A 53,003-nucleotide genomic window follows, 5' to 3' on the forward strand; every position below is an offset into this window, starting at 1 on the left:
CTCGCCATCTATATCGGCGGCATCGATCTTTCGGCCCAATCCGTGGCGAACATGACCACGGTGCTCGCCACCTTGTCGCTGCCTTATCTCGGCGTCTTCAGCGCGCTCCTGATCGCAGTGGTCGGTCTGCTGTTCGGCGCCTTTTCCGGCCTGGTGACGACGAGGCTCAAGGTGCCCTCCTTCATCGCCACTTTGGCGGTCGGCGGCCTTGCCCTTTCGGTCGGCCAGTTCGCTTCGGGCCAGCGCGCCTTGCACATGGATGTGGCTGCAAGGGACCAGGCGTTCGGATGGATGTTCGGCAGAACCGCCGGAATTCCCCACGAACTCGTCGTTTCCTTGGGGCTGCTTGCGATTGCCTGGTTCATTCAAAGCCGGACGACCGCCGGGCGCACGCTGAAGGCCGTGGGGGCCGGCGAGCTTGCCGCCGTGGCATCGGGCATCCGCGTCGAGCGCTACAAGGTCCTGGCCTTCGCCCTTTCGGGGCTGTTTGCGGCGATCGCGGGGCTGATGTTCTCGGTCAAGCTGTCGGGCGGCTCGCCGACCCTGGCCGAGGGCTTCCTCCTGCCGGCCATCGTTGCGGTGCTGGTCGGCGGCACCCCGCTTACGGGTGGCGTCGGCGGTGTCGTCAACACGCTCATCGGCACGATGATCGTCGCGGTCGTGCGCGCGAGCATGCTCTATCTCAACATCCCCGCGACGGGGCAGCAGATTTTCTTCGGGATCGTGCTGATCGTCGCGATCGCCCTCACCATCGACCGCTCGAAGATGCGGATCGTGAAGTAGGGGAGAGCGACATGGAAACCATGCGAGCCGCCGTGCTCACCCGCCCCGGGGCATTCGAAGTCCGGGAGGTTCCCATCCCCTCTATCGGCCCGGATGATGCTCTCATCAGGGTGGAGCGCTGCGGCATCTGCGGCACCGACATCCACATCTTCAAGGGCCACTACGCCGCCGACACCCTGCCCTTCATCCCCGGGCACGAGTTCACCGGCACGGTGAGCCGTTTGGGGGACAGGGTCCAGGGCCTGAAGATCGGGCAGCGTGTCGTTGCGGACGTCAATATCGGCTGCGGCCATTGCTTCTTCTGCCGCCGCGGCGAGGTGCTCAACTGCCAGGCGGTCAGCCAGATCGGGATCCATCGTGACGGCGGATTTGCCGAATTCGTCGCGGTTCCGGCGCGGCTGGTCATTCCGGCGCCGGTCGCGGCGAAGTCCGAGCTGCTGGCGTTGACGGAGCCCGTTGCCTGTGTCGTCAGGGCAGCGCGCAAATCCGGCATCGGTTTCGGCATGTCGGTCGTCGTGCTCGGCGCCGGGCCGATCGGCAACCTGCACATCCAGATGATGCGTCTCGTCGGCGCCGCTCCGATCATTGCCGTGGAGCCCTCGCAACCTCGCGCGGCGCTCGCCGAAAAGGCCGGCGCCGATCTCGTCGTCACCGACCCCAGGGAGGCCCGGAGGCTCGTCGCCGAGATGACGCAGGGGCGCGGAGCGGACGTGGTGATCGAAAGCGTTGGTGCCACCGCTCTCTATGCCGAGGCTTTCAGGCTCATCCGCCCTGGCGGCCATGTCGCCGCCTTCGGCATCACGGGACCCAATGACAGCGTGCCGCTTCCCCTGCTCGAAACGGTCCTGCGGGAAAACTCGGTCAAGGGCTCGGTGGCCGGCATCGGCCAGGACATGCACGATGCCCTGACGCTGCTGAGCCATGGGCGTTTCCAGGTCGAGCCCTTCATTGGCTCGGTCGTACCGCTGAGCGCGATTCAATCGGCATTCGAGACGATTCAGGACCGTCCGGCCGTCCTGAAAACGCAGATCGACACGAGCGCATGACGGCGCCGATCGTTCGCGCCGCACCGACGAAATAACTTGCGCCCCGGCGCACTCATACGATTGCTCATCACTCGAGAGGATTCACGACATGGATCAGGTCGTCGCCAGACAGTCGCTTCCCGACACGCCCCGGATATTTGGCTTTTTTGTCGACGGAAAGCGGATGGAGGCTGGAGAACGAGCCTATTTCGAGCGCCGCAGCCCGGGCCATGACGTGCCGGTGACGCGCATTCCAAAATGCACCAGGGAAGACCTCGACCTTGCCGTGAAGGCGGCGCGTCGCGCTTTCGAGGACGGGCGCTGGTCGAGGATCCCGGCCGTCGAGCGTGCGGATGTCCTGCTGCGCGCGGCGCAGATCCTGCGCAGCCGCGCCGGGGAACTGGCCTATTGGGAGACCCTGGAGAACGGCAAACCCATCAGCCAGGCGCGGGCGGAAGTGGATGGCTGCGCCGGCATGTTCGAATATGCCGCCGGCCTGGCCAGGACGCTGCATGGCGATGCCTTCAACAATCTGGGGGATGGCATGTTCGGCCTGGTCACCCGGGAGCCGATCGGCGTGGTCGGGCTGATCACGCCGTGGAACTTTCCTTTCCTGATCCTCTGCGAGAGGGTGCCCTATATCCTCGCTGCCGGCTGCACCATCGTCGCAAAGCCTTCCGAGGTGACGTCTGCCACGACTCTCATGCTGGCCGAGATCCTGTCGGAAGCGGGGCTCCCCGACGGCTGCTACAATGTCGTCACCGGTTCGGGCAGCGTCATCGGCCAGGCCATGACCGAACATCTGGATATCGACATGGTGTCCTTCACCGGCTCGACCGCAGTGGGGAGGCGCTGCGTCGAGGCAGCCGGCGGCAATTTCAAGAAACTCGGCCTGGAACTCGGGGGCAAGAATCCGCAGATCGTCTTCGCGGATGCGGATCTGGAGGATGCCGCGGATGGTGTGGCGTTCGGCATCGGCTTCAACACCGGCCAATGCTGCGTGAGCGGCAGCCGCCTGATCGTGGAACGCTCGGTGGCGAGCGAGTTCGAAAAGCTGGTTGCCGCCAAGCTGGCCAAGGTCAGGATCGGCGATCCGCTCGATCCGGCCACGCAGATCGGCGCCATCACGACGACGGCCCAGAACAGGACCATTCTGGACTATATCGCCAAGGGCAGGGAGGAGGGCGCGCGGCTGGTCTGCGGCGGGGGAGCGCTCGACTTCGGCCGCGGCCAGTATATCGCACCCACTCTGTTCGCAGACGTCACCGGCGCGATGGCGATCGCCCGCGAGGAGATTTTCGGTCCCGTGCTGGCGGTCATGCCCTTCGACAGCGAGGCCGAAGCGATCGCCATGGCCAACGACACCGTCTATGGCCTGGCCGCGAGCGTGTGGACCAAGAATATCGACAAGGCCCTGAACGTCACGCGCCGTGTTCGCGCCGGCCGTTTCTGGGTCAACACCACGCTGGCCGGCGGCCCGGAACTTCCGCTGGGCGGGTTCAAACAGTCGGGCTGGGGACGCGAAGCCGGCTCCTACGGCATCGAGGAGTATACCCAGATCAAGTCCGTCCATATCGAGATTGGCAAGCGCGAGCCTTGGGTGCGCTGATGAAGGAACTCGGCTACGACTATGTGATCGTCGGCGGCGGCTCGGCGGGCTGCGTGCTTGCCGCGCGCCTCAGCGAGAACCCCGCCGTGCGCGTATTGCTGCTGGAGGCCGGCGGCCGTGACAGCAATCCCTACATTCACATGCCGGTCGGCTTCGCCAAGATGACGGCGGGCCCCCTGACCTGGGGACTCAAGACGGCTCCCCAGCGCCATGCCTGCGGCCGGGAGATTCCCTATGCCCAGGCGAAGGTGATCGGGGGCGGCTCCTCGATCAATGCGGAGATCTATACCAGGGGCCATGCCGCCGATTTCGACCGCTGGGCGGGCGAGGAGGGAGCCGCCGGCTGGTCCTTCAAGGAGGTGCTGCCCTATTTCATCCGCTCCGAGGGCAACACCATTCTATCGGGCGAGATGCACGGGGCTGATGGGCCGCTGGGCGTCTCCAACCTGCCCGATCCCCAGCCGATGTCGCGCGCCTTCGTCCAGGCCTGCCAGGAATTCGGCATGCCCTATAATCCCGACTTCAACGGCAGGGCGCAGGAAGGCGCGGGTATCTACCAGACCACCATCCGCAATGGGCGGCGCTGCTCGGCCGCCGTCGGCTATCTCAGGCCGGCGGCGAAGCGATCCAATCTCACTGTCGAGACCGGCTGCCTGGTGCGGCGCATCCTGTTCCAGAAGGCACGCGCCATTGGCGTCGAGTTCGTCAGGAACGGTCAGCTCGTCACCGCCAGAGCGGAGAGCGAGGTTCTCGTCACATCAGGCGCGATCGGATCGCCCAAGATCATGATGCTGTCGGGTGTCGGTCCAGCCGATCATCTCAAGAAGCTGGGAATCGAGGTCGTCGAGGATTTGCCGGGCGTAGGCGAGAACCTCAACGATCATTTCGGCGTCGATATCGTGGCCGAGCTGAAGGGTCCGACCAGCCTCGACAAATACAACAAGTGGCATTGGATGCTGTGGGCTGGGCTCCAATACCTGCTCTTCAAGTCCGGGCCGGTGACCTCCAACGTCGTCGAGGGCGGGGCCTTCTGGTATGGCGATGCCGGTGCCGCGATACCGGACCTGCAATTCCACTTCCTGGCCGGTGCGGGCGCCGAAGCCGGCGTGCCCACGGTGCCCTCCGGCTCTGGCATCACGCTGAACTCCTACACCCTTCGCCCCAAGAGCCGCGGATCAGTCCGGCTGGCGTCGTCGGATCCCGCCATCAATCCGATCGTCGACCCGAATTTCCTGGCGGAACCCGATGACGTTCGCGTTTCCGCCGAGGGAGTACGGATCAGCCGGGAGATCTTCGCCAAGCCTTCCCTGCAGAAGTTCATCAAGCGCCTGCACCTGCCGGGAGACGATGTCAGGACCAATGCCCAGTTCGCGGACTATGCGCGCCGCTATGGCAGGACCTCCTATCACCCCAGCGGCACCTGCAAGATGGGCATCGATGCCATGGCAGTGGTCGATCCGCAGCTGCGCGTGCGGGGCCTCGACCGCATCCGCATCTGCGACAGCTCGACCTTCCCCAGCCTCATCGGCTCGAACACCAATGCGGCCGCGATCATGGTCGGCGAGAAGGCGACGGACCTGATCCGCGGGAATATGTAAGAGACGGGTTTCCCGGGAGTGCGGACGTCCTCGTCCGCTCTTCTATCGGCAAGCGGAGTGCTTCCAAGTGCGGACGAGGACGTCCGCGCTCCCAGGAAGAGCCGGCAGCCACCTCAGTCCCATTCCGGCGCCCAGGGGATGAGGTCGCGTCCGACGATGCGCAGGTTCTTCTGGGTCTGCGCGTCGATCCGCGCCATGTCGATGCTCGACAGGGTGAAATCCATGATGTCGAAGTTCGAGCGGATGTTCTCCGGCTTGGTCGACATCGTGTTCAGCGGCACGCCTTTTTGGAGAATCCAGCGCAGGACGATCTGCCCCGCCGTCTTCCCATAGGCCTGGCCGATCTCGGCGAAGAGCGGTTGTTCGAAGACCTTTCCTCGGGCGACAGAGCAATAGGATGAGAGCGGGATGCCGGTCTCGTTGGCGGCGGCCAGCAGGATATCCTGATTGAGGAAGGGGTGAAACTCGACCTGGTTGGTGACGAGGGGGGCGTCGACGATCGATCTGGCCTGCCGCATCATGCCCGCCGTGTAGTTCGAGACGCCGATGTGGCGGGCGAGCCCCAGTTCCCGTGCCTTTTGAAGGAGCCCGAGCGAGGGGGCGATATTGCCGTCGGCCGGCGCCCAGTGCAGCAGCAGGACGTCGACGAAGTCGACACGAAGGTCCCGCAGGCTTTGTTCGACCGATGGGAGAAAGCGCTCATCGGAGAAATTGTGGATGCCGACCTTGGTGGTGATGCAAAGCTCGTCCCGCTTCACGCTGCCATTGGCCAGGCTTTCGCCGACCTCGGCTTCGTTCTCGTACATCTGTGCGGTATCGAAGGCGCGGTATCCTGTGGCCAAGGCCGTCTCGATCGCCTGCCGGCAGGCCTCGCCGCGCAGGGGGTAGGTGCCGAACGAGCGCTGGAACGTCCGCGTGAAATAGATGCTCATCCTTGTCGTTTCCTTTTTTTATCGCACTATCTAGTTACTTATATGACGTGTGTCGGCGGCCGGCAAGCCGTCGAATCCGGCCGGCGGATAAAAGGAGTTGAAGGCGCAGACGCTATAAGGTACTAACCATATAGTTACTTACAAGAATCCTCGCGAGGAGACGATGTCCAAGATCAAGAGCGCGCTCGAGGCGGTGCGGCGCATCGGCGACAAGGCGGTCGTTGCCGTGAATTCCTCCAGCGGGCTTTGCTGCCCCGACCTGGTTCTCCAGGCGCTGGGAGAGCGCTATCGCGAAGAGGGCCATCCCCGCCAGCTCACCATGATCCACCCGATTGCGGCGGGCGACATGTTCGGCACCAAGGGCGTCGACCATCTGGCCCAGGACGGTCTCATCGATACGGTCATCGGCGGGTCCTATCCATCCGGGCCCTCCTCGGCAGAACCGCCGCTGATCTGGCAGATGCTCGGCGAGAACAAGATCAGCGCCTACAACGTGCCCAGCGGCATCCTGTTCGACATTCTCCGGGAGGCGGCCGGAAAGCGCCCTGGCGTCCTGACCAAGGTCGGGCTCGACACCTTCGTCGATCCGGCGCTCGATGGCTGCGCCATGAACGATCGCGCCCGGTCGCGGCCGATCGTGCGCAGGGTCCAGTTCGAGGGCGACGAGTGGCTCTATTTCCCGGCGATCGCGCCGGATGTCGCCATCATCCGGGCCTCGACGGCGGACGAGCGCGGCAACCTGACTTTCGAGCATGAAGGCGCCTATCTCGGAGCCATGGAACTGGCGCTGGCTGCGCACAATTCCGGCGGTACCGTCATTGCGCAGGTCAAGCGGATCGCCCAAGCGGGCACGCTGCGTCCGCATGACGTGCGAGTGCCCGGCATCCTCGTCGACATCATCGTCGAGGCGCCGGACCAGTTGCAGACGACGGCGACGGCCTATGATCCCGCGATATCGGGCGAGCTGTTCCGCCCCCTCGATACCTTCACGATCCCCGCCTTCGACGCGGCCAAGGTGATGGCCCGGCGCGTGGCGATGGAGCTCGAGAGCGGCTGGGCCGTGAACATCGGCTTCGGCATTTCGGCGAATGTCCCGCGCATCCTGCTGGAGGAAGGCAGGCACGGCGAGATCACCTGGGTGATCGAGCAGGGGGCTGTCGGGGGAATCCCGCTGCTCGACTTCAAGTTCGGCTGCTCCTCCAATGCCGAGGCGTTCGTCGCCTCGCCGCATCAGTTCACCTATTTCCAGGCCGGCGGCTTCGATGCCTCCCTCCTGTCCTTCCTGCAGATCGGGCAGGATGGCTCCGTCAACGTCTCCAAGCTGGCGGTGCGCCCGCATGTGACGGCCGGCGCCGGAGGTTTCGTCGACATCACCGCCCGCGCCAGGAAGATCGTGTTCTCGGGCTATTTCAACGCCGGTGCGAAACTGTCGGTGGCCGATGGCAAGCTGAGAATCGACAGGGAAGGCAAGGTCGCCAAGCTCGTGCCCGAGGTCGACCAGGTCTCGTTCTCCGGCAAGCGCGCCACGCTGCAGAACCAGGACGTGACCTATGTCACCGAGCGCTGCGTGCTGAAGCTGATCGAAGGCCGGCTGACCGTCACCGAGATTGCGCCCGGCGTGGATCTCAAGCGCGACATCCTCGACCAGGCCGCCTTTCCGCTCGCCGTTGCCGAGCCCCTCCTGTCGATGCCGGCCGATCTCTTCCTGCCCGATCGCCGCGGCCGGCCGGCAGTCACCAGAGAGGCGGCCGAGTGATGGGCGAGGATGGCGTCCGCCTGAGGGTCGAGGGACCGGTTGCGACCATCGTCATCGAACGCGAGGGCAAGCTCAACGCCTTCGATGCTGCCATGGTGGCGGAGCTCCAGCGTCTGTGCGCCCTCATCGAGCGTGATGCGGCCATCCGCGTCGCTGTCATGACCGGAGCAGGGGCGAAGGCGTTCTCGGCGGGCGGCGACATCGAGGCCTGGAGCCGGGAGACACCGGAGGATTTCGGCCGGTTCTGGGTGCGCGAGGGGCACGCCGCCTTCGATGCGCTGGCCCGTCTGCGCCAGCCCCTCATCGCCGTGCTGAACGGCCATGCCTTGGGTGGCGGCCTGGAGCTTGCCGCCTGCGCGGACTATCGCATTGCGGAGGCTCACGCCAAGATCGGGCAGCCGGAGACCGGGCTCGGCATCATTCCGGGATGGTCGGGTACGCAGCGCGCGACACGCCGCTTCGGTGCCCAGGCCGTCCGGCGCATGGCGATCTTCGGCGAGATTCTCACCGCCGGGGAAGCGCGCGAACTCGGCATCGTGGACGAGGTGGTGGACACCGGCCAGGGGTTTGCCCGGGCCACGGTGCTTGCCGAAAAGGTGTGCTCGCGCGCGCCCCTGGCAACCGAGATCGCGAAGATGCTGGTGAATGCCGCCGAAACGGAAGAGACGGAGCGGGTTTTCGACTGCCTCGCCGGCATGGCCGCCGCGCAATCGAGCGAGTTGCAGGCCGGCCTTGCCGCGTTCCGCCAAAGGCGGCCGCCGAAATTCTGACAAGGCAATGGCGTCGGGTTAACACCACCCCACAGAATAGGTGATACCAACGGTATTGATGCTTGACCGATCAAGCACCGTCATTACGAGCGCAGCCGTTGGCCCAGAATTCCCTTCCCGCCGCTTTCGGGGGCGCCGGAATGACAGCGGTCCATCTCAACGCGCCGGTTCAGACCGGCAGCTTGTTCTGCTTTCGCAGGGCTTTGTCAAAGGCGGATTCTGGAACGAGACGGCGCAAGAAACTGATCCGGCGCGCCATTTTCCCCGCTGCATAGCGCCTTCTCGGCACAGCGACGGTCGCGGCCTGCACAACCGTCTTGGCGACGACTTCGGGGGCATCTCCTGTTTCGATGGCCTTGCGCATGACCTCGCCCACGCCAGCCCGTGCCGAGGCATAGATGTCGAGCGCTCTATCCGGCCTTGTGAGATTTTCCTCGAACGAGGTCCGCGTATAGGCGGGCTCGACCAACACGACCCGAATTCCGAATGAGCGCAGCTCGTGATCGAGCGATTCGGAATAGCCTTCGATGGCATGCTTGGTCGATGCATAAAGCGCGGAGTAGGGAGCAGGAATGAAGCCGAGAACGGAGCTCAAATTAACGATTCTGCCGCTTCCCTGCCGGCGCATGATGGGCAACACGGCGTGGGTCACGCGCAAGACACCGAAGACGTTTACGTCAAACAGGGCCTGGGCCTGCGCGGTCGAAGAGTCTTCCGCGGCGCCGAGCAGGCCAATGCCGGCATTGTTGACGAGCAAATCGATACGGCCGGCCTCGTCTAGAACCGTGTTGATCAGTTCCGCGACGGATTCCTCGTCGGTCACGTCACAGGGCAGCATTGTAATGCCGTCCACGTTTTCGGCGTTGGGGCGACGGCTGGTTCCAAATACGCGAAAGCCCGCCTGCTGCAGAGCTTTGGCTGTTGCACGCCCGATGCCGGTGGATGCACCAGTCACCAGGGCGATGCCGGGTTTGGTCGTGGTCATGGTAATGGTTCTTTCTTGGGGTTGTAAGGGCCGTTGCACGGTCCTGCGCGGCAGTTCGTCGAGACCCTGATGTGCCCGTCAGCCTGCTGCCGCCGTGGCCGACAGCGGTCTCCGTCATCGTTCACCGTCATTGTTCACCTGGCGGCGGTCTCACGGATCTGACGCTCAGCCGCGGTCAGGAAGCCTTGTGCCAGTTCGGGGTCGTTGACCACGCGAGACAGCGTCAATGCGCCGAGCATCGTGGAAAGAATGGCCATCGCCTTGTCCTTGGTTTCCTCGCCCTGCGGCGCGGAAACCATGGTGGCGAGCGTGTCGAGATAGGCCCTGATCCCTGTTTCGAACGACGCCTTCACGGTGCTGCTCTGTCTGGCAGCATCCGAGCCCAGCGCCGCAACCGGACAGCCGTCCATCCTCTCCTCGCGATGTCCCATGCTGAGGTAAAAGCGGAGCACGGTGCCCAGGGGGTCATCAGGATTTTCTGCGATGGCGGCGGCCCATATTTGCGCGGCGCTTTCCATCGCCCGTTTGGACGCCTGCGCCGCCAAGTCTTCCTTCGATGCGAACTGCTTGTAAAAGGCGCCTTGCGTCAGCCCTGCACCCTTCATCAAGTCCTTAAGCCCGATGCCGTCAAAACCGTGCTCGCGGAAGAGGCGGCCTGACACGTTGATCACGGCTTGGCGGTTTTCCTCGGCTTGAACGCGACTGACCCGCATCATTGATCCTCGTATTTAGATTGCATTCGAAATCTATATCACTTATAGAGGTCGAACGCAATCTATCTCTCGATGAGGGCACGGACATGAAACTCAAACCCATTCTGGTGGGAGGAAGCGCGCTGATCGCAGTACTGGCCGCGGCCGGTTTCGTCGTGCTTGTCGCGCGCCCTCACCACGCTTCGGCCGAAAGCGACCCCAGGCAGGAGCCGCCTCTGGTCAAGGTGATGGCGGCAAGCGCCATGGCCGGCAACGAGCGCAGCTTTACCGGTCTCGTCGGCGCCAGGGTGCAGAGCAATCTCGGTTTTCGGGTTGCCGGCAAAATCCTGGAACGGCTGGTAAACGCCGGACAACACGTCAAGGCCGGTCAGCCCCTGATGCGGATCGACGAGACGGACCTGCGCCTCGCATTGACAGCAAAGCGCAACGCCGTTGCGGCGGCACGGGCGGTCCTGGTGCAGGCAAGTGCGGACGAGAAGCGGTATGCAGCGCTTGTCAAGAGCGGACTGGCCGCGACCCCGCAGCGTTACGAACAGGCCAAGGCGGCGTTGGACACGGCCACGGCGCAGCTTGCCGCGGCAGAAGCAGAAGCGAAGGTTGCAGAGAACGAGGCGACCTATTCCGTTCTGGTGGCGGATGCGGACGGGATGGTGGTCGAAACACTCGGCGAGCCGGGGCAGGTTGTCTCTGCCGGCCAGCCGGTGGTTCGGATCGCGGAGGCCGGCCCTCGCGAAGCCGTGGTGGCGCTGCCTGAAACAATCCGGCCGGCGATCGGCTCGGCGGCCGAGGCGGGCCTGTATGGGGCCGATGGGCGGCGCTATGCCGCCCATCTGCGGCAGTTGTCGGATGCCGCCGATGCCCAGACCCGTACCTACGAGGCCCGTTATGTGCTCGACGGCGAAGCCGCTGCGGCACCGCTCGGCGCGACGGTAACCATTCGGCTTGCGAACCAGGCGAGCCAGCCGGAAGTCGAGGTGCCGCTTGGCGCGGTGCTCGATGATGGCAGGAAGACCGGCGTCTGGGTCTTGGACAGTGCTAACTCGACCGTGCACTTCCGGCCCGTCAAGCTTGTGCGCGTGACCGGCGAAACCGCCATGATCTCCGGCGTGAATTCAGGCGATCCTGTCGTTTCGCTCGGCGCTCATCTGCTGCAGGAAGGCGTTCGCGTCCGCACCGCTTCTCAGAGCGGGGGCGACCGATGAGCCTCAATCTTTCCGCGATCGCCGTCCGCGAGCGGGCGGTCACTCTGTTCTTCATTCTGTTGCTGGTGGCTGGCGGCGCCTACGCCTTCCTCATGCTCGGACGGGCGGAGGATCCGAACTTCACCATCAAGACCCTCACGGTCACGACGGCATGGCCTGGCGCCACGGCGCGCGAAATGCAGGATCTCGTCGCGGAGCCATTGGAGAAACGGATTCAGGAACTGACCTGGTACGATCGGGTCGAGACGACCACGCGGCCGGGTTATGCGTATATGACGGTCACGCTGAAGGACAGCACACCGCCATCCGCCGTGCAGGAAGAGTTCTACCAGGCCCGCAAGAAGCTTGCCGACGAAGCCCGCAACCTGCCGTCCGGCGTCTACGGCCCCTTCGTCAATGACGAATATTCGGATGTGAGCTTCGCCCTCTATGCGCTCAAGGCCAAGGGCATGCCGATGCGCGAACTGGCCAGGCAGGCCGAGGTGATCCGCCAGGACCTTCTGCACGTGCCCGGCGTCAAGAAGATCAACATTCTCGGTGAACGTCCCGAACAGATATTCGTCGAATTCTCCTACGCCAGGCTGGCGACCCTCGGCGTGTCGGCACGAGATATTGTCGCCGCCTTGCAGCGGCAGAACACCGTCACCCCGGCAGGCTCGATCGACACGCGCGGGCCGCAAGTCTTCATCCGGATCGATGGTGCTTATGACAGCGTCCAGGCGATCGCCGATACGCCGATCATCGCCGCGGGGCGAACACTGAAGCTTTCCGACGTGGCCGAGGTTCGCCGCGGCTATGAGGACCCGCCCGGCTACCTCATCCGCCATCAGGGCGAACCCGCCGTCATGCTGGCGGCGGTCATGCAGGAGGGCTGGAACGGCTTGGCGCTCGGCAAGGCGCTGGAGGAGAGGACGGCGGCGATCGCACGGACCCTGCCGCTCGGAATGACGCTCGACAAGGTGACCGATCAGGCCGTCAACATCAGCTCGGCGGTCGACGAGTTCATGATGAAGTTCGCCATGGCGCTCGGCGTGGTGCTGCTCGTGAGTCTCGTCAGCCTGGGCTGGCGCGTCGGCATCGTGGTGGCGGCCGCCGTACCCCTGACGCTTGCCGTCGTCTTCCTGATCATGCTCGAGACCGGCCGCTTCTTCGACCGCATCACGCTTGGCGCCCTTATCCTGGCGCTCGGCCTTCTCGTCGATGACGCCATCATCGCCATCGAGGCGATGGTGGTGAAGATGGAAGAGGGCATGTACCGCATCAAGGCGGCCGCCTATGCCTGGAGCCACACGGCGGCGCCGATGCTGTCCGGCACGCTCGTGACGATCGCCGGCTTCCTGCCGGTCGGCTTCGCGCCTTCGACGGCCGGCGAATACGCCGGCAACATCTTCTGGGTCGTTGGCTTCGCCCTTATCGTCTCCTGGGTCGTCGCGGTGGCCTTTACACCCTATCTCGGCGTCAAGATGCTGCCCGAGATCAAACCGGTCGAAGGCGGCCATCATGCGATCTATGGTTCGCCGAATTATCGGCGCCTGCGAAGGCTGATCATCTTCGCTGTGCGCCATAAATTCCTGACCTGCGCCATCGTCGGCGTTGCGTTTCTGCTTGCTGGTGCCGGCATGGGCGCCGTCAAACAGCAGTTCTTCCCGACATCCGACCGTCCCGAGGTGCTGGTGGAGGTTCGCCTGCCGGAAGGCACCAGCATCGAGACCACCACCGCGGCCGTCGAAAAGCTCGAACATTGGCTGCGTGAACAGCCGGAGGCCAAGATCGTGACGAGTTATGTCGGCCAGGGCGCTCCGAGGTTCTTCCTGGCGCTGTCGCCCGAGCTGCCCGATCCCGCCTTCGCCAAGATCGTTGTGCTGACACCGGATGCCGAGGAGCGCGAGCGCCTGAAGCACCGGCTTCGGCAGGCGGTGGCGCAGGGGCTCGCGCCGGAGGCCTATGTACGCGTCACGCGGTTCGTCTTCGGTCCTCCCTCGATCTTTCCGGTCGAGTTCCGGATCATCGGGCCCGATCCCGCACAGCTCTACGCCATTTCCGACAAGGCGCTCGAAATCATGCGGCGCGTGCCCGACGTGCGGGAGGCAAACCGCGACTGGGGCAATCGTACGCCCGTGCTGCGCTTCGTACCGGATCAGGATCGGCTGAACCTCATCGGCCTGTCACCGGCCGAGGTGGGCCAGCAACTCCAGTTCCTTCTCACCGGCCTTCCCGTCACGCAGGTCCGTGAGGACATCCGCAACGTTCCCATCGTGGCACGCAGCGCCGGGGCTGAGAGGCTCGATCCGGCGCGTCTCGCGGACTTCTCCCTCACCACGCGCGACGGACGTTCGATCCCCCTCGACCAGATCGGTCATTCGGAAATCCGTCTGGAAGAGCCGATCCTCAAGCGCCGCGATCGCATGCCGGTCATAACCGTCCGCTCGGATCTCAATGAGGCCACGCAGCCTCCGGAGGTCTCCAAGCAGGTCATGCAGGCCCTGCAGCCGCTGATCGCATCCCTTCCGTCCGGCTATCGCATCGAAATGGGTGGCTCGATCGAGGAGGCGGCCAAGGCCAATGCGGCGCTTGCGAAGATCTTCCCGGTCATGATCGCCGCCACGCTGATCATCATCATGCTGCAGGTGCGCTCCTTCTCGATGATGGCGATGGTCTTGCTGACGGCGCCGCTTGGCCTCGTCGGCGTGGTGCCGGCGCTGCTCATCTTCAACCAGCCTTTCGGGTTCAACGCCATTCTCGGCCTGATCGGATTGGCCGGGATCCTGATGCGCAACACGCTGATCCTTACCGAGCAGATCAAGGAGAACCGTGCGGCAGGGCTTGATGACTATCACGCCGTCATCGAAGCCACGGTGCAACGCACACGTCCCGTGATCCTGACGGCGCTCGCCGCGGTACTCGCCTTCATCCCGCTGACGCATTCCGTCTTCTGGGGATCGATGGCCTATACCCTGATCGGCGGCACGGCGGTCGGTACGGTGCTGATCCTGCTCTTCCTCCCCGCCCTCTACGCCGCGTGGTTCCGGATCAAACCGACGGCCGATGAGATCGACATGTCAGCTTCTTCCGACGAACCCATGAAGCTGCATGCCGTAAGGGCTGCCGAATAGAGCGGGATCGCCGCGGCCGTCCGTCCGGGTTTGCGGTCCGGAGCAAGTGCGATCTTTCTGACCCGCACTTGCTCCGACTCTTGTTCTGACGCGTTTTCTCAATCGAAAAGTCTATCGACTTTTCTGGAAGACGCTCGAACGGCGACCGGTGTCGGGTAGGGTCTCGCTCATGCCGGGACCGGCGCGTCCTCGCGCAGCAACTGCTTGCTTTTCAGTTCGGCCCAGAAATCCGAGGGAATGGGGTGGCTGAACCATTCCAGGTTCTGGTCGAGCTGCTCCACCGTGCGCGTTCCCGCGCAGAAGGCCGGGATGGCGGGGTGGGCGACCACGAATTGCAGCGCCGCGGCGGCAAGCGGCACCTTGTGGTCACGGCACACCGCCTCGATCCTGGCGACCTTTTCCATCACCGCGGCCGGGGCGGGGGCGTAATTGTATTTCGCTCCGGGTATGGCTCCGGTTGCCAGGATTCCGGAATTGAAGCCGCCGCCGACCAATACGGCAGCGCCGCGCTCCTGGCAAAGCGGCAGGAAGCCGTCGAGGGCCTCCTGTTCGAGAAGCGTGTAGCGACCGGCGAGGAGGAAACAGTCGAAGTCGCGCTGCTTGAGCGCCTCGTGGCAGACTTCCCATTCGTTGACACCGACGCCGATCGCCTTCACCGCGCCTTCCGAGCGCAGGCGTTCCAGGGCACGCCAGCATCCGTCCATGGCCTGCCTGAACACTTCCGGCTGATCGTCGCCACGCGTGAAGCGGTCGATGTCGTGAATGAACAGCATGTCGATGCGTTCGAGCGCGAGCCGCTGCAGGGAATCCTCGAAGGCCCTCATCGTGCCGTCATAGCTGTAGTCGAAGCTCATCGTATTCGGCGCCGCATTGACCCAGGGCGCGAAGTCGATGTCGGCACGCCTGGCCGGGTGCAGGACGCGCCCTACCTTCGACGCGACCACGAATTCGTCGCGCCTCTTCCAGCGCAGCGCCTGCCCCAGGCGCAGTTCCGAAAGGCCGTGCCCGTACATCGGTGCCGTGTCGTAGAAGCGTACGCCGGCATTCCAGGCGTGCTGCACCATTTCGTCGGCAACCGCCTCGCTGATCTCGCGCTGGAAATTCCCGATCGGCGCCGTCCCGAAGGCAAAGGCGGTGACCTCGATGTTGCTGCGGCCGAATTTCCGCTTTTCCGATGGCTTCATGGCTTCCTCCGTTGTCATCGTTCTTCTCTGGCCTGCCCGACCCGGCCTCTCTTCGATCGCACGTCCGACCGATCGGTTCCGAGGGGCCCGTCAGGCTTGACCCATTTGATCCACGTGCGTTATAGCAGTAACTAGATAGTTACAAAAGGGGAGAAGCGCATGTATCCGAGCGAAACGCAGATGCAGGTGCGCGACATGGCGCGGCAGTTCGCCGACGAGGTCGTCAAACCGCTGGCAGAGGGGCTCGATCGCGAGGAACGTTTCCCCCACGAGATCTATGAGCAGATGGGCGAGCTCGGGCTGTTCGGCATCGGCGTTCCCGAGGCCATGGGCGGCCCGGGCTTCGACACCCTGACCTACGCGCTCGTGATGGAAGAGCTTGCAAGGGGCTATGCCTCGGTTGCCGATCAATGCGGCCTGGTGGAGCTCATCTCCACGCTGCTGGTCAGGCATGGCACGCCGGCCCAGCGTGAGACCTGGCTGGCTCCGGCGATGCGCGGAACCAAGCGCGTGGCTTATTGCATTACCGAGCCGGAGGCCGGAACGGATGTTTCCGGCATCAGGACCACGGCGGAACGGGACGGGGAGGGCTGGCGCCTCAACGGCGGCAAGATCTGGATCCACAACGCGCCGGTCGCCGATGTCGGTTTCGTGCTGGCCCGGACGGATAGGGATGCCGGCCATCGCGGCATGAGCATCTTCATCGTCGATCTCAACGCCAAGGGCGTCGAGCGCGGTCCCAAGGAGCACAAGATGGGGCAGCGCGCCAGCCAGGTCGGCGCGCTCAATTTCACCAATGTGGCGCTCGGGCCGGATGCCCTGCTGGGAGAGCTCGGCAAGGGGTTCCACATGATGATGAGCGTGCTCGACAAGGGCCGCGTCGGCATCGCGGCGCTCGCCGTCGGCATCGGCCAGGCCGGCCTCGAGGCGGCCGTCGACTATGCCCGCCAGCGCAAGCAGTTCGGAAAGGCGATCGCCGAGTTCCAGGGCGTGCAATGGCTGATTGCCGACATGGCCAAGGATATCGAGGCGGCCCGTCTCCTGGTGCACAGCGCGGCGGTGAAGATCGATCGCGGGGACAATGCAACGAAGGCCTGCTCGATCGCCAAATGCTTCGCAGGCGACATGGCGGTTGCCCGCACCGCCGATGCCGTCCAGGTCTTCGGCGGTTCCGGCTATATCCGCGGCTTCGAGGTGGAGCGCCTCTATCGCGACGCCAAGATCACTCAGATCTATGAGGGCACCAACCAGATCCAGCGCATGATCATCGCCCGAGAGCTGTTCAAGCATGGAGCGCTGGCATGAGTGCGTCACTCCGTCAGGCGGCTTTCATCACCGGCTCGAGTAGGGGCATCGGCCTGGCGGCTGCCGTCGAACTGGCCAGGCACGGCTTTGCGATCGCCTTGAACGGGCCTGTCGACGACGAGGAACTGCGGGACGCCGAGGAGCGCGTGCGCGCCCTCGATGTACCCGTCACGCGCGTCGCTGGCGACATAGCCGACATCGGCGCGCATGAGGCGATGCTCGACCTGGCCGAAAAGGCGCTGGGGCCGCTCTCGACCCTGATCAACAATGCAGGCGTATCGGTCCTGAACCGCGGCGACCCGCTCGATGTCAGCGAGGAAAGCTATGACCGCTGCCAGGCCGTCAATGCCAAGGCGCAATTCTTCCTGTGCCAGAAATGGGCGAGGCGCGTTCTTGCGCGGGACCGCAATGACGGCCGCTTCTATTCGATCGTGAATGTGTCGTCGTCGAATGCCGATGCGGTCGCCGAGCCGCGGGCGGAGTACTGCGTCTCGAAGGCCGGCTCGGCCATGGTGAGCAAGGTGTTCGCCGTGCGCCTGGGCCGCGAGAACATCGCCGTCTACGATATCAGGCCGGGCCTGATCGAGACCGCGATGACGCAGTCGGTGACGAGCCTGTACCAGCGGCGCATCGACGAGGAGGGCTTGACGCTGATGCGGCGCCTGGGCCGGCCCGAGGATGTCGGCGCGGTGATGGCGACGCTCGCCACCGGCAGGCTCCCCTATACGACAGGCCAGGTGATCGCCGTGGATGCCGGCATGCTGGTGCCGAGATTTTGAGGAAACTGCAATGATCCGTCTTCCCGACACCAATGGCGCTTTCTCCGACTATCGGCTCAGCGGCAAGGTGATCCCGGCCGCCCGCTTGCCCGCCGGCGCGGCGCGCGTCGTGTTTTCGGCGGCCCATGTCGTGGCTGATCCTTTCACGGCCAATGATCCTTCCGGGCCTGCTACCATCGACTGGAAGGCGACGATGGCGTTTCGCCATCATCTGAACGATCTCGGCCTCGGCATTGCCGAAGCGATGGATACCGCCCAGCGCGGTATGGGCCTGGACTGGCCCGGGGCCCTCGAACTCATCCGGCGCACCCGCGAAGAGCTTCCGCAGGCGCTGATCTTCAACGGATGCGGCACCGACCAACTGGAACCGAGCCGGGCGCGGGGCCTGGACGACGTCCGTCGCGCCTATTTCGAACAGGTGGAAGCCATCCAGGCCCTGGGAGGGCGCCTCATCCTGATGGCGAGCCGCGCCCTTGCCGCGGTGGCCGGCTCAGCGGACGATTATGTGAAGGTCTATGGCGATGTCCTGGCTCGCTGCGACCGGCCCGTCATCCTTCACTGGCTCGGCGACATGTTCGACCCGGCGCTCAAGGGCTACTGGGGCAGCGGCAGCTTCGAGGCCGCCATGGAGGTGGCGCTGCGCGTCATCGAAGAGAACGTGGCGAAGGTTGACGGCATCAAGATTTCGCTCCTGGACAAGGACAAGGAAATCGCGATGCGGCGGCGGCTCCCTGCCGGCGTCAAGATGTATACGGGCGACGACTTCAACTATCCGGACTTGATTGCCGGCGACGAGATCGGCTTTTCGCACGCCCTTCTCGGGATCTTTGATCCCCTCGCGCCGGCTGCGGCCTTCGCCATCCAGAAACTGGGGGAGGGCGACATCAGGGCCTTCCATGCGGTGCTGGATCCCACCGTCCCGCTGGCCCGGCTCATCTTCCGGGCACCCACGCAGTTTTACAAGACGGGCGTCGTCTTCCTTGCCTGGCTCAACGGCTTCCAGGAGCATTTCGTCATGCTAAGCGGGGCGCAGGCGATGAGGCCGCTGCCCTATTTCGTCGAGCTCTTCAAGCATGCCGATGCCTGCGGCCTGCTGCGCGACCCGGACCTGGCAGCCGATCGCATGCGCAAGCTGCTCGCGCTCTACGGCGCCTGAGCCCCCGCGATGCGCGATTTCTCGACGGATCATTCGGCGCTCGCCCTGAATACCGCGACGCTCGGGCATAATCTGGATGGCCATGGCGCCGGCTGGCCCGTCGAGCGGGTCATCGATGCCTGTGCCGAGCGCGGCTTTGGCGGGATCGTGTTCTGGCGCCGGGAAATCGGGGATCGAGCCATCGAGATCGGCAATCGTGCCCGCAAGGCAGGCCTTACGGTGGCAGGTCTCTGCCGCAGCCCCTTCCTGGTGGGTCCGATGGCGCCACGGCCTTCATCCGCTCTGCGCGACGACTTCCAGGCCTCGATCGACATGGCGGCAGGGCTCGGGACCTCGATCCTGACCATCGTCGTCGGCGGGGTCGAGCCGGAAAGCCGGGGGGTGGAGGACAGCCTGAAACGGGTGGCCGAACGGGTCGCCGAGGCCGCGCCCTACGCGGCGCAGCGGGGCGTGGGCCTGGCGCTCGAACCGCTCAACCCCGTCTATGCCGGCAACCGCTCCTGTCTCGTCACGGTGCGGGACGCCATCGATTTATGCGAAGCCATCGACGCGGCCAATGTCGGCATTGCGGTCGATGTCTATCACGTCTGGTGGGACACCTCGCTTGCGCGCGAACTCCGGCGCGCCGGCAAGTACCGCATCCTGGGATATCATCTGTGCGACTGGCTCGCCGACACGCGCGATGTGCTGCTCGATCGCGGCATGATGGGGGACGGTGTCGCCGATCTCAAAGCGCTGCGTGCAGCGGTGGAGGCCGCGGGCTATCGGGGTTTTTGCGAGGTCGAGGTCTTCTCCGCCGAGAACTGGTGGAAGCGCGATCCGGCGCAGGTGCTCGACGCCTGCGTCGAGCGCTTTCGCTCCGTCTGCTGAAGCGTCCGACAAGATGGCAGTCGTCGATCATACATCGTCGAGCGGCGGATCTTTGAGGAGCCTTCCGGCGATGGCCAGGCGAAGCCCTCATGACCGTTCGGCACTCCGCATCGCAGTGGCGACCAGGCGATAGCGGGCCTGGATCACGCGATAATCGCGATACCAGTTCACGAGGTCACTCCAGGGATCGTTGATCTTGGCGAGCCCCGAGACGAAGGCGACGACCGTGCCGATTTCCGTCTGGCCCTGGACGACGAGATAGCCGCCAATGCCCAGAATGATTGCCGTGCCCAGGGAATTGAGCCAGTTCATCGCGAAGTTGAGCGCGAATTTGAGCCGGTAAATGCTCATGTTCAGCCGAAAGACCTGGTCGACGCGCCTGGACTGGGAATGATTGGTCTTTTCGTCGCGCTCGACCGTGTCGACCAGCATCACGCTGATCTTGCGCAGCACCCAGATGCGGGCTCCCACCCGCCGGTTTATCGCGCCTTGCAGCAGCGGTACCAGGAAACATTGCGGCAGAAAGACGAGAATGCCGACAAGCGCCATCAGTGGCTGGAGATAGGTGAGATAGCCAAATACAGAGAGCAATATGCCGATCTGGAGGATTGGATCGGAAAGGCTTGCGCCGACAAAACCGCCGATCGGATCGACCTCGGCGACGACGATGGCGATTTCAACGCCGCCGGCCTTGCCGGAGGGCAGCACCGAGTCGGGCCGCTGCGCGACATGCGAGATCTCGTTTCGAAGCCATCGTACCGCCGACTCGCCGATCCAGTTGCGATAGAGATTGAGTCCGATCTTGATCAGGCCTTGCAGCAAGGTGAGAGCGGCGAAGGCGATCGCCAGGGTCAGCACGACGTAGAGATCGCCTCCCTTCACGGCGGAATTGACCAGCCGCCGCTGCACCTCGAGCGGCACGGTGTCCGCGATGAACAGCAGGACGGCCCCCAGAGCGATCCAGATCTGATGTCGGCCTGAAACCCAGATGATGAAGCCGATCAGGGTTTCCGGCATTGGGGCATTGGGCGAGGTATGCGGGCTCTCATGCGGGCCCACCTGTGCCGTAACCAGTCTGTAGGCTGCCGCCAGGAATTGTCGAAGCACTGCTCTGCGACCTGAAAATGTTGCGCCTTTCAACGTCGGCCGGAGGCTAGCTGTTCCAAGGCAAGGCAGCACTTCGTGATCAACGCCTTCCAATTCCGGTCAGGCGCTGGCCATGGAGGAGGGCAGCCGGAATCGAGGCCCGGAGCCATGAAACCCCGGACCAAGGCTTCCGTGGCAAGGCCTCAGTAATAGGCCGTGCACACCCTGTTGCCATACTCGTCATAGCCGACCCGTGCGCATGAACGCCCGCCGTCGGGGGGCGCCGTCGCGGCGCCTACTGCGGCACCTCCCACGGCGCCGACGGCACCGCCGATGAGCGCGCCGCGTCCAGGGTGCCGGTTCGAGACGGCAGCACCCACCGCAGCGCCGCCGATGCCACCGATAACCGCTCCGCCAGCGGCACGATCGCCGGGACTGTCACTCGCACAGGCTGCGACGGACATGGCGATACCGGCCGCCGCGAGAATTCTAAGCAATTCAGCCATGATCGTTATCCCTGGTTGCAATAGTGCAAGAACCCCGCAGTGTAGGGATCGTTCCATTTCGAAACAGCGATGTCGGGACGCTTGGGCTCGGCGGCTTACCCCATCAAAGCAAGCAGGCAAAGCAAGCAGGCAGGTCAGACCTGCACGGGCGGGAACAAAGCTCGGTTGACGAGGTTTGATAGCACCACAGTAAAGAGGTGCCGCCATGCTTCATTGGATCCTCATTCTATTGATCATTGCCGCCGCGGCCAGCTTGCTGGGACTGCCGGCACTCGCGGGGGCTGCCGCAACGGGAGCCCGGGTCCTGATCGGGATCGCGCTGATCCTGTTCCTGCTCGTGCTGCTGGGTGTCCTCACCGTTGCCTAGGGCAAAGCGCGCTTAGGCGTGAACCGTGGCTGCTCCGACGTTTAGCTCGTTTTGACGCGTTTTCGGAAGGTCTATCAGTTCTTCTGGAAGAACGCTTTCGGGGCGCCTACCGCCCCGCGTCCAGCCACATCCCCCAATGCCTGGCGCGGGTCTCGGGGCGCCATGGCACCGCCTCCGTTGCACCGCCGGCCGCACCGATGTTTCGATGGCCGTTTTCAATGGCCATGTCTGTTTTCAATGGTCGTGCCTGTTGACGCGTGTGCACCGCCCAATCAAACATCGGTGGGACGCAATCGTTCAAACGGACGGTTGCAGGCCTTTGGATTGCTGCCGACGTGGTCGCATATCGCCTGACACTGCGCGTCGAGAAGTCACCGATGCCCAAGAAAACGGGACCACCTCGACCGAACAGACCTTTGTCCGCGGGAATGAACCCACCGTCGGGCGGGGCCGGCATCGGTGGCCTTCTGCTGGTCATCGAATATCAGGATGCCGCCGGCCGCCGGCGGTTTCGGCCGGTCACGCTCTGGTCGATCAAACCAGGACGGGACGGCGTGCCCCGTCTTCTCGGCTACAGCCACGATCAGGGGGACCTTCGTTCCTTCCGGCTCGACAGAATCCTGTCGATCGCCGACGCCGATGGCGTGCTTCAGGAGCCCCTGGACGTGTTCTACAGGCAGGTGCTCGGCGTGTCCTGGTCACCGGCGCGCGCTGAAATCTCCGCAGCCGATCGGGCAGGGGAACGTTGGGCCGTGATCCGCAGGGTCGCGCGGGAGAATGGCCTCGTTCTCGCCGTCGCTGTCGCGAGGGCCGACTTGCAAATGTCGGGCGAGGAGGTGACGGTCATGCTCGATCGTGTCGAAGCCGCCTGCGCCGCCGGGGGTATCGACCTGAGTCCGGACGACTTGGAGCGGGCCGGCCGGTGGATCCGGCGTATGCGCCCGTCGGCGGATGCCGTGGGCAAGAACCTGCGCGAGCTCGATGCGGCTGCGCCAGCGGTGAAGGCCAAGCTGATCGAATTTTGCCTGGCGGTGGCCGACAGCGATGGTTTTCGTCATCATCGGGAGCTTACGCTCATCGACCAATTCTCGCGTGCCCTTCTCGGGGAAAGCCTCACGCTGCGCCGCGCTTTCGGGGGCGACGGCCAAGCCGGCTGAACATCGGATCGCTGCCGAACTTGCAAATGAACTCCACAGCTTGAATTTTTGATGGTTTAGTCAAGAATTGCGAGGGCTTTCCAGCCGGTCTGTTGAGCAGTACTGGACACAAAGAGTTGCTCTAGTGCCGTTTGAAATACTGAATCTCGCGTTCGTGTTTTTGGGCGGCTTCCTTGGATTGGAACGTGCCGAGATTGCGTCTTTTGCCGGTCTTGGGATCCACCTTTCGCGAGTAGATGCGATATTCCCCTGATTTCAATTTTCGGATCATCGCGCGAATTCTCCCGTCTGTCTCGAAGATATCCGTCGGCGATCTGCTCGCAAACACTGGAGCGATCGCTGCGGCAGCCGAACGGCCCGACCCCGGGGATCTCGGGTCGATCTGTAGGGGCCGAGCCGCCACGGCCGATGCTGCATCGGCCGAACGAAGCCTGGAGCGCCGGGCGTTCCGTGCTTCGCCCTTTCCCAACCCGATTTTGGGCGCATCGTTCCATCTGGAGTTTCCCGACATGCCGGCGTCCGGGGATCGACCGAATGTTCATGTGGACGCGGACCGGAACGAATGTCTTTGGCTTGCGTTCAAAGTCCACGCGGCAATTTGGCCTGGAGGGACTGGAAATGATCACCGGCAGCCTGAAATGGTTCAACTACGACAAGGGCTATGGCTTCATCGCGCCCGATGACGGCAGCGTCGACGCTTTCGTGCATATCAGGGAACTCGAACGCAGCGGCATCGGCACGGTGCGGGAGGGCCAGCGCATGAGTTATGACCTGGTGGTCGATTCAAAGACCGGCAAGTCGAAGGCCGGCAATCTCAAGATCCTGCCCTCCGAGGGAATGGCAGGAGTCTGAGCAGCGATTGCCGGCGGCTCGGCACTATGAGGCGATGACCAGCGTCACTTCGTCCGTGTCGTCAAACGTCATGGCGATCACCGAGGACGGCGCCGACCCGTACTCTTCCAGTGCGGCTTGCAGGCGAGGCGTCTCGGCGATGACCTTTCTCATATGCCGCAGCTCGCCCGGGCCCGTTTCGGCGATCTGCTGATTGGCGGCGATCCGCTGCGGGATCGACAGCTCGTCGAAGGTGGCGACAGAGACCGTCCGGATCTCTCCGGGTGCACGCTCGATTACCTCGTCACTGGCCGAGGCCGCCGGATCGGTCAGGGGCTGGGCGAGGCCAACGGCACCGCCATAAGCCAGGATGATCGCTGCGAATGTGGCAGATAGAAACTTGCGCATGATGTCTCCTTTCCCGATCGTGGTCAGGGATCATCACTGGAGAGCTTCGCACAGCATCGGTTCGATCATTTGCCGTCCGGATGGCAATTTTGTGGGATCGACTCCGCTGCGGGCGGTCGGGTCAGGCCTCGTCTCGCCGTGGCGCAGTCCCGGCATGCCAGCCGGGCGTTTCCGGGGCGGTTCAGCGAGGTGCGGTGCCACCGGCTGGAAAGGACGGATTCTTGCGGATGCCGTGGAGCAATTCGATCGCGGCGTTGAGCTGCACATCGTCCTTTTCGTCAACGGGGACATAGGCAGACGAGCCCCCCTGCTCGGTATCGCCCTGCCCGCCGAGATGTCCCTTGAGGCCGGCTTCACCGCCGGCGGCATCCTGGATCTTCGTATTGGCCGGAATGTTCTGCTTCACCACGATTTCCGGATCGATGCCCTTGGCTTGGATCGATCGGCCCGATGGCGTGTAGTAGCGGGCGGTCGTCAAGACGAGAGCGCCATTGTCCCCAAGCGGAAAGACGGTCTGAACCGATCCCTTGCCGAAAGAACGCGTCCCCAGAATTGTCGCGCGGCGGTGATCCTGCCACGCACCTGCCACGATTTCGGCGGCAGAAGCCGAGCCCCCGTTGATGAGCACGATGATCGGCTTGGTATGAACGAGGCCACCTTCCGTGGCGCTATAGCGCAGGGAATCGTCGGCTCCCCGTCCGCGCGTGGAGACGATTTCTCCCCGTCCGACCAGGGCACCGGCCACCTCGACGGCTTGGCTGAGCAGGCCGCCTGGATTGTTGCGCATATCGATGATGTAGCCGGCAAGAGCCCGGCCCCCCTTGTCGGCCCCGGCTTGCGTCATGGCTTTCAGGAAGTCGTCGGACGTGTTGCCGCTGAATTGGGCAATGCGGATATAAGCGATGTCGCCGCCGATCTTCCTGGTCCGGACGGAAGTCAGCTTGATGGTATCGCGGATGAGCTTGACGTCTACCGGCTGGGCATCACCGCCGCGCCGGACCGTGAGGGTGACCGTGCTGTTCTCGGGCCCGCGCATTTTCTGGCTGGCTTCCTGCAGCGGCATGCCCTGTGTGGATTTGCCGTCGATCGCCGTGATGATGTCGCCGGAAAGAAGGCCGGCCTTTGCCGCGGGCGTATCGTCGATGGCGGAGACCACCTTGAGCCGTTCACCCTCGAGGGTGACTTCGAGCCCAATTCCCGAAAAGGCGCCCGAAGTCTGGGTCTGCAAGTCCCGAAAACCGGCGGCATCGACGTAGCGCGAGTGCGGATCGAGGGCGGACACCATGCCGTTGATGGCGCCTGCGACAAGCTGGGCGTCGTCAGGCTCGGTCACGTAATTGGCGCGCACCTGCTCATAGACATCGCCGAAGCGATTGAGCTGCCGATAGGCGTCATCGGCGGAAGCGTTGGCGTTGCCGAGCAGACCGGAATGCGTGAGGGCGAATGCGGTTGTCGCGCCCATTGCGATGCCACCCAGCAGGAGCGAAACTCTGCCATACATTTGCGCACCTCTTCCCGAAGACGCGAAAGCTATCCGCTTCGCAAACAGCCGAGCTTAAACGGCGGGATGAAGCAGGCCGGCCGCACCGGCCTGTCGCGAAATTGGCGCCGGTATCAAGCCCGGAACATCCTATCTCAGGCTGCCTTGCTCAACATGACCACGGTGTCGGTCTGCTGCGGCAGCTGCGGCACCAGGCTGGAATGATATTCATCGCGCCAGTGGGCGAGCCTCACCAGCCGAGCCACTTCCATCTTCTGGGCGCCGTCTTTGTCCGATGCCATCGCGACGGGCTCAGCCCTGATCTGATTCAGTGCTTGCGTCACATGAGTGGGCGACAGCTTCATTGGAACAACTCCCAGGCTGCAGCCACCATAAAGGCGACCAATCGGATGTCTGCCGACGGCCAGGGAACGTCATAACGCCCTTCAAAGCCTAAGGCCTCGCACGACGAGGCAATGCAGTTCCCCAAGCGCCAGGACAGACCTCACGCTCTATTCCACAAAGCTGCCACATCAATCCGGCCATATTCTGGCCGCTGGAAGGCAATTGCATGAAGGGACAATACTCGGAGTTTGAGTTCCAGCATTTCGAGAGAAGAAGACGGCAAGCGGCCTGTCTAACCCGCTTTCTTGGCGTCCCTCAGGGCTTTTTGGAGCTTGAAGGCAAGTTCGAGCAAACGTTGCGGAATGGGTTCCCGCTCGACGCGGGCCAGGATACGCGCCACTTCCTGGTCTGCGGATGTTGCCTTATCTTCCTTGTCTGCAGGTCTAGCCTTGCCGCTCTTTTGATCGTCATTCACTGGACTGCTCGTCTCGCCGTTGGTCAGGGGCAACTTGCACGAGCCGAAGAACGTCAAGGAGCGGTTTCCCCGGTCGCCTGCCAACAGACTAGGAGGTTTGTGCTGGGAAGTCACTTGCAAAGGTCCTGTCGCATTTGCCGCCCGCGCATGGCCGGTCCGGAATCGATATGGCCTTGCTAACCATCCTCCCTCGACAATGTTCCCAGCATGGGGAACAGTCCGCCTCCAGCGGGCGAGGAAGAACGACGCGTCCGCGATTATGGCGGGCACGTCGTGATGCCGGGAGGATTCAAGTAGTCGGCGGGTATTATCTCAATCGGATGGCCCTTTGACTTTCACGCCCTGGTTTCCAATCGTAATCTCTACGGTATTCTTGTTCCTTTCATGGTAGACATAGGCACCGATTCCGGCGGCTGCCACGATTATGACTATCAACAAAATAAGAGTGTTGCGGCTCATATCTTCTTCCGATGCGATTGACTGTCGGACACTAACGCATCGTCACCCGCTACGGTTCCGCTACCCTCGCGGCCGCCAGCCCTGGGTCGAAACTCCCGGTGAAAAATTCAGGTCACGCATTCAGTCGAGCAACTGGTGACCCACAACCGCAAAGGTCCTGTCCAGGATGTCGCAAAGCCATGGAAGCGTATCCTGGTCCGGTGGCTTGCTGTCCGCCAGGTCGATGGCGGCCAGCAGTGTTTGCTCGACCAACCGGTCGGCGGCCGCCTTGCCGTGAAGATGTCGGCGTGCTCTGAGCCTGAGTTCGGGAAGGAAGCCGGCGACGTCCGTGGTCGGGTCCGCCGCGGCGGTTTCGTTTTCGTCCTGCGCCCTGCGGCGCGCCACGAACAGGGTCTCCAGCAGGGCGTGACGCCCTCCCGACTTGCCAACCTTCTCGACATGTCTGAGATGGGTGGGAATGACGTCTTCGTCGTAGCTGCTGAAGAAGACGAACGGAATACCCAGCGCCAGCAGGCGGTCTGCGATGGGAAAGACCATCTTGCCATTGATGTTGACGTCGAGAATGGCTGCGTTGGCCGAGGTCACATGATCTTGCGCGGCCTCGATCGTCGGTGCCGGCCCGAGGATGACAGCCCCTTTCTCTTCGAAATAGTCAGCCAGATCGCCGGCGAGAAATATCTCGTCCTCGACGATCAGGAGACGCATGCCATGGAGTTGTTGCATGGGTCGTCACTCACTTTGAGGCAGTTAGGCAGAACGCGGATGTCGTATTTTCCAACGTGGCGAAGCTGTCCTTTCGGACCGGCCTTCGCTCCGCGTTCCGCTCACCCGGTACTCGTGTGTAACGATGCAAACTTGCACATGTTCCCCGTGACGATCGGGGACGGTTACAGTACCGTTACGGTAGGTTGTTACTCTCTGGTCAGACGCGCAATGGTTTCGAGCAAGGCCTGATGCTGGACGGGTTTGCTCAGCACCGGCGCGTCGGGAACCTTTTGCCGCAGGGTGTCGGGGAGCATCTTGCCCGTGCAGAAGGCGATAGGAATGCCGCGGGCTGCAAGCAGATCGACCACGGGCTCGCTGGTGTCGTTGCCGAGGCTAATGTCCAGGACAGCCGCCGTGATGGCCTGCTGTTCGGTGACTTCCAACGCCGAGGCCAAGGTCAGACACGGGCCGGCGATGCGGGCGCCGGCCGACATCAGCGTATCTTCGATGTCGAGCGCGATGATGATTTCATCGTCGGCGACCAGGATCGTGTGGCCCTCCAGGATACCGCCGGGGACTGTCTCGGTCGTGGTCATGGCATTTTCCTCCCGCCGGCCCGCATGGATTCGCTCAATTTCCTGTGGCTCGACGAACAAGGCAATTCGAAAAATGGTGCGGCTATGGCGATGCCTGAGCCATCGCGGCTTCTTCCCACCTCTTCCCTCCATATGAGTGTGACCGCCGGCACAGGCAGGCCGGCGGCGTGAGGCACAAGGAGGACCTAGAACGTCGCCTGGCTGTGTTCGCCGCCCGGGCGGGCAATCTCGCTGAGAGCGGCCCCAGCCTTGTCGGTTTCGTGGGTGCGCGCGAGATCGCTCAGGGAGACGATGCCGACCAGGCGCTTGTCACGATTGACCACGGGAAGTCTGCGCACCTGGATCTCGCCCAGATTATCAAGGACATCCTCTATCTCTTCATCGTCAAAACAATATTTGACGTCCGCGGTCATGACATCCCGGACAAGGCTCTCCGCGCCCCGCCCTGCGGCGACGCCGCGGACGGCGATATCGCGGTCCGTGATCATGCCCACCAGCCGATCGGCGTGCGCGACGGGAAGCATGCCGATGTCGAGGCCAAGCATGAGCTGCGCCGCTTTCTGGATCGTCTCGTCCGGCGTGGCGACGCAGACTTCGGTCGTCATGGCTTGCCTGATTTTCATCATAACCTCCTTTGCCGTTCTAGCGTCCGCCCGGCTCACTCCCCGTGCCGGCCGAACTGTCGAATTGAGCGCGCTGTTGCGCGGGCTCGGAGCCGGTCGCAAGGGCCTCGGTATCTTCCGGGCCTTCCGGAAATTCGACGGAGATGTTGACGTTCCGGCGTTCCTTGAGGTCCAGCGAGGCCGCGGCCACAGCGGTTTCGAAAGCTGCCTCTGGAAGCTCGTATCCGCCGCCACGCTTGCCATCGTGTTCGATGACCCAGCCATCGGCTCTGCCAATGATGCGATAGGATGCTTGAGACATCATCGATCTCCCTGTCGGATCGGTTGCGATACAGACGAAACGCGGGCCTGCAGATCCCTATCGAGTACCTGCGGCCGTTCCGATACCTGCTTGCCTATCAAACGACACCCGCGGAGGAGGGTTCCATCGCCGGGAGCCCTTTTTGCCAGCCTCGGGGCTGCGATGACGGCATCGTGACGGGTTGTGGCGGAACCTTCGGAGCGCGAAATGGTTGTCGCCAGCAATGGAATACCGAGGGGATCGACAGGTTCAAGGATGAACGACCAAACGGGTTGGCAATTTCTCAATCACGGCGGCGATATGCTGCCCTCCGTCCGCGTCGACGGATACAATATCGGCCTGCGCGACAAGGAGGGGTTTGTCGGCGACAGGGCCAATACGGGTGCTTTTCTCGAAAAGCTGGAGGAATTGCGCCTGCTTTACCGCAAGGCCGGCGAAGATCCCCTGGGCGAGGAAGCCACCGAGGAAATCAAGCGCAAGCAGATCGACGAGATGTTGACCGGCGACGATCTGAACAGCGCCGCACTGGTGCATGGAGCGCTGGAGGAGTTTGCGCGGTCTCTGTCCGACGTCATCCGGCGTTTCCTGCGAACCGCCTCCTGGCAGCGCACCGAGCGGATCGTCATCGGCGGAGGTTTTCGGGAAAGCCGTGTGGGACGGCTGGCGATTGCGCGGACCCAGGCCCTGCTCAGCGGGGAGGGGATCAAGGTGGAAGTGGTGCCGATCGCCAATCACCCCGATGAAGCGGGACTGATCGGCAGCCTGCATATGCTGCCGCCCTATGTGCTGGCCAATCATGACGGCATGCTGGCGGTGGATATCGGCGGGCGCAACATCCGCGCCGGAATCGTGCTGAGCCAGGTGGACAAGCAAGCCGACCTCGGCCGGGCCAAGGTGGAAAAGCTGGTGATCTGGCGTCATGCCGATGACGAGCCGGCGCGGACGGCGGCGATCGGCCGTCTTGGCGAGATGCTGCAGGACCTGCGTTCCCGCGCGGAGAAGAACAAGATCAGGCTTACCCCGGTAATCGGCGTCGGCTGTCCGGGCGCTATCAAACCCGACGGTTCCATCGCGCGAGGGGGCCAGAATCTGCCGGGTTCCAACTGGGAAGGCGCCAATTTCAATCTGCCGGCCGCCTTGCTCAAATTCGTGCCGAAGATCGGCGGGCAGGCGACCCACATCGTTCTTCACAACGATGCGGTCGTTCAGGGCTTGTCGGAGGTGCCCCGCATGGGCGACGTCAAGCGCTGGGGCATATTGACCATCGGCACCGGGCTGGGCAATGCGCGCTTCACCAACAGGCAGACGGAAAAGGGCAAAGGCTCCGCCCGGTGATGCCCCCGCAAGGCCTAGGCCCCATTGGAACCGAATTGCTACCGGACCGTTCAGGAAGTCCGTACCTCAGCGGAGTGGAGCACGATGTCCGAGAAAAAGATCAAGACGAAGGAGCCTCTGGGACGCCCCAACGACAACGGGCGGAACGAAGAGGCGGAAAAGCTCAAACATGGCGAAACGCCGAAGGATCAGACCGGAGCGCCCAAGGGCAGAAACCGCAGCAATGCCGGCGAGACCACTTCGTGAAAAGGCCTGGCCGGACCAGGGGTGCTGACCGGCTCCGATTTCCATGCCGGTGAACCGCGGTGTCTGCCCCTGCCGGAGCTGTCGAAGACTTGGCCGCCTGTGTTTTGGATTGTATTTATCCGAGCCGCTTGGCTATTGTGCTCGCCATATTGCAGCGCGCTTCGAGGCAGGGTGGATGCATTTCCTCCGCCAGCCGGTTTCGGAGCGGATATTAAGCGATAGTTCTGGGTCTTTGAGGCAATTGAGGCTGTGTCGGCGTTGAAAACCGGAAAGGAGCCGAGCGGCAGGCCGGCGCTCGCGTTTGGCGTAGCGGATCCTGCCCAGGATGAACCTGTGCCGCTGGCGCATCGCGTGCTTCAGCAAAGCGCGGTTTTTCAATTCACCGATCTGCTGTATCGCGCGCGCAGCCTCGACCAGATCTACGACGCCGCTTTCGATGCCATCAACGACATGCTGGGCTGTACACGCGCAGCGATCATGCGCTTCGATGACAGGACCGCTCTGCGCTTTGTGGCCTGGCGAAGACTATCGGAAGACTATCGAGCCGGTGCCCAGGGCCATTCGCCGTGGCAATCCGGCGAGAAGGAGCCGGCGGCGATTTATGTGGACGACATCGGCAAGGCCGACCTTCCGCCCGACCTTATCGCCCTGATCCGGCACGAGGGTATCGGCGCACTGGCCTTTATTCCGATCATGGTCGGCCAAGACATGGCCGGCAAATTGGTGTTCTACTACGACACGCCCCATCCCTTCACGGATGAGGAGCGTGGAATGGCGCTCATCATTGCTCGCCAACTGGGCTTTGCGATCGAGCGCTATCATAACGACCAGACCGCCCGCCGCTTTGCAGCGCTGGTGGAATCCTCAGACGATGCGATCATCTCCAAGAGTCTCGAAGGGGTCATCGTCAGCTGGAATGCCGGGGCCGAGCGTCTGTTCGGCTATACCGCCTCCGAGGCGGTCGGCCGATCGGTGATGATGCTGATTCCGCCCGACCGACATAATGAAGAGCCGGCGATATTGGCACGGATTCGGGCGGGTGAGCGGATCGATCACTACGAGACCATCCGCCGGCGCAAGGACGGCAGCCTGGTCGATATCTCGCTGAGCGTGTCCCCGATCAAGGATGCCGGAGGCGTGATCATCGGGGCCTCCAAAATCGCCCGTGACATCACCGAGCGTCGCCGGGCCCAGGAGCAGCAGCAGCTTCTCCTGCATGAGATGAATCACCGGGTCAAAAACCTGTTTGCCCTTGCCACCAGCATCGTCAATTTGAGCGTGGCTTCCGCCGAAACGCCGGCCATGCTCGCCTCGATCGTGGCCGATCGACTGGGCGCGCTGTCGAGGGCGCATGCGCTGACCCTTGCGTCGAGAACCGCCGATAACGGCTTCAGGAAAACGGCGACGCTGCATGCACTGATCGAAGCGATCCTGGCTCCCTATGTGGAAGGCCCGCAGGGGGAGCGCAGGCGGTTTACGGTCGAAGGGCTGGATATCGAACTTGCGGAGAACGTGGTGACGCCGGTTGCGCTTCTCCTGCATGAGTTCGCGACGAATGCTGCCAAATATGGCAGTTTTTCCACGCCGACAGGCCGCGTGGCCATCGAGTGCCGGCGCCGGGGCGGCGATGCCGTGATCGTATGGCGCGAGACCGGCGGTCCACAGGTACAACCATCGGACGCCGAGGGTTTCGGCAGCCGTCTCGTGCGGCTGGCCGCCAGCCAGTTCGGCGGATTTTCACGCGAATGGCATCCTGAAGGACTGGTCATCGAACTGACGATGGACCTGAGCCGGGTCGGCCCCTGAGTCCGGCCGGGCATTCCAGGGGAACCTAAAGCCTTCTGCTTGGTTCTTGTTGCGCATTCGGAACATGAGGGATGCGCGATGGGAAGAATAGTCGGGGCCCTTGCCGGCCTTTTGCTTCTTGCTGGTGTGGCGAGTGCGCAGACCACCAGCACCGCTCTACCCCCACAGGGCAGTCTGAAATTGTCGCAGATCATCGCCAAGGTCGAAGCTCGGGATGGCTTCGCCTATATTTCTGAGATCGAGTGGAGCCAGAGCGGCTATTATGAGGTCACCTATATGACCACCGACAAGGCCAAGGTCGAGCTGCATCTCGATCCCATGTCCGGCGCGACGCGATAGGGCACTCCCCCGCCTGAGAGCGGGCACCGGCCGCGCCTGGCTGAAGAACATGCCGGGAGCGGCCGGTGTCATGCAGCGACTTGCCAGCGGGGTGATTGCTCGGCGCGAGCGCCCTCACCAACAAGGACATTGGCGCGATGGAAGAGCGGATCATCGATGGCGAGGGGGTGCGGATCCGGACTCAGGCCTTTGGGCATCTGGACGATCCACCCGTTCTCCTGATAGCCGGCGCGTTCGCATCGATGGTCTGGTGGCCGGAAGATTTCGTGGAATTGCTTTCCTCGGGCGGGCGCTATGTCATCCGTTACGACAACCGGGACACCGGCGGGTCGACGGCGTATGCACCCGGAACGGCGAAGTACACGATTGGAGACATGGCCAAGGATGCCATGGCCGTGCTCAGCGGCTACAACCTCCAGGCGGGTCATCTGGTCGGCATGTCGATGGGCGGCGTCATCGCCCAAATGGCGGCCCTCATCAGGCCGCATCGTGTCAGGACGCTGATCGTCATCAATTCCACGCCGCTCGGCGTCGAGTGGCTGCCGCCTCCCCGAGAGGACTACAGGCAGCACATGGCCACCCTCGGCCATCTCGATTGGAACGACAGGGATCAGGTGACGGATTTCCTCGCCCGCGATGCCGCGGCTGCTGCCGGCAGCAGCCACCCGCATGATGCCGATGCAGCCCGTCGTCTGATCGAAAGGGATCTGGCCAATTCGCCATCCTTTTCGAGCCTGCAGAACCATTTGGCGGTGGCGGCGCCATCGCCTGTTCAGGCCAGGGCGGCCGATATCCAGGTCCCCACTTTGATCGTGCATGGCACGGCCGACCCGGTGTTTCCGATCGCCCATGCCGATGCCATGGCGACGGCGGTCAAGGGCGCCCGCCTCGTCGCCATCGAGGGCGGCGGCCACGACCTGCACCGCGAGGACTGGCCGCAAATCGTGCGGGAGATCATGCTCCACACCAGCATCATTCACGTCGGAAGGTTGTGAGAGCCGGGCTTGCTCCCCGGGGTCCGGTGCTGAATGCCGTCTGAGCGCTCCTCGCTCAGCCGCTTGTGGCGATGCCACAGAGGCAGGACATACCACAGCCCCAGCAGCAACGCGGCCGAGAGGCCGGCAAGCAGATGAGCGAGCCCGTCGCTTCCGGTGATCTTCTGCACGACGACATGGATATCCGCGCACAAGCCGAGAGCCAGAAAGACGGTGGCGGCCAGGACGAGCCGGCTCGCCATCCTGTGAAACTCTTCGGTGTCGCGTCCCCGATAGCCCAGCCGATGGTAGGCCGCCGGCGCCATCAGCAGGATGGTGGACAGCGTGATCAGACCAAGCGCCAGGCCATGCAGGAGCTTGGCGTCCGGCGGGAGGCGTTCGAAGCCCTCGGTCAGGACGATGGCCAGTTGGAAGCCCAGGAGCGCCTGCGCGCCGGGCAGGACCACGCGCGCCTCGGTGAGGACGTGCTCGACCTTGGTGCCGATGGAGGTTTCCTTGGTGGCCGCCATGGGTCGTTCTCGCTGTTGCCTGGATTGAAGGAGCGGCAAGCCGTACCAGAAGCCCAATGCAACGATGGTTGCAGCCGTCGCCGCCGCCACGCCGGTTGTGAAACCGATGACGCGATTTCCGGCTATGTAGAGGTCCAGCCCCAGCGCCGCTGCAAAAGGCAGCAAGCTCGCACCCGTGGCCCATCGGACCGTTTCCTCGACGCCCGGAGCCGCATGCCCTCCATAGGCGATGCGATGATGCGCACTGGGAAGGACGAGCAGACCCAGGACCAGCACCATGATGCAGAGCACGACGATCTCGATGGTCTTCTCACTGGGGGTGAGATGCTCGAATGCATTCTGGAAAGGAGCCTGCAATTGGAAGCCGATCAGGATTTGCGCCCCGAGCATCAAGGTACGGGATTCGTCGAGAGCTGCCTTGATCTTGCCCATCTGTGCCTCGCAGCCCGATCGACAGGCTCATCCGGTGGCGATCGCCAGGGTGGCCAGGCAGAAGGCCAGCACGGCGGCTCCGGGCTTCCAGTCCAGGCCCGGGACCGCAGCGCCGATCACGGCGGCCACGATCGACAATCCCAGTTCCAGACAGGCCAAAAACCACATATGGGCCACTCCCCCTACGGCGAGCGCGACAAGATGGGAAAGCAGCAGAAAGACTGCGATCAGCGTCAGCCTCACGAAGCCTTCGTAAGCCTGACGATGCTCGGCGAAGTCGAAGGATTTTCTCTCCGGTTGCATCATTGCAGCCTCCGTCGTCCACGTATGAAATCTGGGCCCGATCCTCTCCGGCCGCCGGAGGCCCATACTGCTTCCAGGGTCATGGCGGGCCGGGTCCCGGGCATAGCTGGTGATGGCGGTTGCCGATCGCTTTTCTAAGCCGGCTACGGCACGTTTGTTCCCCGCGCATCGACAGATTGTCTGAAGGCAAAGGCCGTCGGGGCGTTTGCGATCCGGCTGTATCTCGGCGATCGCCTTATTTGCCGAGCACGGTGTGGATCTTGCGCAAATCCTCGATGAAGGCAGCGCGTGCGCGTTCGGCCGCATCGGAGTCAGGAATGCGCAGCAGGTAGCTAGGATGGACGGTCACGAGGACCTGAAGCCCGTCAAGGCCCGGCAGGATTTGGCCGCGCTGCTTCATTACGCCCACGGCTCGCCCCAGTAAGGCCCGCACGGCCGTCGCGCCAAGGGCCACTGCCAGGCGGGGCTTGAGAATCTTCAATTCCCTGTCGAGCCACCATTTGCAGGCCTGGACCTCACCGGCATTGGGTCTTTCATGGATCCTGCGTTTGCCTCGGCGCTCGAATTTGAAATGCTTCACGGCGTTGGTGACGTAACATTCGTCGCGGTCGAGTTCCGCTTCCTGGAGGCATTGGTCCAGCAGGCGCCCGGCCGGCCCGACGAAGGGGCGCCCCTGGCGATCCTCCTGATCGCCCGGCTGCTCGCCGACCAGAACCAGCCGGGCGTGGTCGCTGCCTTCTCCCGTCACCACCTGGGTGGCATGTTTGTAAAGGTCACAGCGCTGGCACCCGGCAGCCAGCCGACGGATTTCGGCCAACGTGGCGATCTCTCCCGGATCGCCATCCCGGGATTCCGCCGCGGTTGGGGAAGGCGTAGACGCGTCCCTTCGAGCTTGCCGAGCCATCAGCGATCCGAACCATCCGCAGGGCGGGGGGGAGGCCCTTTGTCCGGTGCTCGTTTGACGCCTCCGCCGGGTTTGCTATGGGCGCGACGTTCCTCCGGATCGGTCGGGGGTTTCACCTTGTCGAACCGATATTCCTCACGCTCGGTGCTGTAGGGCTGGTCACGTTCCCTGTCCGTATGCTTCGGCCGTCGGGTCATGATGTCTTCCTCACACGTCAGACACGGCATCAGGCATTGTGGGCTTCATGGCGCTTGCGCGTGGCAGCGGCCTTCTTTGCGGATGCGGAGCGCTCGGCCGCCGACCGGGAGGCGGAAGCTTCCCCTCCCGCCTTGCCGCCCTTGCGGGACGCCGGATGGCTGGTGGATTTGCCGTGTCCCGAGCCGCCTGCTTTCTTGCCGCCGCCATCATCCTTGTTGACGGTGGCCCAGGCGCGCCTTTCGGCCTCCTTTTCGGACACGCCGCGTGCTTCATAGCCTTCGGCGATATGATCGGCCTTGCGTTCCTGCTTGTCGGTATATTTCGATTTGTCTCCACGGGGCATGATGCGCCTCCTTTATGCGGACCTTTCTAACCGGCACGGCCGTGCCTGGTTCCCGATTCTGCTCGGCATAATGGTCATCGCGGCTTGCGCGGGATGGCGGCGGATGGAGGAACCGGCGCCGCCATCGGCGGTTCGAACATCATGTGCAAGCCCGCCGAAAGGAGATTTCCATGCCCGATATCAGGCAAGCTCGGATCCTCATTCTCGCCACGCATGGCTTCGAACAATCGGAACTCGTCGAACCGCGTGATCAACTGCGCAATATCGGGGCCGAGGTAGACGTCGCCACGCCCGATGGCCTGCCTATTCGTGGCTGGAATGCGACCGATTGGGGGGAAACGGTCGAGGCGGATCTCAAGATAGGGGAGGCCAGACCGGAAGACTATGACGCTCTCGTGCTGCCCGGCGGCGTGATGAACCCGGATAAGCTCAGGACGGACGACACGGCCATCGACACCGTCCGCAATTTCATCGATACCGGCAAGGTCGTCGCGGCCATCTGCCACGCGCCCTGGCTTCTGGTTCAGGCCGATGCCATTCGAGGGCGCGACGTGACATCCTATCAATCCATCCGGAGGGATGTCGAGAATGCCGGCGGTCTGTGGATGGATCGGGACGTCGTCGCGGATAACGGCATCGTCACCAGTCGCGGACCGCAGGACATTCCGGCTTTCGTGGCGAAGATCGTCGAGGAAATCCAGGAAGGCCTACATCACCGGGCACGGGCGATCTGATCAGACTGTCTGCTCCTTGGTCACCAGAAGATGCAATGCCGCTTCGGCGCGGCGCCGATAGCTGCTCGAACGGGCTTTCGTGAAGGCGTCGTGCAGCCGGCCGGTCTGGAAGGAGTCGATGATCAGAGCCGGCACGTAGCTCTTGCGGGCGACCGCTGGCGTGTTGACGAGATGACCTGATACCTGCCGCATGACGGCGGCGATCTGGCGTTTCCGGCCGGCTATGCTGTTGGCCGGCGTCAGGGCCGCCAGTTCCTGAACGGCCCATTTGCTAGCGCCGAGCAAACGCAGATCCTTTGCCGTAACGTCGAGGCCGGAAATGCTGCGCAGATAGGCGTTGATGTCCTCGGCCTCGATGGGATGGCGGGTACCGTCTGCATCGACGAACTGAAACAGCCTGGGGCCAGATAGGGTCCGCATGCGATTGAGAGCACGGGCGAGGGCGGGATCTTCCGTCCTGCGGCGTATGGGCTTGCCGCCCTTGCCGCGAAAATTCAGTTCCACCCGGCTTGCCGTGATGGTGACATGCCGTTTGAGCAGGGTAGCGGCGCCATGGCTGCCATTGTCCCGGGCATAGGCGGCGCCCCCGACCCGGATATGCGTGCTGTCTATCAGGGCGACCGCACAGGCAATGGCCTTGTTCCGATCGAGTTTCGGGGAGGCGAGATCGCGGCGGATGGCGGCGCGGATCCTGGGAAGCGTGCGCACCAGCTTCATCATGTTCAAGACTTTGCGGTTTTCTCGCCGGCGTTCCCACTCGGAATGATAGCGATATTGCAGCCGGCCTGCTTCATCCCGGCCGATCGCCTGGATATGGGCCCATTCGTCCGAAGCGATGCGCACCTGGGAATAGGCCGGCGGAATCGCCAGGGCGCGAAACCGTGCCAGGGCCGCCTCGTCCGTAATGCGCCGGCCCGCCGCGTCGACATACAGGAACCCACGCCCGCAACGGCGCCGGCGCACGTCGAGCCGATCGGGCGAGACGATCTTCAATCTTGGCATCGCTTCCTCCACGCAGCAGGTCAACGGCAGAAAAGGGATGGGCTCCGAATGCTGCGAACGGAGCAAGGCCTCCGCTGCGCCGGGAACTCACATGGTCATAAGAGGTTGGGAAAGGAATGCCGCGCCATGGCGCGGTTCAGGCTCTAATGCGAAGGAGCGACTCATGAGGTCCAAACAGGACGGAACCGGCATGCCCCCCTATGCAGCCGAGACCCGGCGTGAAGTCCGTACGCTCGGCCCCGGCGGAAGGGGAAATGCTGAAAATCTGGCGGATTCCATCCGGCGCGGCGTTACGCCAGCACGCGTCGGAGAGGCTGCCGAAAGATCGGTCCCCAAACCGGGCGATGCGGAAGAAGGCGGCGCGAACCGCAAGGGGGCGCCGTCGTCTTCCCGGTCCCGCTAAATCATAATCGGCCGAGCAGGAGGAGCAGAAGCAGAATGACGACGACAAGGCCGAGACCGCCGCTGGGCCAATACCCCCAACTGGCCGAATAAGGCCATGTCGGCAAGGCGCCAAGCAGTGCAAGTATAAGTATGACGAGGAGAATTGTGTATAGCATGGCGATCTCCTTTCGATTGGCAGCATATAACTGTCTCTCGTGGGAGATGGTTCCATCGCTGATGTAACTACTGATAAGTTTCTGAATTTTAATTCGGAAACCTTGAAGGCTGTTGGGTGTTCCTTGTGTAGTCTGGCGGAGGTCGGCACCCATTGAGGGCGAGGCCTTGAACACAGGCCGATAATCGGCTCGTCAGTATCTCTCTAAGTGAGGAGAATGCCATGTCCGGTCTTCGTCTTCTGGTGTCGCTGGCGGGTGCTTTCACCATCGCCAAGCTCCTGGATGAAAATCGCCGCTTGCGGATGGAACTCGATGGTCGAATCGCCCGCGAAGCCGCCTTGGATGAGAAGGCCAAGCGCGGATTGGGCGGGGAGCGCCATGCCGGAACCGAGGCGATGCGCTATCCTCCCCGGCAATGGGACGAAGTGGATGAGGCGGCCGATGAATCCTTTCCCGCCAGCGATCCTCCCGCCTTCACTGCCCGCAGCACGACATAGCGGGGCTGCAGAACATTTCGGCTCCTGGAGAGTTTGGTGACGGTCTGGACTATAGGAGGACGACATGGATTGGAATCGTGTGGAAGGAAACTGGAAGCAGCTCAAGGGCCAGGTGAAGGAGCAATGGGGCAAGCTCACCGACGACGACCTTGATGTCATCGCGGGTCGGCGCGACCAGCTCGAAGGCAAGCTCCAGGAACGCTATGGCCTCACCAAGGACAGGGTCCGTTCGGAGATCGATTCCTGGTACGCCAACCAGAAATGGCAGTAGACCAGCCGCCCCGGCTCATTGCTCGCGTGAGCCGGGGCGTTTTCATGTCTTGAGCGAGTCAGTGCCCTGGGGTGCGGACCCGTCAATCCACGACATAGATGAAGCGGGTCCGCCCCCGCCCGTCGCGGCACCACCAATAGCCGCGCAGCGTATCGTAGCCGCGATCACCCTCGGACGCTTCGATTTCCTTGCTGGCGCGGCTGCGCGCTTCCTCGAGCGTCTCATAACTTTTCTCGTGCACGATCCGCTCATTCGAACCGGGGCCGAGTTGGATGATGTGAAATGCCATGACCTGCTCCTTTCGGGTCAGCGCGGCAGCTGTGGCCTCAAGCCGCGGAAGTGAGGCGCCGGACCGGCTGCCCCAACCGCTCCATCAAGGCCTGAGCGTCATGCGGCGCCTGCAGCTTGTCGGTATTGTCGAAGAAGACGAAGACGTCGCGCCGCTGCGATATGTCCCTGGCCGGCCCTATGAACCGGCTTTCTGGGGGCTTCCTGCCTTGAGCCCATGCCTTGGCCCGTCTTGCCCACAGATCGAGTGCCTTGGCGCCATAGGCACTGCGATAGAGTTCCGTCGACCCATGCAGCCGGCAATAGGTGAAGCTTGACGTAGCGTCCATGGCAAGGGGCCACTCCACGCTGTCGGCACAGACCAGCGCCACGTCGGCGTCCCGCAGCAGGGTGATGAAATCGTCGACGAGGAAACTCTCGTGTCTGATTTCGAGAGCATGCCGTATCGGCTGCCTGGCCGGCGCCTTCAGCCATGGTTCGACGCGAAGCTTGTCGTCATGCTTCCTCGCGGCGTGCAAGGCTGCGTCGGTGTCCCGAGGCAGCTGTTTCAGGAAGGCTGCAAGCAGATCCCCATCGAAGCGGAAGTTGGGCGGCAGCTGCCACAGGATCGGCCCCAGCTTATGCCCCAGCCGCAACAGGCCGGAGGCGAGGAAATTGGCGAGCGGCGCCGAAATGTCGCGCAATCGCTTGACATGGGTGATGAAGCGCGGGCCCTTGACGGCGAATACGAAATCTTCTGGGGTTTGGTCGAACCATCGCCCGTAGGTCGGCGGGGTCTGCAGGCGATAGAAGGTGCTGTTGACCTCTGTCGTCCTGAAGACGCGGCTGGCATGGGCAAGCTCCTCCCTGTGCGGCAATCCTTCCGGATAGAAGTCGCCGCGCCAAGGCGCATAGTTCCAGCCCGATATGCCGATACGAATATTTCCCTGGCCCATGCAGCGCCTCCGATGCCTCCGGCCTCGTCAACCAAACCTGCATCGGCCCATGCTGTTCCGGCCTGACGGAGCGGATTCATCGCCTCCGGCGACATGACCCTATGAAGTTCGACATAGGTACGGAACAACCACCGCGATCTTCGCGTTGAACCGGAACATCCCACCATCTCTGCTGTCAAATGAAGGGGATTTTCCTTGTTGGACAATCACGTGACCGAGAACGCGGAGCGGGCTGACATCGTCAAGCTGATCCCAGCCTTGCGGGCCTTTGCGCGCACCTTCTGTCAGGAACCCTCTGACGCCGATGACCTGGTTCAGGAAACTCTTCTCAAGGCTCTCGCCAATATCGACCAATTCGAACCGGGAACCCGTTTGAAGTCCTGGCTCTTTACGATCATGCGCAACAGCTATTGCACAAGAGCCAAGAAGCGCAGCCGCGAGGTGCTGCGTGGGGACGACACGCTATTCGACAGTGCGGCAGTACCCGGCGAGCAGGAATGGAATGTGAGGGTCGGCGAAGTGGGCCGCGCGTTCCAGAGTCTGCCGGACAAATACAAGGAGATCATCGCCCTGATCGTGATCCTGGGCGAGTCCTATGAGAGCGCGGCTGTGATCTGCGGCTGTGCCGTGGGCACGGTCAAGAGCAGGCTCAACCGGGCGAGGGCTCGCCTGAGCTGCGAAATGGGCGAGGTGGATTATAGACAGGCAAGCTAGCGGTGCCCCAGGAGTTTGCTTGGCCCAGCCTTGCCGATCCACCCGCTTCCGGCGGGTGGAAACAAGGCCGTAACATGGGTCTCCTTCAGGGCAGGACGCCGATTTCGGCTTCCTTGCAGGCCTCGAGGAAGGCGGCTCGCGCATCGTCGGGGCCCCCGATGCCGGCCAGAACATCCAGGCAGGTACGCTGCGCTTCGATGAATTTCGGCCCGATATCGACGGGCCAGTCATTCTGCAGATAGTAGGATGCCTCCTCGGTCGAAGTCAGAATTTTGACGTCTCCGCCCGCAGTTTCGAACTGAACCGGGCGGCTCCAGGGCTGGGTGTCCATGTCATACCTCCTGGTCAACAACCCAAGCAGGGTCGGATGGTTCCGATGAGGCAGGAACGGGGATTGACCCGGCTGCAGCGGAGATGCCTGGGTAGCACCAAAGGCATGGAGCGGGGCTGCGCTTTCGAGGAACGTATGCGCCAGAAAAAAGTTGGACCGAGAGGCAGATGGAGAAAAGGAGGCTGACATGACCCCCACGGTCGAAAAGGATAATGTCCAGCCGGCACCGCCCGAGGGGCGGGATACGCAAAACATTACGACGGATACCGTCCGGCAGGGGCCGGCGGGATGGCGGGTTCTCTATGTGCTGGTCCTGGGATCGATCGGTGCGGCCCTGGCCACTTTCGTTGCCTACCTCATCTGGACCTATGTCCGATAGGAGCGGGTTCCACGGCCCTTTCGCTGTGTCGCGGGAGGGCCGCCGTTTGGCGCGGCCCCCGACATCGATGGCCTGCTGGAACAATCGCGCCGACGCCCGGTTGAGGGACGGTTACGCGCGTCGGGTCAAAAGTCTCTCACAACCTTCATCGTCGAGCCTGGAGGTCGATTCATGGCACCACGAGCGAATTGGAAGGGGTTCTTGAAAATCGCGGAGGTCGCGTGCCCGGTTGCGCTCTATACGGCGGCATCGGCCTCCGATCGCATCGTGTTCCACACGCTCAACCGCGCAACCGGCCATCGTGTCCACCGCGTCTTCATCGATAGCGAGAGCGGCAAGACCGTACCACGGGAGGAACAGGTCAAGGGCTATGAGACGGCACCGGGGGAGTATGTCGTGCTGGAGGCCGAGGAAGTTGCCTCGGCGGTGCCGGAAAGCGACAAGACGCTCGCCGTCGAGGCTTTCATTCGATGCCGTGAGATCGACGACGTCTATTTCGACAATTCCTATTATCTCGCGCCAGCCAACAGCGAGGCCCAGGAAGTTTACGCCGTGATCCGCGACGGCATGAGGGCCAGCCAGGTTGCGGCTTTGGCTCGAACGGTGCTGTTTCGACGGGTCCGGACAGTACTGATCCGGGCGCACGGAGCGGGGCTGATCGCGACCACGCTCAATTTCGATTATGAGGTGCGCCCGGCCGAGGAGATTTTCGACGAGGTGCCGGATCTCACCATCAAAGGCGAGATGCTGGACCTGGCCGAGCATATCATCCGGACCAAGTCCGGCAGGTTCGATCCATCGAAATTCGAGGATCGCTATGAAGAGGCCCTCGCCGATCTGGTCAAGGCCAAGATCGAAGGAAAACCGGTCCCGATCCGCAAGGAGCCTGTCCGCGAGAAAGTGGTCGACCTGATGGCCGTGCTGCGGGAGAGCGCCGGACTGGCCGGACGCAAGCCGGCACGCCGGTCTTCGACGCCCGCCAAGGTCGCGCGCAAGACGCCCGCGCGCAAGCCCCGCACCGCCCGGCGCAAGGCGAGCTGACATGGGCACGCTCGAGCCTTATCACCACAAGCGCGATTTCAGGGTGACGCCCGAACCGAAGGGACGGGCGGGGCGCAAGCGCGGCAACAGCTTTGTGATCCAGAAGCACGACGCCAGGCGGCTGCATTATGATTTCCGGCTCGAAATGGATGGCGTGCTCAAAAGCTGGGCGGTGACCAAGGGTCCCAGCCTGGTCCCCGGCGAAAAGCGCCTCGCCGTGCATGTGGAGGACCATCCGCTCGATTATGGAGATTTCGAAGGCACCATTCCCAAGGGGGAGTATGGCGGCGGCACCGTGATTGTCTGGGATCGCGGGACCTGGCAGCCGATCGGGGATCCGCATCGGGGTTACGACAAGGGGCATCTGGCATTCGAGCTGAAGGGCGAAAAGCTCGCCGGCCACTGGCACCTGATCCGCATGCGCGGCAAGCCGCGTGAGAAACGCGAGAACTGGCTGCTGATCAAGGGCGAGGATGAAGCCGCGCGTCCGCCGGACGCTCCTGACATTCTGGAGGAGCGGCCGGAATCGGTGAAGACGGGGCGCGAGGTCGCCGAGGTCGCTGGCGAAGAGCCGGGTTGGTCATCCAAGACGGGCAGGATTGCGCCCAAGCGCAAGGCCAGCCGGCGGTCGGGAGGTCGCCATCAGCCCGGCGCGGTTTCCGACCCGGCCTCCATCAAGGGGGCCAAGAAGGCGCCGATGCCGGACTTCGTCGAGCCGACGCTCGCGACGCTGGTTGCCAAAGCCCCGACGGGTTCCGACTGGATTCACGAGATCAAATTCGATGGCTATCGCCTCCAGGCGCGCATCGAGGCGGAACGGGTCAAGCTTCTGACCCGCAGTGGGCTCGATTGGACCAGAAAGTTCGGCGAGCCGGTACGGGCTGCGCTGCAGGCCTTGCCGGTCGGCTCGGCGCTGCTCGACGGCGAACTGGTGGTCGAGGCTGCGACGGGCGCCTCGGATTTTTCCACCCTGCAGGCGGATCTGAGCGAGGGGCGCTCCGACCGCTTCGTCTATTACGGCTTCGACCTCCTCTATCTCGACGGCTATGACCTCAGGGCGCTGCCGCTCATCCGGCGCAAGGCGCTCCTGCAGGAATTGCTGGCTCAGGCCGCAAAGGAAATCCGCTTTTCCGATCATTTCGAGGAGAGCGGTGCCATGGTCCTCCGCCATGCCTGCCGGCTGAGCCTCGAAGGCGTCGTCTCCAAGCTTCGCGCCGCGCCCTACCAGTCGGGGCGGGGCCGGAGCTGGGTGAAGTCAAAATGTTCGGCACGCCAGGAATTCGTGGTCGGCGGCTATGTGCCGTCCACCACCTCCCGAACGGCGATCGGATCGCTCGTTCTCGGCGTCTACCAGGGGGACGACCTGGAGCCGGTCGGCCGCGTCGGTACCGGCTTCTCCCGTTCGGTCGCCGAAGAGCTGTATCGGCGCCTGGAGGGCATGCGGGTCAAGCAAAGCCCGTTCGGCCGGCCGCTCACGGCGGAGGAGGGCCGGCAGGTGCGCTTCACGCGCCCCGAACTGGTGGCCGAAGTGGAATTCCGGGCCTGGACGGCCGATCGTCATCTGCGCCATGCTGCCTTTCGCGGCCTTCGAGAGGACAAGCCGGCGAAAGAAGTCGTCAGGGAGACCAGGAAAAAGGCAGGGACCATGGCTGGAGTACCGCGCCGAACCGTGAAGCTCACCCACCCAGACCGGCTCTACTGGCCGGAGCAAGGCGTGACAAAGGAAGGACTTGCCGATTATTACGCCGATGTGTGGCGCGTCGTGGCGCCCTTCGTAGTCGGCCGGCCTCTGGCCTTGCTGCGCTGCCCCGATGGGATAGAGGGACCTCGTTTCTTCCAGAAACATGCCTGGAAGGGCCTGAACGAGCATATTCTCGAGGTGAACGATCCCAAGGACCGCGACGGCCAGCCCCTGATCGCGATCGAGGATCTCGACGGCCTGATCGGTCTGGTCCAGGCGGCTGTCCTGGAGATACACCCCTGGGGATCGACGCTTGCCGACTGGGAGCGGCCCGACATGATCACCATGGACCTCGATCCCGGTGACGACGTCGCCTGGACCGAGGTGATCGCGGCCGCCGAAGAGGTCAAGGAACGTCTCGAACAGGCGGGGCTCGCCGCCTTCGTGAAGACGTCGGGCGGCAAGGGGCTGCATGTGGTCGCCCCCCTCAAGCCGAAAGCCGGCTGGCCGAAGGTCAAGACCTTCACCAAGGGCCTTGCCGACGCCATGGCAGCTGACAGTCCGGATCGTTTCGTCTCCACCATCACCAAGGCGAAACGCCATGGCAAGATCCTGATCGATTATCTGCGCAACCAGCGCGGCTCCACGGCGGTCGCGCCCTATTCGACGCGGGCGCGGCCTGGCGCGGCCGTCTCCATGCCTGTCGCCTGGGAGGAACTGGCGCCCGCGATCGGGCCCGCCTATTTCACCGTGACGAATACGCCGACGCGCCTGGCGGCTCTTGCCGCCGATCCCTGGGCGAATTTCCGCGAAGCGGCCGTGCCACTCGAGACCCGCGCTGCGCGCAAGGCGGCTTGAGAAGGGTACGCGGCCGCGATCGGCGCGGGATCAGTGCCGTGCCTCGCGCGCTAGGCTCTTGCGCAGGGCATCCATGATGCTGACGACCTTGCCGGGGGCTTCGCTCTTGGGCCGGGCCGCGGCCCGAGGCCGTCCTTTTTTCTTGGCGGCGATAATTTCGAGGAGGCGCTCCTGCACAGGGTCGCGGACCATGCTCCGGTTCCAGGGCCTGGTGCGCCCGTCGATCAGTTTTTGCATGAGCTGCATCGTGGGGCGATCGGGGCTGACATCGCCGAGATTGCCGAAATAGGCGTCCGGGTCGCGCACCTCGTCACCGTATCGCAGGGTCCACACCACGATGCCCTTGTCGCGAGGTTCCAGCATCACCGCGCGTTCACGCCGGTACATCACCAGGCGGGCAACGCCGACCATCTGCGTCGTCGCCATGGCGTCGCGAATGACTGCGAAAGCCTCCTCGCCAACGGGATCGTCCGGCGTCAGATAATGAGGCTTGTCGAGCCAGATCCATTCGATCTCGTCACGCGGCGTGAAGAGATCGATGTCGATGGTGCGGGTGCTCTCCAGGGCGACGGCCTCGATCTCGTCGTCATCGAGCATGACATAATCGTCCTCACCGCGCTGATAGCCCTTGATCTCGTCTTCTTCGTCCACGCGTTTGCCGGTGACCGCATCGACATATTGGCTGACGATGCGATTGCCTGTCGCCCGGTTGAGGGTATGGAAACGCACCTTTTCGCTTTCCGAGGTCGCCGGCGTCAGGGCCACCGGGCAGGTGACCAGTGAGAGCTTGAGGTAACCTTTCCAGAACGCGCGAGAAACCATGGGGTTTTCTCCTGGGGCCGAACAAATGTTTAGGCCTGAATGCCTGTTTGTGCCTGCACTGTGTTGTGATCGATCCTCACGGCGACTTCCCCTATGGCTCCCGCAGGAAGGTGTCGGCGTTCGTCGTCACCGCATGCGGCCAGGCACGCTCGGTGATGCGGGCCTCCGGATCGAGCTGGCCATCGGAGATGACGTGCCAGACCGTGTTGAGGCGGTCGCCGCGCAACAATCCGCTGTAGGAGCACAAAAGATCCCCGCCGGCGGTCGAGGCCGTGAAGGCAAAGCTGATGCAATGTCCCAGATGGGTGCCGCAGACAGCGATTTCGGTGCCGTAGAAGCCGCTCTCGAGGAGCGCCGTCTTGAAGGTGCCGGCGATCCTGCCATCCGCGTCCTCGGTCACATTGAGGACCGATCCATATTGGTTCTTCCATCTGCCGACCCAACCCATTCCAGTCCTCCTGATCAGCTCTCCGACGTCGCCGGCGCCGTCCCGCCGGGCAAATGAGGCGATGGCACCGATGGGATGGCGTGCTTTGGGCACGTTCGCCAAAGATATTCCTGAAGAAGAACGAGCATCGGCGAGGATTGTTTCATGCCGCGGCGGACGCCCGGGGCGCTTGGGAGGAGCAGCGGCAAGGCCAGATACGCTTGCCTCTGGCGACGGCCGGGAACTTCACCTCCATCGGGTGGTTAGAACCAGGCTTTCACGTGAGTGCACCGCAATGATGGATATCCGCGAAAATATGGAAGTCGTCGATGCCAATGATCAGCATGTCGGCATCGTCGAAAAAGTCGAAGGCACCATGATCAAACTGAGCAGCGAGGAGATACTGGATCCCAGGAAACCTTTCCTAGACATCTCCCAGGTTTCCGCCGTCGAGGGAAACAAGGTCAAGCTGCGGCAGAAGGTGTCGGCCGTCGCGACGCGTGCCTTCCTGTCTCCCGAGGAATAAGCGCTGAAAGGCCGATCTTCCGGCAATCGGCCTGGAGGCGGGGCCATGCTCCAACCACGTGCTCTCCTCCAGGTCGTTGCAGCAGCCATCTCGCTGCAGCAGGCATCGGCAAACGGAGCAGATGAAGTCAGGAGCGTTTTCCGCCTACCCTGAGAGCGCAAGGTACAAGGAGAGCGTCGCGACGGACAAGACGGTCGTTGCCAGGACGACACGGCTGGTGACCAAGGCTTGCCGTCCGTAGAATTCGGCGAGCATGAAGGGGCCCGTGCCGGTCGGCAGGGCCGCGAGAAGGACCGCGATGCGGACCGCCTCCGGTGCCAGGCCGAGGATGGGCGCCGCAATCACCCAGGTCACCACGGGGTGGGCTACCAGCTTCAGTCCGATCAGCAGCGCCTCGACCCTTTGTCCCGCCTTCGCACTTCGGCCGGCGCTGTCCGCCAGGAAAAGCCCGAGCGCGATGAGCGCACATGGGGAAGCGGCGCCGCCCAGCAATTTCAGAAATTTATCGAGGGTCTGAGGAAGCGGCCAGCCCGAAACCATCACCATCGCTCCGAGAGCCGGCGCGACCAGCAGGGGATTGCGGATCAAGGCGAGCAGCGTCTTGCGGGCGATGTCCCGCCGGCGCGCCTGGGACTGGAGGCTGGCCTCGATCAGCACGATGGCCACGGCAAACAGGACACAGACGGTCACGATGGTCGCGACCAGGGTCGGCGCCATGCCGGATTGCCCGACGACCGTGAGGATCAGCGGGAAGCCCATGAAGCCGGTATTGGCGTAGCCGGCGTTGAGGCCGTCGATCGCCGCATCGGCCAGATGGGAGCCCTGCCTCAAGCGGATCCCCAGCGCGAGGACGAAGATGAGGGCGCAGCCCAGGGCAAAGGCCAGAATGAAGCCGGGCTGCCAGATCTGGGCCGGATCTGCATTTGCCATGACGTCGAACAGCAGTGCCGGCAGAGCCAGATAGACCACGAGCCGGTTCACCTCGCGCGTGGCATGCGGACCAAGCGCGTTGCTGCGCCGCGCGAGCCAGCCCGCGAAGATCAGCGCAAAGACGGGCAGGACGATGAAAAGATTGGAAAGCATGGCATGCCGATCAGGGTGCCTTCTTTCATAGGAGCTGCAATCGATATAATCCAATCCAATGCGAGACCCCTATCAATGCGTTGGAGGTATCGATGGATTCGCGCCAGATGCGCTATTTCGTGGCACTCGCCGAGACCTTGCATTTCGGCCGGGCGGCCGCCCGATTGCATATGACCCAACCGCCTTTCAGCCGGCAGATCGCCAATCTGGAGCGCGAGCTCGGCGTGCAGCTGGTGGAACGAAGCTCGCGCCATGTCACCCTGACGCAGGCCGGGGAAAGGTTCCTGGCGGATTCCCGCGCGGTCCTTGCCCGGTTCGAGGATGCCTGCCGCGACGCCAGGCTGGTGGCGGAAGGCCAGAAGGGCGAATTGCGCCTGGGCTTCATGATGCATGCCGCCCATCGCATCGTGCCGCAGATCGTCAGTTGCTATGCCAGGCTGAGGCCGGAGATTCGCGTCGTTCTCCTGGAGACGACGCCCGCCGAGATCGAGCACAGGCTGCTCGGCGGCGAGCTCGACGCCGCCATCACCTTTGCCGGCCGGCCATTTCCCCGATTGCGCACGGTGCCCGTCATCACGGACCATCTGTGCCTTATCGTTCCCAGCGGACATCCTCTCGCCGGGCGGGATTCCATCGTTCCTCACGATCTGGAGACCGAGGAATTGATCGCTGCTCCCGCAACCGTGGCGCCGATACTGCGCGAGGCCATCGCGGGCTATTTCGAGAAGGCCGGCATCGTTCCGCGATTTCGCTATGAACCCCAGTTGCAGCACACCATCGTCCGCCTCGTGGCGGCTCGACTGGGCGTGGCCCTGGTGCCGGCATCAATATGCGACGAAGCGGTCGTGGACGTTGTACCCCGAGCCCTTGTGGCCGCGCCGACCTTGAAGGTGGTTCTCTCGGTTCCGGTTGACTCCAACAATCCCGCCATCGCACCCCTGATCGACATCGTCCGGGATCGGAAGGAGCCGGCGGCTGCCGAAAGGCCCGTGACCCGGTCGAGGCGCTGAGCTGAATGCCCTATGGCGGTAGTCGTCACTACAATCGCGATACGTTTCCTTCGTCATTGCGAGCGCAGCGAAGCAATCCAGTCTCGGTAAAACGCGGGGCTCGTGGCTCCTGGATTGCTTCGCTGCGCTCGCAGTGACATCACGACAATAGGGCTATGCCGCCAGGCCGCCTTGCCGCTCGATGAAGGCGATGACGTCGTCGAGCCCGATGCGCCGGCGCATGTCGGTGAACACGAAAGGCCGCTTGCCGCGTTGCTTCTCGGTATCCGCGCGCATGACATCGAGGTCGGCGCCGACATGGGGGGCAAGATCCATCTTGTTGATGATCAGGAGATCGGAGCGCGTGATGCCGGGGCCGCCCTTGCGCGGGATTTTCTCGCCTGCCGCGACGTCGATGACGTAGAGCGTGATATCGGCGAGGTCCGGCGAGAAGGTCGCCGCCAGATTGTCGCCGCCGGATTCGATGAAGACGACGTCGAGGTCGGGAAAACGCCGGCGCATTTCGGCGATCGCCGCCAGATTGATCGAGGCGTCCTCGCGAATGGCGGTATGGGGGCAGCCGCCTGTCTCGACACCGATGATGCGGTCCTGGGGAAGCGCCTGTACCCGGTTGAGGATGAGCTCGTCTTCTTTGGTGAAGATGTCGTTGGTGACGACGGCGACCGAATAGCTTTCGCGCATCGCCTTGCACAGCATTTCGGTGAGGGTGGTCTTGCCGGCGCCGACCGGGCCGCCGATGCCCACCCGCAAGGGACCATTGACCGAATTGGGACCGTTGCTGGCATTCATGAGCGGAAAATCCTTGAATATTGGGTTTCATGCCGCATCGAAACGATGTCGGACATCAGGGTGCAGGCGCCGAGGTCGTCGAGCGTCGCCAGCGAGGCGCGTCGTGCCGTCGCCAGGATGATCGGTTCGAGCGCCGCGAGTGACAGGACCCCGTCGCGCTGTCCGAGCGGAACCAGCCGGATGGCAGCCTGGATCAGATTGGCGGTGAAGGCGTGAAGGAAGCCGGCCAGCGCCTGGTCGAGCGCGATGCCATGGCGCGCGGCGGCCTGGCCGATGGCGACGGCATAGGGCATGGGTCCGATTGCCTCGCCGGTCCAGTGGGCGACGGCTTGCCCGAAGGCCTCGCCCTGCAGCATGGTTTCACGGTGGCGCTCGCGCGTGCCGACCATGGCCTCGGCGAGTTCCGCGATGGCGGCGCAACTCTCTCCTCGCGAGGCCAGGCGCCAGGCCTCGGCCAGGAGTATGGCGTCGTTCCAGCCGGAGCCCGACTGGACGATTTCGCTCAGCCAGTCGGTGAGCGCGGATCGGTCCTCGATCAGGCCATCGTGGACCGCCCGTTCCAGGCCATGGCTGTAGGCGAAGGCACCGACCGGGAAGGCCGGCGACAGCCAGCTCAGCAAGCGCACCAGATGCGCCGTGCCGTCAGTCATGACGATGCCCGTGGTCGTGATGGTGGCCGTGGGCGTGACCGTGGTAGGCGCCATGCACGGGCTGGAAGCCGGCGACCACCTCCTGGATTTCGGCCCCGAGGCCTTCCAGCATGGACCGGATCACGCGGTCGCGTTCGATCAGGATGACGTCGGCGCCGATTTCGGCGGCGAGATGGCGGTTGCCGAGGTGCCAGGCCAGATGGGCAAGCGGACAGTGCCGGCCGGGCCTGACCGCGTAGAGCTCCTCGGGCGCTGCGAGGATGGTCAGGGTGCGTCCGTCTTCCAGCACGAGGGCGTCGCCATCGGCGAGCAGCACGGCTTCAGGCAGGTCGACCATGACGATATCGCCCTGATCGGTGATGAGCCGCTTGCGCCGCAGATGGCGGCCCCTGTGGTCGAGCGTGAGGGTGCCGACGGGGAGCCGGCTGTCATGGTGGCAGTGGGATGTGGCGTGCAGCATGGTCAGAACAGGAAATAGCGTTGGGCCATCGGCAGTTCGGTTGCCGGCGGGCAGGTCAGGAGTTCGCCATCGGCGCGGACTTCATAGGTCTCGGGATCGACTTCCATGTGCGGCAGGGCATCGTTCAGCACCATGGAGCGCTTGGAGATGCCGCCGCGCGTGTTCTCGACCGCCGCCATCGGCTTGGCGACGCCAAGCCGTTCCTTAAGTCCGCCGGCAAGCGCCGCTCTGCTGACGAATGTCAGGGAAGAGGCGGCCGGAGCACCGCCGAAGCTGCCGAACATCGGGCGGTAATGCATCGGCTGCGGCGTCGGGATCGAGGCGTTGGGATCGCCCATCGGGGCCGCAGCGATGGTGCCGCCCACCAAGACCATCTCCGGCTTGACTGCGAAGAAGGCCGGGTTCCACAGGACGAGATCGGCACGCTTGCCGACTTCGATCGAGCCGACATAGGCCGACAGTCCCTGGGCGATGGCCGGGTTGATGGTGTATTTGGCGATATAGCGGCGCACCCGGAGATTGTCGTTGTCGCCGCTCTCGCCGGGCAGGCGCCCGCGCTGCAGCTTCATCTTGTGGGCGGTCTGCCAGGTGCGGATCAGGACCTCGCCGACGCGGCCCATCGCCTGGCTGTCGGACGAAATGATCGAGAAGGCGCCGATGTCGTGGAGGATGTCCTCCGCCGCGATGGTCTCCTTGCGGATGCGGCTTTCGGCAAAGGCGATGTCCTCGGCGATCGCCGGCGACAGATGATGGCAGACCATCAGCATGTCGAGATGCTCGGCGATCGTGTTGTGGGTATAGGGCCTGGTCGGGTTGGTCGAGGACGGCAGCACGTTGGGCAGGCCGCAGACCTTGATGATATCGGGCGCATGGCCGCCGCCGGCGCCTTCGGTGTGGAAGGCATGAATGGTGCGCCCCTTGAAGGCGGCGACCGTATCTTCCACGAAGCCGCTCTCGTTGAGCGTGTCCGTGTGGATCATCACCTGCACGTCGTAGTCGTCGGCCACGCCGAGGCAATTGTCGATGGCCGCCGGCGTCGTGCCCCAGTCCTCATGCAGCTTGAGCGCGCAGGCGCCGCCCTCGATCATCTCGACCAGGGCCTCCGGCCGCGAGGTGTTGCCCTTGCCCGACAGCCCCAGATTGATCGGGAAGGCGTCGAAGGAGCGGATCATGCGGGCCAGGTGCCAGGGGCCGGGCGTACAGGTGGTGGCGAGCGTGCCGTGGGCCGGGCCGGTGCCGCCGCCCAGCATGGTGGTGACGCCCGACATCAGCGCTTCCTCGATCTGCTGCGGGCAGATGAAATGGATATGCGCGTCGACGCCGCCGGCGGTCAGGATCTTGCCCTCGCCGGCAATGATCTCCGTGCCGGGACCGATGACGATGGTGACGCCGGGCTGGATGTCGGGATTGCCGGCC

60 protein-coding genes (2 of these 60 cut by a window edge) are annotated in these 53,003 nt (G+C 63.6%); 29 read left to right on the plus strand and 31 right to left on the minus strand.

Annotated features, from left to right (window positions below):
* The 4 genes from C5L14_RS01325 to C5L14_RS01340 all read left to right on the plus strand — a co-directional run.
* On the plus strand, positions 1 to 783 hold the 3' portion of the coding sequence (locus tag C5L14_RS01325) for an ABC transporter permease (protein ID WP_105860230.1). Its footprint begins 159 nt before the window's first position; only the last 783 of its 942 coding nucleotides appear in the window; the start codon falls outside the window, past its left edge; its stop codon occupies positions 781 to 783.
* Positions 784 to 794: 11 nt separating this feature from the next.
* Complete coding sequence (locus tag C5L14_RS01330) at positions 795 to 1,829, plus strand: zinc-dependent alcohol dehydrogenase (RefSeq protein WP_105860231.1); 1,035 nt, start codon at positions 795 to 797, stop codon at positions 1,827 to 1,829.
* 88 nt (positions 1,830 to 1,917) lie between these two features.
* Entirely contained in the window at positions 1,918 to 3,417 is a 1,500-nt protein-coding gene (locus C5L14_RS01335; RefSeq protein ID WP_105860232.1) for an aldehyde dehydrogenase family protein, read from the plus strand.
* Positions 3,417 to 5,015: a GMC family oxidoreductase gene (locus C5L14_RS01340; protein ID WP_105860233.1), complete on the plus strand. Its 1,599-nt coding sequence runs from the start codon at positions 3,417 to 3,419 to the stop codon at positions 5,013 to 5,015. The genes C5L14_RS01335 and C5L14_RS01340 overlap by 1 nt, the downstream gene beginning before the upstream one ends.
* A 113-nt stretch (positions 5,016 to 5,128) precedes the next feature.
* Here C5L14_RS01340 and C5L14_RS01345 read toward each other — a convergent pair whose 3' ends face one another.
* The gene (locus C5L14_RS01345; RefSeq protein WP_105860234.1) at positions 5,129 to 5,947 is read right to left on the minus strand and encodes an aldo/keto reductase; all 819 of its coding nucleotides are present in this window, start codon (positions 5,945 to 5,947) and stop codon (positions 5,129 to 5,131) included.
* A 163-nt stretch (positions 5,948 to 6,110) separates the two neighbouring features.
* On the opposite strand from C5L14_RS01345, the gene C5L14_RS01350 reads away from it, so the two are divergent.
* A complete protein-coding gene (locus C5L14_RS01350) occupies positions 6,111 to 7,703 on the plus strand; it encodes an acyl CoA:acetate/3-ketoacid CoA transferase (protein ID WP_105860235.1) in 1,593 nt (530 codons plus the stop codon).
* Positions 7,703 to 8,473: an enoyl-CoA hydratase/isomerase family protein gene (locus C5L14_RS01355; protein ID WP_105860236.1), complete on the plus strand. Its 771-nt coding sequence runs from the start codon at positions 7,703 to 7,705 to the stop codon at positions 8,471 to 8,473. The genes C5L14_RS01350 and C5L14_RS01355 overlap by 1 nt, the downstream gene beginning before the upstream one ends.
* Positions 8,474 to 8,642: 169 nt before the next feature.
* Here C5L14_RS01355 and C5L14_RS01360 read toward each other — a convergent pair whose 3' ends face one another.
* Entirely contained in the window at positions 8,643 to 9,458 is an 816-nt protein-coding gene (locus tag C5L14_RS01360; protein WP_105860237.1) for an oxidoreductase, read from the minus strand.
* A 134-nt stretch (positions 9,459 to 9,592) separates the two neighbouring features.
* Entirely contained in the window at positions 9,593 to 10,171 is a 579-nt protein-coding gene (locus tag C5L14_RS01365) for a TetR/AcrR family transcriptional regulator (RefSeq protein WP_105860634.1), read from the minus strand.
* Between the two features lie 86 nt (positions 10,172 to 10,257).
* Here C5L14_RS01365 and C5L14_RS01370 point away from each other — a divergent pair, with 86 nt between their 5' ends.
* Together C5L14_RS01370 and C5L14_RS01375 are read left to right on the plus strand one after the other, a co-directional pair.
* Entirely contained in the window at positions 10,258 to 11,373 is a 1,116-nt protein-coding gene (locus C5L14_RS01370) for an efflux RND transporter periplasmic adaptor subunit (protein WP_105860238.1), read from the plus strand.
* A complete protein-coding gene (locus C5L14_RS01375; protein ID WP_105860239.1) occupies positions 11,370 to 14,486 on the plus strand; it encodes an efflux RND transporter permease subunit in 3,117 nt (1,038 codons plus the stop codon). The genes C5L14_RS01370 and C5L14_RS01375 overlap by 4 nt, the downstream gene beginning before the upstream one ends.
* Positions 14,487 to 14,653: 167 nt before the next feature.
* Here the strand turns inward: C5L14_RS01375 and C5L14_RS01380 are convergent, their stop codons facing one another.
* Positions 14,654 to 15,670, minus strand: coding sequence for an aldo/keto reductase (locus C5L14_RS01380; RefSeq protein WP_105860635.1), 1,017 nt, complete (start codon positions 15,668 to 15,670; stop codon positions 14,654 to 14,656).
* Positions 15,671 to 15,829: 159 nt separating this feature from the next.
* Here C5L14_RS01380 and C5L14_RS01385 point away from each other — a divergent pair, with 159 nt between their 5' ends.
* From C5L14_RS01385 to C5L14_RS01400, 4 genes are read left to right on the plus strand one after another with little or no spacing between them, the layout of a single operon-like run.
* A complete protein-coding gene (locus C5L14_RS01385; RefSeq protein WP_105860240.1) occupies positions 15,830 to 16,975 on the plus strand; it encodes an acyl-CoA dehydrogenase family protein in 1,146 nt (381 codons plus the stop codon).
* Positions 16,972 to 17,754 carry a 3-ketoacyl-ACP reductase gene (locus C5L14_RS01390; RefSeq protein WP_105860241.1) on the plus strand — a complete coding sequence of 261 codons (783 nt, stop codon included), beginning with the start codon at positions 16,972 to 16,974 and terminating at the stop codon, positions 17,752 to 17,754. The genes C5L14_RS01385 and C5L14_RS01390 overlap by 4 nt, the downstream gene beginning before the upstream one ends.
* 10 nt (positions 17,755 to 17,764) lie before the next feature.
* Entirely contained in the window at positions 17,765 to 18,910 is a 1,146-nt protein-coding gene (locus tag C5L14_RS01395) for a dihydrodipicolinate synthase family protein (protein ID WP_105860242.1), read from the plus strand.
* A gap of 9 nt (positions 18,911 to 18,919) precedes the next feature.
* Entirely contained in the window at positions 18,920 to 19,780 is an 861-nt protein-coding gene (locus tag C5L14_RS01400; protein ID WP_105860243.1) for a sugar phosphate isomerase/epimerase family protein, read from the plus strand.
* Positions 19,781 to 19,867: 87 nt separating this feature from the next.
* On the opposite strand, the gene C5L14_RS01405 is transcribed toward C5L14_RS01400, so the two are convergent.
* Both C5L14_RS01405 and C5L14_RS01410 read right to left on the minus strand, forming a co-directional pair.
* Positions 19,868 to 20,887 (minus strand): ABC transporter ATP-binding protein, encoded by a 1,020-nt coding sequence (locus tag C5L14_RS01405; protein WP_245443164.1) that lies wholly within the window; start codon positions 20,885 to 20,887, stop codon positions 19,868 to 19,870.
* Between the two features lie 182 nt (positions 20,888 to 21,069).
* Positions 21,070 to 21,372: a YMGG-like glycine zipper-containing protein gene (locus C5L14_RS01410; protein WP_105860245.1), complete on the minus strand. Its 303-nt coding sequence runs from the start codon at positions 21,370 to 21,372 to the stop codon at positions 21,070 to 21,072.
* A 205-nt stretch (positions 21,373 to 21,577) separates the two neighbouring features.
* Here C5L14_RS01410 and C5L14_RS01415 point away from each other — a divergent pair, with 205 nt between their 5' ends.
* Entirely contained in the window at positions 21,578 to 21,739 is a 162-nt protein-coding gene (locus C5L14_RS01415; RefSeq protein WP_105860246.1) for a DUF1328 family protein, read from the plus strand.
* 428 nt (positions 21,740 to 22,167) lie between these two features.
* A complete protein-coding gene (locus C5L14_RS01420; protein ID WP_181160964.1) occupies positions 22,168 to 22,896 on the plus strand; it encodes a TerB family tellurite resistance protein in 729 nt (242 codons plus the stop codon).
* 121 nt (positions 22,897 to 23,017) lie between these two features.
* Here C5L14_RS01420 and C5L14_RS30205 read toward each other — a convergent pair whose 3' ends face one another.
* Complete coding sequence (locus C5L14_RS30205) at positions 23,018 to 23,407, minus strand: hypothetical protein (RefSeq protein WP_181161012.1); 390 nt, start codon at positions 23,405 to 23,407, stop codon at positions 23,018 to 23,020.
* A gap of 107 nt (positions 23,408 to 23,514) precedes the next feature.
* Here C5L14_RS30205 and C5L14_RS01430 point away from each other — a divergent pair, with 107 nt between their 5' ends.
* Positions 23,515 to 23,748 carry a cold-shock protein gene (locus C5L14_RS01430; protein WP_105860636.1) on the plus strand — a complete coding sequence of 78 codons (234 nt, stop codon included), beginning with the start codon at positions 23,515 to 23,517 and terminating at the stop codon, positions 23,746 to 23,748.
* Positions 23,749 to 23,772: 24 nt separating this feature from the next.
* Here the strand turns inward: C5L14_RS01430 and C5L14_RS01435 are convergent, their stop codons facing one another.
* The 8 genes from C5L14_RS01435 to C5L14_RS01470 form a co-directional block, all read right to left on the minus strand.
* Complete coding sequence (locus tag C5L14_RS01435; protein ID WP_105860249.1) at positions 23,773 to 24,135, minus strand: hypothetical protein; 363 nt, start codon at positions 24,133 to 24,135, stop codon at positions 23,773 to 23,775.
* A gap of 181 nt (positions 24,136 to 24,316) precedes the next feature.
* On the minus strand, positions 24,317 to 25,636 hold the full coding sequence (locus C5L14_RS01440; protein WP_105860250.1) for a S41 family peptidase: 1,320 nt from the start codon (positions 25,634 to 25,636) through the stop codon (positions 24,317 to 24,319).
* Positions 25,637 to 25,770: 134 nt separating this feature from the next.
* Positions 25,771 to 25,980 (minus strand): hypothetical protein, encoded by a 210-nt coding sequence (locus tag C5L14_RS01445; protein WP_105860251.1) that lies wholly within the window; start codon positions 25,978 to 25,980, stop codon positions 25,771 to 25,773.
* 272 nt (positions 25,981 to 26,252) lie between these two features.
* A complete protein-coding gene (locus C5L14_RS01450; RefSeq protein WP_245443166.1) occupies positions 26,253 to 26,492 on the minus strand; it encodes a hypothetical protein in 240 nt (79 codons plus the stop codon).
* Positions 26,493 to 27,014: 522 nt separating this feature from the next.
* On the minus strand, positions 27,015 to 27,617 hold the full coding sequence (locus C5L14_RS01455) for a response regulator (protein WP_105860252.1): 603 nt from the start codon (positions 27,615 to 27,617) through the stop codon (positions 27,015 to 27,017).
* A 188-nt stretch (positions 27,618 to 27,805) separates the two neighbouring features.
* Positions 27,806 to 28,195, minus strand: coding sequence for a response regulator (locus C5L14_RS01460; protein WP_105860253.1), 390 nt, complete (start codon positions 28,193 to 28,195; stop codon positions 27,806 to 27,808).
* A 185-nt stretch (positions 28,196 to 28,380) separates the two neighbouring features.
* A complete protein-coding gene (locus C5L14_RS01465; RefSeq protein WP_105860254.1) occupies positions 28,381 to 28,818 on the minus strand; it encodes a CBS domain-containing protein in 438 nt (145 codons plus the stop codon).
* A 19-nt stretch (positions 28,819 to 28,837) separates the two neighbouring features.
* A complete protein-coding gene (locus tag C5L14_RS01470; RefSeq protein ID WP_105860255.1) occupies positions 28,838 to 29,122 on the minus strand; it encodes a hypothetical protein in 285 nt (94 codons plus the stop codon).
* A 252-nt stretch (positions 29,123 to 29,374) separates the two neighbouring features.
* On the opposite strand from C5L14_RS01470, the gene C5L14_RS01475 reads away from it, so the two are divergent.
* The 5 genes from C5L14_RS01475 (at position 29,375) to C5L14_RS01490 (ending at position 33,840) form a co-directional block, all read left to right on the plus strand.
* Complete coding sequence (locus C5L14_RS01475) at positions 29,375 to 30,454, plus strand: ROK family protein (RefSeq protein WP_105860256.1); 1,080 nt, start codon at positions 29,375 to 29,377, stop codon at positions 30,452 to 30,454.
* Between the two features lie 84 nt (positions 30,455 to 30,538).
* Positions 30,539 to 30,700 carry a hypothetical protein gene (locus C5L14_RS30210; RefSeq protein ID WP_181160965.1) on the plus strand — a complete coding sequence of 54 codons (162 nt, stop codon included), beginning with the start codon at positions 30,539 to 30,541 and terminating at the stop codon, positions 30,698 to 30,700.
* A gap of 249 nt (positions 30,701 to 30,949) precedes the next feature.
* A complete protein-coding gene (locus C5L14_RS01480; protein ID WP_105860257.1) occupies positions 30,950 to 32,506 on the plus strand; it encodes a PAS domain S-box protein in 1,557 nt (518 codons plus the stop codon).
* Positions 32,507 to 32,584: 78 nt separating this feature from the next.
* Positions 32,585 to 32,845, plus strand: a complete 261-nt coding sequence (locus tag C5L14_RS01485; RefSeq protein WP_068290161.1) for a PepSY domain-containing protein — start codon at positions 32,585 to 32,587, stop codon at positions 32,843 to 32,845.
* A 137-nt stretch (positions 32,846 to 32,982) separates the two neighbouring features.
* Positions 32,983 to 33,840, plus strand: coding sequence for an alpha/beta fold hydrolase (locus C5L14_RS01490; protein ID WP_105860638.1), 858 nt, complete (start codon positions 32,983 to 32,985; stop codon positions 33,838 to 33,840).
* Here C5L14_RS01490 and C5L14_RS01495 read toward each other — a convergent pair.
* From C5L14_RS01495 to C5L14_RS01510, 4 genes are all read right to left on the minus strand, one after another.
* Positions 33,822 to 34,781: a DUF6328 family protein gene (locus tag C5L14_RS01495; protein WP_105860258.1), complete on the minus strand. Its 960-nt coding sequence runs from the start codon at positions 34,779 to 34,781 to the stop codon at positions 33,822 to 33,824. The two genes, C5L14_RS01490 and C5L14_RS01495, sit on opposite strands and share 19 nt — an antisense overlap.
* A 27-nt stretch (positions 34,782 to 34,808) precedes the next feature.
* Positions 34,809 to 35,087 (minus strand): aa3-type cytochrome c oxidase subunit IV, encoded by a 279-nt coding sequence (locus C5L14_RS01500; protein ID WP_105860259.1) that lies wholly within the window; start codon positions 35,085 to 35,087, stop codon positions 34,809 to 34,811.
* 232 nt (positions 35,088 to 35,319) lie between these two features.
* Positions 35,320 to 35,988 (minus strand): UdgX family uracil-DNA binding protein, encoded by a 669-nt coding sequence (locus C5L14_RS01505; protein ID WP_105860260.1) that lies wholly within the window; start codon positions 35,986 to 35,988, stop codon positions 35,320 to 35,322.
* 226 nt (positions 35,989 to 36,214) lie between these two features.
* Positions 36,215 to 36,529, minus strand: a complete 315-nt coding sequence (locus C5L14_RS01510; protein ID WP_105860261.1) for a plasmid stabilization protein — start codon at positions 36,527 to 36,529, stop codon at positions 36,215 to 36,217.
* 170 nt (positions 36,530 to 36,699) lie between these two features.
* Between C5L14_RS01510 and C5L14_RS01515 the strand changes: the two genes are divergently transcribed.
* The gene (locus C5L14_RS01515; RefSeq protein ID WP_105860262.1) at positions 36,700 to 37,263 is read left to right on the plus strand and encodes a type 1 glutamine amidotransferase domain-containing protein; all 564 of its coding nucleotides are present in this window, start codon (positions 36,700 to 36,702) and stop codon (positions 37,261 to 37,263) included.
* On the opposite strand, the gene C5L14_RS01520 is transcribed toward C5L14_RS01515, so the two are convergent.
* Both C5L14_RS01520 and C5L14_RS01525 read right to left on the minus strand, forming a co-directional pair.
* Positions 37,264 to 38,265 (minus strand): DNA topoisomerase IB, encoded by a 1,002-nt coding sequence (locus C5L14_RS01520; protein WP_105860263.1) that lies wholly within the window; start codon positions 38,263 to 38,265, stop codon positions 37,264 to 37,266. It lies immediately after the preceding gene.
* A 404-nt stretch (positions 38,266 to 38,669) separates the two neighbouring features.
* Positions 38,670 to 38,825 carry a DUF3309 family protein gene (locus C5L14_RS01525; RefSeq protein ID WP_105860264.1) on the minus strand — a complete coding sequence of 52 codons (156 nt, stop codon included), beginning with the start codon at positions 38,823 to 38,825 and terminating at the stop codon, positions 38,670 to 38,672.
* A 221-nt stretch (positions 38,826 to 39,046) separates the two neighbouring features.
* Between C5L14_RS01525 and C5L14_RS01530 the strand changes: the two genes are divergently transcribed.
* Positions 39,047 to 39,322, plus strand: a complete 276-nt coding sequence (locus C5L14_RS01530; protein WP_105860265.1) for a hypothetical protein — start codon at positions 39,047 to 39,049, stop codon at positions 39,320 to 39,322.
* A gap of 64 nt (positions 39,323 to 39,386) precedes the next feature.
* Positions 39,387 to 39,593, plus strand: a complete 207-nt coding sequence (locus tag C5L14_RS01535; RefSeq protein ID WP_105860266.1) for a CsbD family protein — start codon at positions 39,387 to 39,389, stop codon at positions 39,591 to 39,593.
* 82 nt (positions 39,594 to 39,675) lie between these two features.
* On the opposite strand, the gene C5L14_RS01540 is transcribed toward C5L14_RS01535, so the two are convergent.
* Positions 39,676 to 39,882, minus strand: a complete 207-nt coding sequence (locus C5L14_RS01540; protein ID WP_105860267.1) for a hypothetical protein — start codon at positions 39,880 to 39,882, stop codon at positions 39,676 to 39,678.
* Between the two features lie 37 nt (positions 39,883 to 39,919).
* The gene (locus C5L14_RS01545) at positions 39,920 to 40,816 is read right to left on the minus strand and encodes a DUF72 domain-containing protein (protein ID WP_105860268.1); all 897 of its coding nucleotides are present in this window, start codon (positions 40,814 to 40,816) and stop codon (positions 39,920 to 39,922) included.
* Positions 40,817 to 41,026: 210 nt separating this feature from the next.
* Between C5L14_RS01545 and C5L14_RS01550 the strand changes: the two genes are divergently transcribed.
* Positions 41,027 to 41,530 carry a sigma-70 family RNA polymerase sigma factor gene (locus C5L14_RS01550; RefSeq protein ID WP_105860639.1) on the plus strand — a complete coding sequence of 168 codons (504 nt, stop codon included), beginning with the start codon at positions 41,027 to 41,029 and terminating at the stop codon, positions 41,528 to 41,530.
* 85 nt (positions 41,531 to 41,615) lie between these two features.
* Here the strand turns inward: C5L14_RS01550 and C5L14_RS30215 are convergent, their stop codons facing one another.
* On the minus strand, positions 41,616 to 41,861 hold the full coding sequence (locus C5L14_RS30215) for a DUF982 domain-containing protein (protein ID WP_181160966.1): 246 nt from the start codon (positions 41,859 to 41,861) through the stop codon (positions 41,616 to 41,618).
* A gap of 187 nt (positions 41,862 to 42,048) precedes the next feature.
* On the opposite strand from C5L14_RS30215, the gene C5L14_RS30220 reads away from it, so the two are divergent.
* The 3 genes from C5L14_RS30220 (at position 42,049) to ligD (ending at position 45,820) form a co-directional block, all read left to right on the plus strand.
* Positions 42,049 to 42,240, plus strand: coding sequence for a hypothetical protein (locus tag C5L14_RS30220; RefSeq protein WP_181160967.1), 192 nt, complete (start codon positions 42,049 to 42,051; stop codon positions 42,238 to 42,240).
* 171 nt (positions 42,241 to 42,411) lie between these two features.
* Complete coding sequence (locus C5L14_RS01560) at positions 42,412 to 43,281, plus strand: Ku protein (protein WP_105860270.1); 870 nt, start codon at positions 42,412 to 42,414, stop codon at positions 43,279 to 43,281.
* Position 43,282: 1 nt separating this feature from the next.
* Positions 43,283 to 45,820, plus strand: a complete 2,538-nt coding sequence (gene ligD / locus C5L14_RS01565) for a DNA ligase D (RefSeq protein ID WP_105860271.1) — start codon at positions 43,283 to 43,285, stop codon at positions 45,818 to 45,820.
* Between the two features lie 30 nt (positions 45,821 to 45,850).
* Here ligD and C5L14_RS01570 read toward each other — a convergent pair whose 3' ends face one another.
* Together C5L14_RS01570 and C5L14_RS01575 are read right to left on the minus strand one after the other, a co-directional pair.
* Positions 45,851 to 46,642 (minus strand): Ku protein, encoded by a 792-nt coding sequence (locus C5L14_RS01570; protein ID WP_105860272.1) that lies wholly within the window; start codon positions 46,640 to 46,642, stop codon positions 45,851 to 45,853.
* A gap of 91 nt (positions 46,643 to 46,733) precedes the next feature.
* Positions 46,734 to 47,090 carry an avidin/streptavidin family protein gene (locus C5L14_RS01575; protein ID WP_105860273.1) on the minus strand — a complete coding sequence of 119 codons (357 nt, stop codon included), beginning with the start codon at positions 47,088 to 47,090 and terminating at the stop codon, positions 46,734 to 46,736.
* Between the two features lie 85 nt (positions 47,091 to 47,175).
* On the opposite strand from C5L14_RS01575, the gene C5L14_RS01580 reads away from it, so the two are divergent.
* On the plus strand, positions 47,176 to 47,595 hold the full coding sequence (locus C5L14_RS01580) for a DUF2171 domain-containing protein (RefSeq protein ID WP_181160968.1): 420 nt from the start codon (positions 47,176 to 47,178) through the stop codon (positions 47,593 to 47,595).
* A 144-nt stretch (positions 47,596 to 47,739) separates the two neighbouring features.
* Here the strand turns inward: C5L14_RS01580 and C5L14_RS01585 are convergent, their stop codons facing one another.
* Entirely contained in the window at positions 47,740 to 48,678 is a 939-nt protein-coding gene (locus C5L14_RS01585; protein WP_105860275.1) for an AEC family transporter, read from the minus strand.
* A 92-nt stretch (positions 48,679 to 48,770) separates the two neighbouring features.
* Between C5L14_RS01585 and C5L14_RS01590 the strand changes: the two genes are divergently transcribed.
* Positions 48,771 to 49,688, plus strand: coding sequence for a LysR family transcriptional regulator (locus C5L14_RS01590; RefSeq protein WP_105860276.1), 918 nt, complete (start codon positions 48,771 to 48,773; stop codon positions 49,686 to 49,688).
* Between the two features lie 153 nt (positions 49,689 to 49,841).
* Here the strand turns inward: C5L14_RS01590 and ureG are convergent, their stop codons facing one another.
* The 4 genes in view from ureG to ureC are tightly spaced (at most 2 nt apart) and all read right to left on the minus strand, a layout consistent with a single transcriptional unit that may run on beyond the window.
* Positions 49,842 to 50,477: an urease accessory protein UreG gene (gene ureG, locus C5L14_RS01595; protein ID WP_105860277.1), complete on the minus strand. Its 636-nt coding sequence runs from the start codon at positions 50,475 to 50,477 to the stop codon at positions 49,842 to 49,844.
* Entirely contained in the window at positions 50,474 to 51,181 is a 708-nt protein-coding gene (locus C5L14_RS01600; protein WP_105860278.1) for an urease accessory protein UreF, read from the minus strand. The genes ureG and C5L14_RS01600 overlap by 4 nt, the downstream gene beginning before the upstream one ends.
* Positions 51,120 to 51,587 (minus strand): urease accessory protein UreE, encoded by a 468-nt coding sequence (locus tag C5L14_RS01605; protein WP_105860279.1) that lies wholly within the window; start codon positions 51,585 to 51,587, stop codon positions 51,120 to 51,122. Before C5L14_RS01605 ends, C5L14_RS01600 begins: the two co-directional genes overlap by 62 nt.
* 2 nt (positions 51,588 to 51,589) lie before the next feature.
* Positions 51,590 to 53,003, minus strand: partial view of an urease subunit alpha gene (gene ureC, locus C5L14_RS01610; protein ID WP_105860280.1) — the 3' portion only. Its footprint extends 299 nt past the window's final position; the window shows 1,414 of its 1,713 coding nt (coding positions 300-1,713); its start codon lies off the right edge, out of view; the stop codon is at positions 51,590 to 51,592.

The organism is Labrys okinawensis (assembly GCF_002982075.1).
Classification (GTDB): domain Bacteria; phylum Pseudomonadota; class Alphaproteobacteria; order Rhizobiales; family Labraceae; genus Labrys; species Labrys okinawensis_A.

Excerpts from the sequence above, each read along its gene's own strand:
- C5L14_RS01400 (WP_105860243.1), top strand. The coding sequence starts at position 18,920 with ATGCGCGATTTCTCGACGGATCATTCGGCGCTCGCCCTGAATACCGCG.
- C5L14_RS01455 (WP_105860252.1), bottom strand. The coding sequence starts at position 27,617 with ATGCAACAACTCCATGGCATGCGTCTCCTGATCGTCGAGGACGAGATA.
- C5L14_RS01485 (WP_068290161.1), top strand. The coding sequence starts at position 32,585 with ATGGGAAGAATAGTCGGGGCCCTTGCCGGCCTTTTGCTTCTTGCTGGT.
- C5L14_RS01585 (WP_105860275.1), bottom strand. The coding sequence starts at position 48,678 with ATGCTTTCCAATCTTTTCATCGTCCTGCCCGTCTTTGCGCTGATCTTC.
- C5L14_RS30210 (WP_181160965.1), top strand. The coding sequence starts at position 30,539 with ATGTCCGAGAAAAAGATCAAGACGAAGGAGCCTCTGGGACGCCCCAAC.
- C5L14_RS01490 (WP_105860638.1), top strand. The coding sequence starts at position 32,983 with ATGGAAGAGCGGATCATCGATGGCGAGGGGGTGCGGATCCGGACTCAG.
- C5L14_RS01360 (WP_105860237.1), bottom strand. The coding sequence starts at position 9,458 with ATGACCACGACCAAACCCGGCATCGCCCTGGTGACTGGTGCATCCACC.
- C5L14_RS01605 (WP_105860279.1), bottom strand. The coding sequence starts at position 51,587 with ATGCTGCACGCCACATCCCACTGCCACCATGACAGCCGGCTCCCCGTC.
- C5L14_RS01445 (WP_105860251.1), bottom strand. The coding sequence starts at position 25,980 with ATGAAGCTGTCGCCCACTCATGTGACGCAAGCACTGAATCAGATCAGG.
- C5L14_RS30215 (WP_181160966.1), bottom strand. The coding sequence starts at position 41,861 with ATGGACACCCAGCCCTGGAGCCGCCCGGTTCAGTTCGAAACTGCGGGC.
- C5L14_RS01530 (WP_105860265.1), top strand. The coding sequence starts at position 39,047 with ATGTCCGGTCTTCGTCTTCTGGTGTCGCTGGCGGGTGCTTTCACCATC.
- C5L14_RS01330 (WP_105860231.1), top strand. The coding sequence starts at position 795 with ATGGAAACCATGCGAGCCGCCGTGCTCACCCGCCCCGGGGCATTCGAA.
- C5L14_RS01510 (WP_105860261.1), bottom strand. The coding sequence starts at position 36,529 with ATGCCCCGTGGAGACAAATCGAAATATACCGACAAGCAGGAACGCAAG.
- C5L14_RS01540 (WP_105860267.1), bottom strand. The coding sequence starts at position 39,882 with ATGGCATTTCACATCATCCAACTCGGCCCCGGTTCGAATGAGCGGATC.
- C5L14_RS01430 (WP_105860636.1), top strand. The coding sequence starts at position 23,515 with ATGATCACCGGCAGCCTGAAATGGTTCAACTACGACAAGGGCTATGGC.
- C5L14_RS01370 (WP_105860238.1), top strand. The coding sequence starts at position 10,258 with ATGAAACTCAAACCCATTCTGGTGGGAGGAAGCGCGCTGATCGCAGTA.
- C5L14_RS01575 (WP_105860273.1), bottom strand. The coding sequence starts at position 47,090 with ATGGGTTGGGTCGGCAGATGGAAGAACCAATATGGATCGGTCCTCAAT.
- C5L14_RS01415 (WP_105860246.1), top strand. The coding sequence starts at position 21,578 with ATGCTTCATTGGATCCTCATTCTATTGATCATTGCCGCCGCGGCCAGC.
- C5L14_RS01505 (WP_105860260.1), bottom strand. The coding sequence starts at position 35,988 with ATGGCTCGGCAAGCTCGAAGGGACGCGTCTACGCCTTCCCCAACCGCG.
- C5L14_RS01345 (WP_105860234.1), bottom strand. The coding sequence starts at position 5,947 with ATGAGCATCTATTTCACGCGGACGTTCCAGCGCTCGTTCGGCACCTAC.
- ureG (WP_105860277.1), bottom strand. The coding sequence starts at position 50,477 with ATGAATGCCAGCAACGGTCCCAATTCGGTCAATGGTCCCTTGCGGGTG.
- C5L14_RS01545 (WP_105860268.1), bottom strand. The coding sequence starts at position 40,816 with ATGGGCCAGGGAAATATTCGTATCGGCATATCGGGCTGGAACTATGCG.
- C5L14_RS01395 (WP_105860242.1), top strand. The coding sequence starts at position 17,765 with ATGATCCGTCTTCCCGACACCAATGGCGCTTTCTCCGACTATCGGCTC.
- C5L14_RS01560 (WP_105860270.1), top strand. The coding sequence starts at position 42,412 with ATGGCACCACGAGCGAATTGGAAGGGGTTCTTGAAAATCGCGGAGGTC.
- C5L14_RS01495 (WP_105860258.1), bottom strand. The coding sequence starts at position 34,781 with ATGGGCAAGATCAAGGCAGCTCTCGACGAATCCCGTACCTTGATGCTC.
- C5L14_RS01435 (WP_105860249.1), bottom strand. The coding sequence starts at position 24,135 with ATGCGCAAGTTTCTATCTGCCACATTCGCAGCGATCATCCTGGCTTAT.
- C5L14_RS01525 (WP_105860264.1), bottom strand. The coding sequence starts at position 38,825 with ATGCTATACACAATTCTCCTCGTCATACTTATACTTGCACTGCTTGGC.
- C5L14_RS01440 (WP_105860250.1), bottom strand. The coding sequence starts at position 25,636 with ATGTATGGCAGAGTTTCGCTCCTGCTGGGTGGCATCGCAATGGGCGCG.
- C5L14_RS01570 (WP_105860272.1), bottom strand. The coding sequence starts at position 46,642 with ATGGTTTCTCGCGCGTTCTGGAAAGGTTACCTCAAGCTCTCACTGGTC.
- C5L14_RS01375 (WP_105860239.1), top strand. The coding sequence starts at position 11,370 with ATGAGCCTCAATCTTTCCGCGATCGCCGTCCGCGAGCGGGCGGTCACT.
- C5L14_RS01385 (WP_105860240.1), top strand. The coding sequence starts at position 15,830 with ATGTATCCGAGCGAAACGCAGATGCAGGTGCGCGACATGGCGCGGCAG.
- C5L14_RS01420 (WP_181160964.1), top strand. The coding sequence starts at position 22,168 with ATGAACCCACCGTCGGGCGGGGCCGGCATCGGTGGCCTTCTGCTGGTC.
- C5L14_RS01600 (WP_105860278.1), bottom strand. The coding sequence starts at position 51,181 with ATGGCGCCTACCACGGTCACGCCCACGGCCACCATCACGACCACGGGC.
- C5L14_RS30205 (WP_181161012.1), bottom strand. The coding sequence starts at position 23,407 with ATGTCGGGAAACTCCAGATGGAACGATGCGCCCAAAATCGGGTTGGGA.
- C5L14_RS01335 (WP_105860232.1), top strand. The coding sequence starts at position 1,918 with ATGGATCAGGTCGTCGCCAGACAGTCGCTTCCCGACACGCCCCGGATA.
- C5L14_RS01470 (WP_105860255.1), bottom strand. The coding sequence starts at position 29,122 with ATGATGTCTCAAGCATCCTATCGCATCATTGGCAGAGCCGATGGCTGG.
- C5L14_RS01590 (WP_105860276.1), top strand. The coding sequence starts at position 48,771 with ATGGATTCGCGCCAGATGCGCTATTTCGTGGCACTCGCCGAGACCTTG.
- C5L14_RS01355 (WP_105860236.1), top strand. The coding sequence starts at position 7,703 with ATGGGCGAGGATGGCGTCCGCCTGAGGGTCGAGGGACCGGTTGCGACC.
- C5L14_RS30220 (WP_181160967.1), top strand. The coding sequence starts at position 42,049 with ATGACCCCCACGGTCGAAAAGGATAATGTCCAGCCGGCACCGCCCGAG.
- C5L14_RS01380 (WP_105860635.1), bottom strand. The coding sequence starts at position 15,670 with ATGAAGCCATCGGAAAAGCGGAAATTCGGCCGCAGCAACATCGAGGTC.
- ligD (WP_105860271.1), top strand. The coding sequence starts at position 43,283 with ATGGGCACGCTCGAGCCTTATCACCACAAGCGCGATTTCAGGGTGACG.
- C5L14_RS01410 (WP_105860245.1), bottom strand. The coding sequence starts at position 21,372 with ATGGCTGAATTGCTTAGAATTCTCGCGGCGGCCGGTATCGCCATGTCC.
- C5L14_RS01340 (WP_105860233.1), top strand. The coding sequence starts at position 3,417 with ATGAAGGAACTCGGCTACGACTATGTGATCGTCGGCGGCGGCTCGGCG.
- C5L14_RS01515 (WP_105860262.1), top strand. The coding sequence starts at position 36,700 with ATGCCCGATATCAGGCAAGCTCGGATCCTCATTCTCGCCACGCATGGC.
- C5L14_RS01475 (WP_105860256.1), top strand. The coding sequence starts at position 29,375 with ATGAACGACCAAACGGGTTGGCAATTTCTCAATCACGGCGGCGATATG.
- C5L14_RS01520 (WP_105860263.1), bottom strand. The coding sequence starts at position 38,265 with ATGCCAAGATTGAAGATCGTCTCGCCCGATCGGCTCGACGTGCGCCGG.
- C5L14_RS01535 (WP_105860266.1), top strand. The coding sequence starts at position 39,387 with ATGGATTGGAATCGTGTGGAAGGAAACTGGAAGCAGCTCAAGGGCCAG.
- C5L14_RS01390 (WP_105860241.1), top strand. The coding sequence starts at position 16,972 with ATGAGTGCGTCACTCCGTCAGGCGGCTTTCATCACCGGCTCGAGTAGG.
- C5L14_RS01365 (WP_105860634.1), bottom strand. The coding sequence starts at position 10,171 with ATGCGGGTCAGTCGCGTTCAAGCCGAGGAAAACCGCCAAGCCGTGATC.
- C5L14_RS01350 (WP_105860235.1), top strand. The coding sequence starts at position 6,111 with ATGTCCAAGATCAAGAGCGCGCTCGAGGCGGTGCGGCGCATCGGCGAC.
- C5L14_RS01460 (WP_105860253.1), bottom strand. The coding sequence starts at position 28,195 with ATGACCACGACCGAGACAGTCCCCGGCGGTATCCTGGAGGGCCACACG.
- C5L14_RS01500 (WP_105860259.1), bottom strand. The coding sequence starts at position 35,087 with ATGATGCAACCGGAGAGAAAATCCTTCGACTTCGCCGAGCATCGTCAG.
- C5L14_RS01465 (WP_105860254.1), bottom strand. The coding sequence starts at position 28,818 with ATGAAAATCAGGCAAGCCATGACGACCGAAGTCTGCGTCGCCACGCCG.